The organism is Bacteroidota bacterium (assembly GCA_013696965.1).
Taxonomy (GTDB): Bacteria; Bacteroidota; Bacteroidia; order JACCXN01; family JACCXN01; genus JACCXN01.
Genome location: JACCXN010000014.1, coordinates 1 through 53,969, shown reverse-complemented (window position 1 = coordinate 53,969; position 53,969 = coordinate 1). Strand labels below are relative to the sequence as shown.

Below are 53,969 nucleotides of genomic sequence, written 5' to 3'. Positions count from 1 at the left end.
CACTGGCAGTTAAAGTTAAAGTTTGACCAACACAAACAGGTCCGGAGTTTGTTGCTGAAGGCGCTACGGGAATAGGATTAACAGTTACTGCAACTGTTCCTGCTGGGCCTGCACAATTATTTACTGTGGCTGTTACTGAATAGGTTCCTGAAGCTGAAATTGTTGCACCTGCTATAGAAGGATTTTGAATTGATGAAACAAATCCATTTGGTCCTGTCCATGAATAAGTGGCATTTGTAATATTAGAAGCAAATAGATTCAAAGTTTGGCCAGCACATATTGCCGAATTGCTTGTTGCAGTTGGTGCAACAGGAGTTGCACTTATCACAGCTGTTGTTGTTCCGGCAGGGCCTGCACAACCACTAATAGTAGCTGTAGCCATATAATTCCCTGCATTTGCAACAGTAATTAAAGTAATAGAAACAGATGTACCTGCAGATGTATAACCTCCAGGTCCTGTCCAGTTATAAACCGCACCTGAAACTCCTGTTGCAGTTAGAGTTAATGTTTGACCCTCACATAAGGGACCGTTATTAGAAACTGTTGGAGCAATTGGAATAGGTGTAATGGAAACAGTTGTAGTTGCTGTGGTGCTTGGACAACCAGAAACAATTACATAGCAAGAATAGGTTCCTGCTTGAGCAGAAGTTGCACTAGGCAAAGAAGGATTTTGTAATGAGGAAGTAAAGCCATTTGGTCCACTCCAAAAATAGCTTGCTCCAGTTATAGTATTTGAGGTTAAATTTAATGAAGATCCTTGGCAAACAGGTGAGTTACTTGCTATTATTGGTGGAGCAGGAGTTGAACTTTGAATTACTTGAACAGTATCAGCTTTGGCAGGACAACCTTGGGTCATATCAGAAACCAAAACACTGTATGTGCCTGGAGGTACTGTTACAGTCTGAGTAGTAGCCCCATTGCTCCACAAATAGGAATAAGGCGGAGCTCCGCCTGTGGCATTGGCCGTCAAGGCTATTGTTGTACCAGAACATATATAAGCATTACTAGGAGAAATTGACATTTCCATCCCGGGAACAATAAATACTCTAACTGTATCTCTTGAAGTACCAGAGGCACAGCCTGTTGCAGTGCCAGAAACTACGTAATCAATAAAAGCTGGAACAATAGCTGGGGCTGCAGGGGGCGTTATATATGTGGTATCACAAGCAGCAGTGCAGGAAAGCCAGGAATTGTATGCTCCTGCAGCTCCTGGAAAAATAGAATTCCACTGTATAGAAGGTTCTGATAATCCTTCAACTGTGATTCTACCAGTACAACCTTGCCTGACACTAAAATCCTGACTTGCAGAAAAAGTACGACTGGATGATAAAGTATAGGTTGCTGAATTACCCCCGGTTTTACAAAAAATCAGCGTAAAAGAACTCATCCCGCTTACACAAAGTGGCGTACCAATTGAAGTTCCAACGGGATCACAATTGATGTGATAATTTCCATTTCCTGGAGGTGCATTGGAGGATGCAAAACCAAATTGATTCGCAGTTGGGTGCAAGGTGATAAAAAACATAATGCATCCCGTTTGGCTCAAACAAGCCCCAGACCTAGTTTTAGTTAAAGTCCAAACTGAATCCGGATTAGCGGAAAGATTTACACTTACGGAATCCACTAAGCATCCTGCGCAACTCTGGGCCTTTAGCTCTGTTGATAAAAAAAACAGGCATAAAAAGGAAGCGCAGATTATTAATTTAAAGTAAAGTTTATTCATACACTAATTTTCTTAAATATTCGCTTATATACGGTTTTTCTGAAACAAGGTTGTTGTATTTTAAAAAATAATAACAGATTATTTATTCCATTCAATGATAATCTTTCCGGTAGATCTTCTGCTTTGAAGGTAATCATGGGCTTTGGCAATTTCACCGCAAGGAAAAGCAGTTGCAGTTTGAGGATTTATTTTTTTTGATTTATATAGATCAAGGAGATTTGCCAAACAACGTTGAATTATTTCTGGTTTACAATCAGCAATCCTAAGCATATTTAATCCAATTACACTTTTTGATGTCATTAAAAGTATAATTGGGAGAATAAATCCATAATCAAATATAAGTTTTAAGGTTGAAAGCATGCCCCAAACTCCACCCAGGCGTTGTGCAGCACCATAGCATACAATTTTTCCTCCATGTGAAAGAAGTTTTAAACTCTTACTAAAAACACTACCTCCAACTGAATCAAAAACTACATCTATCCTTTGCGCTCCTAATACTTTAATTATTACTTCTGCAAAATCTTCTTTGTTGTAATTGATGGGATAATCTACACCCAGGCCTTTTAAATACTCCATTTTTTCATTCGAGCCTGCAGTGCCAAAAACAATACATCCCTTTGCTTTTGCCAGCTGCACCAGGGCAGTCCCTACCCCTCCAGCTGCTGCATGGATTAGAACGCGATCACCTGGAAAAAGATTAACAAGTTCATACGCTCCGTAATAGGCAGTACAATATTGGGTTGCAAGAGCTGCTGCCTTTCCCGAATCCATTTCTTTCGGTATAACTACAGCAACTTTATAATCAGTTACAGCATATTCTGCATAACCACCAAACCTTGTAAATGCAACAACCCTATCGCCTTTTGAAAAGCCAGTCACTAATTTGCCATAGGATTCAACAAATCCTACAACTTCATAACCTAAAACAGAAGGAAGTGCTGGCGCGTCTTTGTATAAACCATTTCGAGCCAAAACATCAGCAAAATTTAAACCTGAAACCTGGGTTTTAATTAAAATTTCGTTTTCATTTGGCTTGGGAATAGGCTTCTCTAGGAATTTAAAAGCCTCATGTGCATTTCCTGTCTTAATCAGGACTATTGATATCATCTTTTTCTTTCTTTTTTCCTGCAACAACAATAACAATTTCTCCTTTCACCGTGCCTGTTTCAAATGACTTAATTACTTGCTCAAGAGATCCTCGAACTGTTTGTTCAAACTTTTTAGTTAATTCCCTGGATACTGAAGCTTGCCTTTCTGGTCCAAATGCTTCTGCGAATTGTTGTAAAGTCTTAATCAATCTATAGGGAGATTCATAAAAGATCATAGTTCTTTCTTCCTCCTTTAAATTTTGAATTTTTGTTTGTTTGCCTTTTTTATGGGGAAGAAAACCTTCAAAGCAAAACCTATCAGAAGCCAAACCTGAATTGATTAAGGCAGGTATAAATGCAACTGGCCCAGGCAAACACTCTACCTCAATATTATTTTTCAAGCATTCTCTCACTAAAAGAAAACCCGGATCAGAGATTCCTGGAGTGCCTGCATCAGACACCAAAGCTACTGATTGTCCATTGGAAATTCGTTCAGCAATTAAGGCAACAGTTTTATGCTCATTATGCTGATGATGGGAAAATATTTTCTTTTCAATGTTAAAATGTTTCAGCAAAAAGCCCGATGTACGTGTATCTTCAGCCAAAACCACATCAACCTCTTTCAATATCCTTATCGCTCTAAGTGTAATATCTTCAAGATTGCCAATTGGTGTTGGAACAAGGTAAAGTTTTGCCATAATTATTTGTGCTCAGGACTGGATGTTAAAGAGCCTGTAAAATCAGTTAACAAGCGGAAAATTTCATCATAAGCCGGAAATTTAACATTTTCCGCCTTGTCATTTATATCATGATATGCTTTATTTTCGCCTAAAGTATAAATAAAAAAACACCTCACGCCTTTTTCCGAAAAATAATAATGGTCACTGTTTGCAGCTTTTCCTCTTTCATTAATTTTAGTCAGATAATTATTTCTGTCATTAATTTTGTTTAAAAGCAAAAACTCTTCTTTGTATTCACTTCCATTTACTACTGTAATTCCTTGTTCACCATTACCCAAAAGATCCAGGTTAATTAAAAATCTAATATTACTTAATGGAAATAATGGGTTTTGTGTGTAATACCTGGATCCGATTAACCCAGCTTCCTCGGCTGAAAATGCAATAAAAACAATAGAATAAGCAGATGGATTCCGGGAATAATGTGAAGCAAGGTCTGTAATAACAGCAATTCCGCTTGCATTATCATTTGCTCCCGGGAAATACGTGTTTTTTCCCATATGCCCTAAATGATCATAATGAGCAGTAAACACAATGAATGAATCTGGTTTAGAATTTCCTTTAATGTAACCTATTACATTTTGAGAGCTATAATCAGTATAATATTTGTTTTCGACATGAACATCTATTTTCTTTGTTTTTGATGGAAACTCAGTTCTTAAAACCTCAAAAGCAACGTACTCCGCTTCCGTTTGAGAAACACTCCAGGTAAGTTTGTTATCAGTTAGTTTAATAATTCCTTTTGCCTTAAAAGGATTAGTTAAAGCAGATTTAAAAACTTCCTTTTCTATTTCTGAAGCAGCATTTGAATCATCGAGAATTATATACTTATCAGATAAATTTGACTTTTTAAATCTTTCCAATTTTCTTTTGTTATTCCATATTTTAGTATCGAAATAAATTGTTTTGTATGTTCCGGTATCAGTTCCAGAAAAAGGAAGGACAAGAAAATCTTTACCAGGAATTAACATTTTATCATTAGCCGAAAAACTCAGCTTTGTGGGAAATGTGTTTACTTCAAGTGAAAAGGATTGAAAATAGTCCTCATTAAAGGATAACAAATCAAGTTTAACGAACTCGTTTTTTATAAAATCGGCTGCAATTTTATCGCCATTAGAAACATATCCTCTCCCAAACATGTCCGGAGCTGCTAAAATATTTACCAACTTCTTAGCGTAGCCCAGATCCTGTGCATTTATTGCAAAACTACAACTTGAAAAAACAAGAAAGGTGATAACGATTTTCATTAACGATCAGTCAAACATGAAAGCAAAACAAACATTGTTTTAAGTATTATTTTGGGAGTTTTTATAAAAAAACCAGCGTTAACATTTCAATTAATTAAACCTTCTTTGAACAAGTTCCACAAAACTTTTAACAGCAGGCGAATCGGCTTTCCAATTGAATTTAATTGCCAATTCCTCCTTTAAAAAGTTTTCTGCAAGAACCAGGCTTTGAAGGCTATTCAATTTACTTACAGCCTGCTGAAAAGCATGCGAATCATTTCCAAATAATTCCTTAATAAATAAAAACCTTTCATTTACTCCTATTGCCTTGGGCAAATCTTTAATTGCATTACCTTGTAATTTACTGGAAAGACTAGCATATAATTTGTTTTGCCCGGCTATTTTTTCATTTAAAGAATCATGTGCTTTGTTATTTTCTTTAAGCCTTGTATTAATATCATTTAAGGTGTTTTCTGCTGATTTCACATGCGTCTTAGTTTCAGCAACATTTGCCCTATCTAAGCTATCAATTTCCTCAATATTATTTTCTGCTGTTAATTGACTTGGCCTTATTTGAGTACTATTCAAGTCTTCTTTAACACAATTTTCCTCTTCAGCGTTTCTTTCCACCTCTATTATATGAGGGGCTTCAACCAGGGCTACTGTTTCTGCTGTTTTCTCACTATTGTTCATGCTTATTTCTTTTTCCTTAAAATCCTGCTTATCAAGTTTATATAGATAATTGAACACAACGGATTTCTCATATAATTTGCCTATTTTAAATAGAATGGTTTCCAATTCGAGTTGTGGTATTCTCTCAAAATCTGTAATTCTGTCAGAATGTTCCTTAATATTATCAATGAGCTGACTAATTTCTTTTCTTAAATTTTGCACTTCCATGTTTTTGGCCTTTATAGTATTATGAACGGCTTTTTCATTATTTTTGCGTTCGCCTGAAAAAATTAAAGATAGTATAGAAAATCGAAATACACCAAGGCACATTTATTTTTTTTAAAAAAACTTTATTATGATTTTGGAAATTCCCGAAAAAGAGCATTCAAGAAAAGGGAGTATTGAAGTAATTTGTGGCTCTATGTTTTCTGGAAAAACCGAAGAATTAATCAGAAGACTAAAGCGGGCGAGGTTTGCCAAACAAAAAGTGGAAATTTTCAAACCTACCATTGATACACGATACGATGAAACCCAGGTGGTTTCTCATGATTCGAATTTTATACATTCCACCCCGGTCCCTTCATCATCCAATATTCTCTTATTGGCCTCTGATGTTGAAGTAGTGGGCATTGATGAGGCTCAGTTCTTTGATCATGGGCTGGTAGATGTTTGCAATCATTTGGCAAATCAAGGAATACGGGTAATTGTGGCAGGATTGGATATGGATTATACTGGCAAGCCTTTTGGGCCAATCCCTGCATTGCTTGCTATTGCAGAACATGTTACAAAGGTACATGCAATTTGCATGAATTGTGGCAACCTGGCAAATCATTCCTTTCGGATTAATTCAGATGAAAAACTAGTTTTATTGGGAGAAACCAACAATTATGAAGCGCTCTGCAGATTTTGTTTTCGAAACTCAAAAAACACTAAAGCATAAATTAAGAGTTGGATAAATATTTAAGGGGGGGGAACTCTTTTATTTTATTTCCACTAATCCTGATTTAATCCTAAAAATCAATCCAAATTTAATTCTTTTGTGGTACTGCAAATCCTCCAATAATAGAAGTTAGGGCCTTTTTCTTATATTCAATTCATTTTTTTAGGAAGAAAGCCATCTTTAAAAAAGAGGATTTCTCTGTATTTTTTACTACATTTAATCCAAACATGTAAAAAATCTTTCCTTTATGAAACCAATTCTTTTACCAACAGATTTTTCTGAAAACGCGGCTAATGCCATAAGGTATGGTCTGAATATTGCCAAAATTACCAAAGCCAGTGTAATTTTCTTTCATGTGAATCATGTGCCGGTAATTGCGCCAAATACGCCAGTTGGAGTATATGATACTTTAATACGTACAGAGGAGGAGCAACAATTGGAATCTCTTTATAGAATTAGGGATACTATGTTTGCTGAATTAGGAATAAATGCAGAAGAAATTTCTGCCCAATGCATAGTAAAATTAGGTTTTGCTGTTGACGAGATAAATGCAGTTGCTAAAGAACACAATGCAGGATTAATAGTAATGGGAACCCAGGGTGCATCAGGATTGCAAAAGGTTTTCATAGGAACCAACGCAGCAAGCGTAATTAAAAACAGTGAATGTGCGGTGCTTTCAATCCCCTCAACAGTACACTATAAAAAAATCGAAAAAATAGTGCTTGCTACTGATTATCACCTTTCAAAAGATGCAAAATCGCATGCCCCTTTGCTTGAAATCGCTTTGTTATTTAATGCTGAAGTTCTTATTTTAAATATAAAACGACAAATGGAGGAAGTGCCAACTTTTGATCAAGCTTTAGAGGGATTAAAAATTGAAAATGTCTTCAAGAGTGTGAATCATAGTTTTCATTTTTCTGAAAGCGATGATGTAATTGAAGGAATTGAGAATTTTGTAAAACATTCCAATGCAGATGTTCTTGCTATGTTGCCGCATAAAAAATCCATTTTTGAACTTTTATTCAAAAAAAGCCATACAGAGGAAATAGCTTACCATGCTAATATTGCATTGCTTACACTGCCTGAATCAAACTAAAATATAAATGTTTAAAATACTTATCCCAACGGACTTTTCACCTGCTGCAAACATTGCATTACAATACGCAATGTCTATTTCCGGTCATTTCGAATCGTTAAACATCATACTATTTCATTGTATTGACACGAGCGATTTAAGCAGTGGTTTTTTACATAAAATCCAAGATGTATTGTTATGGGAAGCAGAGGCCGAAATTAAAAAGATTGCCAATGATATAATTGGTGAAGTTCAAGCCGGAACAAGCATTGAATATGATGTGGTATTTGGAAATATTGTAGAACAAATAACCAATAAAGCTTCTGAAAATAAAATTGATCTTATTGTAATGGGCACTAAAGGAGCGGGAGGAATTCAGCAAGCACTTTTTGGCACCATAACTTCAACCATTTTGAAAAAGATCAATGATTACCCATTAATTGTAGTTCCTGAACGTGCTCCAATTCGACCCATCACCAACATTGTATATGCAACTGATCTTGCTGATTTGCCTGGTGAGGCCGCTTTGACAATTGCTTTCGGAAAATTGTTCAATGCGCATATTGACATATTGCATGTAACTGATAATCCTGAAAAACAAATAAAATATGATACCATTAAGGAGACAGAAAACCTTGTAAAAAAGTTCACGTATCCCAAATTATGCTTCCACATTGCCTTCAACCTTGAGGTTATTGATGAGATAGAGAATTTTTTAATTAGCCATAAAACAGAAATGATTGCAATGTTCTCCAGGAGAAAAACTAAGTTTGAGAAACTATTTGACAAGAGTTTTACAAAAGAAATGGCATTTCACACCCATACTCCCCTGCTTGTTATTCCTTATGACTTAGTTTTAAAAGAAAGCCAGGTTCTTTAAAAACCATTCTCCTTATTTTGGCCGCTTAATCCATTTAATAGAGGCATCAAAATTCATTAAAAGCATAGGATCATTTTGCGAAAATGCAAAAACAAATGTTTAACAGAATTTACCCAGCAAATTTTCATTTTCATCTTATAAAAAAATTGGCAGGTTACTTGTAAAATTATTTGAAAGGCTGGATTTACTTGTCTTGAAAAATAAATTAAAAAGCACTCCTTATGAAATGGTCATTAAATCTGGGAAAAATAGCAGGAATCAAACTTTTTGTACACTGGACATTTATACTACTTTTAGGATTTATTATTTACAGAAGTATGTCCATAGGCTTGGACTTAACTGAAACACTGTGGTTTTTACTCTTTGTGCTTGTCGTTTTCATTTGTGTAGTCCTTCATGAACTAGGACATGCGCTTACAGCAAGGAGATACAACATTATTACCAAGGATATTATTCTTTTACCCATTGGTGGACTTGCCCGGCTTGAGAGAATGCCTGATAAGCCTGGCCAAGAACTTAAAATTACAATTGCAGGGCCACTAGTTAATGTGGCAATAGCAATTCTACTTTATGGAATAATTTCCGTTTCTGGGATAGGTTGGATAAACCAACCCGAGGATTTGGCAGCCATTGGCAGTCATAATTTTCTTTATATGTTGTTGTTTGTAAATGTTATTCTTGCCGTTTTCAATATGATTCCTGCTTTCCCAATGGATGGAGGACGGGTTTTAAGGGCACTATTATCCTATAAATATCCCCGTCATATTGCAACCCAATTTGCTGCAACGCTAGGGAAAATACTGTCAATAGGATTTGTTATTTTAGGTTTGTTCTATAATCCTTTCTTAATAATCATTGGAATTTTCATCTTCCTTGGAGCACAAGCTGAAGCAGATTTTACACTTGCCAGGTCCTTTCTCTCTGGTTATAAGGTAAAGGATCTCATCATGCATCATTACAATAAACTTAGCCCAACTGCACCCCTTTCTAAAGCCGTTGAATTACTTTTAGATGGCCAGGGAAAAGATTTCTTAATTACCGAAAATGAAAAAGTGGTTGGAACTTTAAGCAGAAATGAAATAATTCAAGCCCTTGCAGAAAAAGAACTCGATATTTCTGTAGGATTAATCATGAATCCAAACATTAAATTTCTAAAATCCGAAACCTCCCTTGATCAAATGTACCAGGAAGTACAGCAGAATAACACAAGCTTAATGCCGGTTATGGAGGATGGAATTTTACTTGGCGTTGTGGATACTGATAATATCTTGGAATTTATTATGATAAAGGAAGCCGAAGAAAGAAAAAAAGTATTGAGAAATTAAACCTGCATCCTTATTCTTAACTCTTTTGGGAAATAATTGTTTATCCTGTTCTTGAGTACTTTTACCCATCCCAAGCTCAAGCCCTTATATTTAACAATTACCCATCCCTGCATAGTTGAAGTTTCAAGAACTATATCCACTTTTCTTAAATAATCGATTGCTTGTTTCAAATCAAGTTCAATAAAGGGAACATCACTTGCGATTTCAACACTTAAAGCTAAATCATGAGATGGTATTAGCTCATCCCTTATTACTTTGCCCATATTCAATCCTGCAGATTTCAAATACAAACTTCCCTTTAATTGCAAAAAATTTTCAAAGTACGTTTTCTTTATTGCAAAGAGTTGTTCATTGATTATCAGGAATTCAAAATTATCTGGGTAAGTTAGCCACTTTGCTATCACATTTTTATCTTTTACCGAAGCGAATGGAATTTGCGATTTTTTTATTTTCTTTCCATAAACCTCATCATTTATTCCTGCTTTTTTAAGACAGGAAATAAAAAATCCTTCCCCATTTAATTTATGTGGATAAAACCGGTAAGAATAAATTAATTCATTATCCACATCTGTTTTAGTTTCCACAACTCCCCATTGTTTTTGAAGGGGTATCCGAACAGAAGAAAGATCATTGGAGCCTACAATGTTCTTGATGTTGTTTTCATTTTCCTGCTCATTCCAGGTACAAGTACTGTAAATTAAATATCCGTCTGGTTTTAATGCAGGTAAAATATCATTGATTATCCTATTTTGCCTGGAAACACATAAATCAACATTAGAGGGATTCCAATGTTTGGATGCCTGTTTATCCTTTCTGAACATTCCTTCACCTGAACAAGGGGCATCAACCAAAATAACATCAAAAAAGCCTGTTAATTCAGTGAAATCTGAAGGGTCATTATTGGTAATAACGAAATTACTACATCCCCACTTTACAATATTTTCTTCAAGCACACTAACCCTTGATTTGATTACTTCATTAGCAACCAACAAACTTTCTTTTGACAACAATGAAAGAAGATGAGTGCTTTTGCCTCCTGGGGCTGCACTTAAATCAAGAACTGTTATATTTCTTTGCTTTAATTCAAGATGCGTTATTACCTGTTCCAAAAACATAGAGGATGCCTCCTGAACATAATAGCCCCCAGCCTGAAAAACAGGATCAATTGTAAAAACGGGCCTTGTTGCCAGATAATATCCATCTTTACACCAAGGTATCCTTTCTGAATTCACAAATAATTCATTGTTTTTATAGGGGTTTACCCTCACCGAAACAGGTGCAGGTTGGTCTAATGCCTTTAAAAATTCAGGATATTCATCTCCCAACAACAACTCCATTCGCAGTAAAAATTCAACTGGATACGTTTGTTCCTTTTCCATTTTACGAAATTAGGAATTTAATGATAATGAATTGGGGACTTTCCTAATAATACAAATTAAAAGTAAAATTAAAGAAGCATTTTAAAGGTTTAAAATACTTGAAAAATCATTTAGCAAATAAACTATTTTAAAAGTTTATCTTTATAGAAGATAAAATTATACAAGAATTGAAAAAGATCCTTTTCAAATACCCTTTGCTTATCCTGCTTGTTTTGCCCTGCTTTTTAAAAGCCCAAGAAACAAAAAGCATTTTTAATGCCGGGTTAGGCATTGGATACCTGGGCGTTCGTGACAAGGGGATGTCTCCATTTCTTTATTCAGGAAAGGGATACTTTTCTTCTTTTACTTATCAAACTTTCACCGAAGAAAAAATTAATTCGATTGATTTGAATCTTGGTTATGGAAAAATAAAACATAAGAAAACCGAAGCGGGTATTTTGCATAATGGTATTGTTGAAATTAGCTACAAGCATTTAAGGGGCATTATTAAAAAGGAAAAGTACACAGTATTTCTGGGTGGAGGTCTCGGTTTTTTTTCTGCCTACAGATATCAACCTTTTTTTTTAAATAGTGCGCATAATTATGATATTATTCATTGGGCAGGAGTGGTAGCCCTAATGAATTATGAAATTCCGGCACATGAAAAGACATTTGTTTTATCCGGCTCCCTTGTTATTCCTGCTTTTTCCGGTGTAATCCGACCCGCTTACGCTTCACCCCTTCCTGATGGATTGCAAACCTTTCCCGCTGAAGTTTCAGATGCTTATTTAAAAAGTATTAAGTTCATGTCCTTTAACAGGTTTATTCGTATTAATAGCCGCTTTTCGGTTGATTATCCCGTTTTTAAACAACATTTACTGGGATTGGCTTATGAATGGGACTTTTATTCCCTAAAAACAGAAAATCCGGTTTTATTTGCAGGGCATAAAATCATGTTATCTATGCTAATTAAATTGAGATGAAAAAACGAGTGCTTATTCTGCTGTTTTTTTGTACAACAACAGGTTGCGAAAAAATACTGATTCCGCCTGATCCTGTTGATTCACAAGAGAATAATTTTGAATTTTTCTGGAATTCTTTTGATGAGAAATATGCCAATTTTTCATACAAAAACATTGATTGGGATTCTATTTATACAATTTATCGCCCAAGGGTTAATAATTCCATTCATGACACAATTCTCTTTAACCTATTTACAGAGATAATGGTTAAATTAGAGGATGGCCATATAACCATTTCATCTCCTTTTAGGAGTGTTTATTGGGGATGGTTTTTAAAAGCACCCAAAAATTTCAATAGGGAAGTTTTACTGGATAATTACCTTAAAAATTATTTAACAACAGGTCCGTTAATCTACACTATAATTGATTCAACAGGGTATATTTATTATGGGAATTTATCGGAATCTGTGCAACCAGAGCATCTTGATATAGTAATGAAATATTTAAATAACACAAAAGGCCTTATTGTGGATATAAGGAACAATCCAGGAGGGGAGGTGTTAAGTGCAGAAAGAGTAGCTGCGCGATTTAACCCTCAAAACAAACTTATAGGTTATTGGCTGTTTAAAAAAGGTCCGGGACATGATGATTTCACTTCACCAATTCCTTACTTTCTCACCTCTTCTGGAGAAAATGCCTATACCAAACCTGTTGTTTTATTAGTGAATAGGATGTGTTTTAGTGCTGCCAATGATCTTACTTTAATGTTTAAAGCCCTGCCTCAAGTCACTATTATGGGCGACACTACTGGAGGTGGAGGAGGAATACCAATGCATACTGAAATGCCTAATGGTTGGATTATTGGTTTTCCAACTACCCGCACACTTTCTCTTGAAAAAGAAAATGTGGAAAATGGAATTGCACCCCATGTTTTAGTTTACATTAATGAACAAGAGGAAAAAAACGGAAAAGATCCTATTTTGGAAACTGCCCTTTTAAAATTAAAATAAACTTTTTTAATCAGGAAAGCTTTTTTCTTCACTATTTTCCTGGTTCGTGTTGTTTCTTAATTGTTTCAAATCTGATTCAATATCATCCATCAGAATGTTTATTTTGTCTGCCAACTCTTTTGATTCCTGCTCAATGCCCGCTTCTACTGCTCGATTATATTGAGTTACTACTCTTCTTAGTTCTCTTTGATTTTCATCAAGCTCCCTTATTGCCTGTTTGTATTGTTCATCTTTAAATGCATCTGATATTTGTTTTTCAATTCGTGCTATTTCGCTATCCACCTGGTCCATTTTTCTTTGAACAGAATCAACAAATACCTCAAATTTTGTTTCAGGTACTTGTTTGTTGTCGTCAGTTTCTTGCTTGGTTTTATTATCCTGTGCGGTAAGTGTTGAAATAAGAAAAACAAATAACAGGGTTAATATTGGGGATAAGAATTTTAATTTTTTCATATGTATCTATTTGTTTTTCAACTGTCATATGGTAAAGCCATGTTATATTCATTAGCGTTGTGAACGGTTCGTGCATGGCTATTTCATAACTCCATTTTTTTATTTAAACTGTTTTAATTAAAAAAACAGAAAAACCATGCCACTTAAAATAAATAAAAAGTAAGGGATGGAATAAATTATTAAAAACATTTTTAAATTTGAAATTAAACCGATTTTTGAAAATAAAAAAGACTCTTTTATATTTATGTAATAGCCTGCACGAAGCGTTCACAAACGCTAATGAATAACATGGCTCCCGATAAATCGGTATGACAGTTAAAAAACAAATTAGATACATATGAAAAGCACATTCATACTTCTATTAACTATACTTTTTACAGCTTTTCCTTTTTACACAGATTTTTTAAGTGAGCAAAAAAAGTTTGTTCGGGTAAAAACAGCATTTACTGAAAAGCAAAATGTTATAACAGAAAAATTAAATGGAAGTGGCATAAATCCTGGGGAGTTAAACATATTAGCAACAGCCTTTAAAGAAGAACAAACCCTTGAAATTTACGCCAAAAAAAGAATGAATCATCCTATAAAAAAATTTCAGCCTATGGTATTTGTGCAAGTTCTGGAGTATTGGGTCCAAAAAGAAAACAAGGCGATTTTCAGGTGCCCGAAGGATTTTATCATATAGACAGATACAATCCTGTTAGTAATTTTTATTTGTCACTTGGAATAAATTATCCAAATCAAGCCGACAAGAAAAAAAGCAATTCAACTAATCTTGGGGGAGATATTTTTATTCATGGTTCATGTGTAACAATAGGTTGTCTTCCAATGACAGATGATAAAATCAAGGAAATCTATTTGTTTGCTATTCAAGCAAGAAACAATGGCCAATTACGAATTCCTGTTTACATTTTTCCATTTAAAATGACGGATCAGAATTTTAATACAAACAAAACAAAGTATAAGAACAATCCTGAATTGCTCTACTTTTGGGCCAATTTAAAGATTGGATTTGACAGGTTTGAACAAGACAAAAAAGAACTGAAATTTTCATATGACAACAATGGAAATTATTCCTTTTGAACAGAAAAAGTTTTCACTTGTTCTTAAATCTTTAACATTTTTATTGCTAATTCATTTGTCGAAAAACTGAAACAGATTTAAAAACAATTTTTTTTTAAAATCTGTTAAAAAAGCAAATCGTGTTTTTAATACATAAAATATTTGGCCTTATTTAAAAACAAGTGATTTCTCCTTCACCCTTTTCTACAAGGATATTTTCTTATAAAAACACCTTGAAAAAATCTTTTTCTTTAAATAGGAGAAAAGAAATTTAACTGAAAAAAAAAAGGCGCATAGAAAATACGCATAAAAATATTTGGCCTTATTTAAAAAAAGCAATTTCCGCATCACTCACTTTCTAAATATTTTTTAATGCACCTCCAGAAAACTTTTTCTTTAAGTTAGAGAAAAGAAATTCAAGTGAAAAACAATAGGCGCATAGAAAATATTTATTTTTTAAATAAATAGAAAAGAAATTCAGCTGCTAAATACAAAAGGTTTATTGAATTTTCCAAGTCTTTACAGTCCTGTCCAATTACCTGTTTGAAGTGTTGTTAGCGTATTGGGTTAAATTGTTTCCAACTTTAATCCTGAAATGGCTAATATAAATATTCTTTTTTATTCATTTTTCTCATGGCCATTATGTCCATTTCCCAAATGAGAAAAATGTGTGATTTTTTGGCCTAATTCTTTTACTGCATCCACTCCATCCACAGCCAGTTTTTTGGATGATTCAGAAATCCTTTTACGTGTTTCGGATCCTTTCCCTGGTGCATATAATATGCCATATATAACACCGGTTGCAAGTCCAGAAAGTAAAGCAACAAATATTCTTCCTATTTTCATTTTCTTTAATTATTAATTAATATTCTTTTCTCTTATTGCACTAATTAATATAAAAATCATACCCATTTTACAATTCTTCAGATCCCAGTATTGTTTCATTTTTAGTGTATTTCACTGGCAATACCTGTTCAAAAATCAGTTTTATTTCTATTCTTCTATTCGCCTGATGCTCTAATTCAGAACAACTATTTGGTTGGCTGCAATCATTTATAAGTTTGGTTTTGCCATAACCAATGGCACTTATTTTCTCTTTGTTAACACCCTTGCACACTAAATAATCCAATGCTGCCTTCGCTCTTTTTTGAGACAAGCAAAAGTTGTATTCATCACTTGCCCTTGAATCTGTATGGGCTCCCATTTCTACCCTGATTTCTTGGTTATCAATCATGATTAAAGCAATTTTATCCAATTCGATTGCCGCTTCAATCCTAATTTCGCATTTATCTAAATCATAATAAATATTGTTTGCCATGAATTCCTTGTTTTGAAAGGAAATGAATGGAGGATTTGATTGAGCTGTGATATCAAAAGTGTCCTGGCAAAAATTAAAAAGTCGGTGTTTTAATTTTGACATATTAACTTTTTCACTGCCCAACAAAGCAATGCCTTTGACATCCCTGTTGGATTTAATATTGTATAATACATTTGGGGTTGAAGAATGAAAAAACAGTTTACTCTCATCCAATGGAGGAGCTTCTTTTTGTAAAAAAGAAACTGTAGTTGATTTATTGCCACCTGTTTTCAGAATCAAGGTTTGTCTGTTTACATTGATCTCACCAGCTTTTAGTGGAAAAAAAAACAACTGAAATAAAAATATGAATATGAGGTGCGTTTTCAAAGCAAAGAGTTTTAAATTACAATCTTGAATAAAGAATATAAAAACATTATGCCGTAGAAAGAAAGCTCCAATAAAGGACATAGTCCTGATTAGCCTTTGTTATTAATCTGTTGTTTTGTTTATATCCTTTTTTACTTTAGGAATTTGTTTACTCACAATAAGTAAATAAAGTATCAGAAGGAAGATAAAAAAGATAATCCATTTCGACCATTTTTTATCCCTTTAAGTTTTTTAATAAAAAAACCAATGCGTTTTTTATTAAAAAAGAACTTGATTTAGAAAAAGTCATGCCGGGGAGCAAAAGTATGGTGGTGCTAATTTTAAATTGCTTATTGCAAAATGTTTTCTTTAGAGAATATTGCTTTTAATTTTGAAAAAGCAATATGAGATAGTTCTGAGGAAATTTTGGAAGTAACTTTTGGAAGGATGTAACCTAGGGCATCCTTAATTATTCCTGATGTCTTATTTAATAATGCATTTCGTGCTGTAACAGATAAAGTAAAAAAAGCAGTTGAGGATAATAATGTGGTGGTAATCGCTTTGTTTGTAAAAGCGTTTTGAACCAGGTTTAAGGGGCCTAAGCTATGTTTTAATTCCTGAAAATCGTTTTTTATAAGTTCGGTCTGTTTCTTTCCTAAGGTTTTTCTCCTTAAGATCTCTAATCTCAAATGCTGAATAGTTACAATTTTACTAATCATGTTTTTTGTTATTATCTTGCATAACAGACCTAATAAACACATTAGAAATGGGTTCAATCATCCATTTATCTCTTCGCCAAAGCAACAATAAAGCCGCCAGCAAATAAATTACAGAAACAATTAAAAAGCCTATGTAATTAATTCCTATCAATAAAGAAAGCACAAAGGCAATTGTGATACTAATAAAAATAATAAAAAACAGAAACAATAGGCCAAGAACAAAAGTGGAAACAACATTTGAAATTACAAGTGCCCCTTTCTCGATTGCCATTAGTCTGGCAATTTCAATTCGATTGTTTATGTATGCTCTAATATGGTCAACCAGAGTATCCAATTTAGGTTTTATGTCTTCCATAGCTTCTATAAAAAATTCCCCTGCCAGACTCAATTGCAGGGGAAATAACATTTTTTGTTTTTTATTATTTTTTTCTTTTGTCTGTCTTTTCTACATATTGTCTTGCAGTTGATTTTGCCCTTCCAAATCCACCCTTGAATTCATCCGCAATATCTTCTGTATTTGTTCTAAACTGTCCTGATATGTCAGAAGTTTTTTCTGCGATCATATCAACTCCTTGCATAGTTTTCTCTTTTATATTATACGCTGCCCTTTTTGCTGAGTATGCGATATCTTCTCTTAAATACCTGCCTTTTTTAGTTGTAAATAAAAAGCCATACACCGCTCCCGCCGCAGCACCTATAAGTAAAGAAAATATGAATTTATTGTTCGTTTTCATTTCTATTGTTTTTAATTGTAATTAATGCTGGGATTGCTTCTCAGAACGAAAATTATTAATCAAATCTATGATATCGTCCTTGGTTTTTCCTAACTTTTTCTGTAGCTTTCCGATCAGCTCATTTTCCATCCCGCTCACGTAATTAAGATCCTCATCCGTTAAATTTGCATACTTTTTCTTTAATTTTCCTTTTATATCGTTCCAGTTTCCTTTTAACCATATTGCATCTATTCCTGCAGACATCCATTCTCCACCTTTAAGTTCAGAAAACATATTAACAACCCTTCCCATAATATCATCAAGGGATCCCATTACTTTGCTTCCAGATTCCTCCAAATTATCTGTAAAATCTTTAGCCTGATCGCTTATTTTTTTTCTTGTTGTTTCTCCTTTATCGGGAGCATACAAAATTCCCAATACAGCTCCGGCTGCAGCTCCAGCCAAAAAAGTGAACAAAAAATTATTTTTATTTTGATTTTGATTTTCCATTTTTTTAATTCATTTAGTTTTTTAAATATTTACCACTCAACTTCTCTTTTAAAATTATTCTTTTTCTTACCCTTTTTTGCATTTTCCGTTTCAATATTTTTCAATATTTCTTCTTCCACATTATATAAATCCTCTGTGTTATTAAAATTCGAAAGCTGACTTTTTATCTTTGCTTTTTGACTGTTCCAGTTACCTTTTATTTTAACCGTGCTCATTTTTACTGATTTAATTATTGATTATTTTTAATTATGCTACTCTTGAAAGGTTATTAAACCTGATGCTGTTTAAGAAATTAATTTCTGTAACCATATTAATTGCTTCGTTTTCTCTTGAAAGCATCTTATCTTCCTCAAACTCCCTTATTAAATCATCAATGTTATCATCTTCTGTAAAATTCAATATAATAATTTCATTTTTTCCTGTAAAGTTTTTTTTGCTTTTGGTGGTAAGTATAGATTTCATAATAAATTAGTTTTAGTTAATCCTTTAATTATTACTGTATTTTCCTTTATGAAACATTCTTGCCACAGTTTAATTTACATTTGCAGCATTAAGCAAACCAATAGAATGTTAATGAGTTACAATAAAATTAAATTTATCACCTCAAATATTTATTTTTGTTTCCGAGAAAAAAATTCCACAATTGGGGCAGAAATTCCCCCAAATACAAGCTTTTGTCCACCTGTTAAAATTCCCATACCAGGCAGGTTATCCTATTTGGATAGTAAAAATATGCCATAAAAAAAATCATCTTATTTTCTATTTTTAAAAGAGTGGTTTTAATTTAATCCGGATTAGATTATACGATCGCTTTTTTGACTTTAAATTTGAACCTTAAAACTTCAGGAATAAATTTTTATTACCCTCTAATTTTAAACCAAAGCCATGGTTTAAATAACCCCATTTTGTGGAAATGCTTACGAAAAAAACAAATATCAATGCTTTGAAAAATCCCATCAAAGGCTTGTAGTTAATAGAAATTACGCAAACAAAAAAGTGAATTTTTCATAGGCAGGAAATTTTCAAGACTAAAAATAAATGATATGCATTTATACCTATCTTGAAAATGAAAAAAAAGCACTACTTGTTTTTCTCTTTTTGTATTTCAATACTGTTTTTATCCTTGATCAATAGCTGTAGTTCAGCCAGATATACTGGTCTAAAGAGTTACCAATACTCTGATATTAGTTTAAAAGATGAATTCACAAACCGTATTGTACGCCCTGAACCTCCATTAGAAGAGCTGGTGATATTACCTGATTCTTTACTTGTGCCAAAAGAACATATTGTTCTTGTAAAGAATGATAAAAAGAATTTTAAAAAGCCTTTTCCAAAGCAATCAAAAGTTGAAGTCAGAAAAAGCGAACAACTAAATTTGGTGGTTAAAAGAAAAGTTAAAATACCCAAACCTTATCAAGGGCCAAAATTTGACAGACTTACTTCAACTTTTGCCGTTAATTCATTTTTAATCTGGATTGTTGGTTTTTTCCTAATTGGCATAGGGGCTATTATGCACATCTTTTTAGTTCTGGCAATAGCACTTGTTGTATTATCCATAATCAATAAATAATATTATTATTGATTTATTTAAACTCTTGTTTATTCAAAAGCGCTGATTCCGGTAACATCCATTCCTGTAATGAGTAAATGAATATCATGAGTACCCTCATAGGTAATTACCGATTCCAGGTTCATCATATGACGCATTATTGGAAATTCTCCGGTTATGCCCATACCACCATGTATTTGCCTTGCTTGACGCGCAATTTCTAATGCCATATTAACATTGTTGCGTTTTGCCATTGAAATTTGAGCAGGTGTGGCACGGTGTTCATTTTTGAGTACACCCAGTCTCCAGGTTAGCAATTGAGCCTTTGTGATTTCTGTAATCATTTCAGCCAGTTTTTTTTGAGTAAGCTGAAAACCTCCAATGGGTTTACCGAATTGGATTCTTTCCTTTGAATACCTTAATGCAGAATCATAACAATCCATTGCTGCACCTATTCCACCCCAGGCAATACCATAGCGGGCAGAGTTAAGACAACTCAAAGGACCTTTCAATCCCTTAACATCAGGAAAAATATTTTCTTTTGGAATTTTAACATTGTCAAAAACAAGTTCTCCTGTAGCACTCGCTCTTAAAGACCATTTTCCATGAGTTTCCGGTGTTGTGAATCCATTCATTCCTCTTTCCACAATCATTCCCCTTATTGCACCTTGCTCATCTTTAGCCCAAACTACTGCAATATCTGCATAAGGGGCGTTTGAAATCCACATTTTAGCCCCGTTCAATAAATAATAATCCCCTTTGTCTTTAATATTTGAGATCATTCCTGAAGGATTTGAACCATGATCAGGCTCTGTTAATCCAAAACAACCCAACATTTCACCTGCTGCAAGTTTTGGAAGAAATTTTCTTTTTTGTTCTTCTGTTCCAAAAGTATAAATGGGATACATTACCAGTGAACTTTGAACAGAGGCTGTTGATCTGATTCCAGAATCTCCTCTTTCGAGTTCCTGCATAATTAATCCATAGGATATTTGATCCAAACCAGCTCCACCATATTCTTGGGGAATATAAGGGCCAAAAGCACCTACCTCAGCCAGCCCTTTGATTAATTGCCTTGGGAATTCAGCTTTCTGGCAAGCTTCCTCTATAATTGGAGATACCTCTTTTTTAACCCATGCACGCACTGTATCACGTACTAATTTATGTTCATCTGTAAGCAGCTCATCCATTTGGAAATAATCAGGAGCTTGAAATCTATCTGTGGCCATATCTTAAAATTTACGATGACAAAATTAATCTTTTTTTATATAAACAGGATTATTTATTACATTTGTTAAAACCTTGTTTATTAGAGGTTAATGAATAAAGTTTGAATTTTATAAAAAACCAATAAATAAATTATGAAAAAAAACATACAAATTCTTCTTCAAGCTATTACTTTACCTATGCTTTGCTTAATTCTGGTTTTTTCAGCAAAAGCAACAATTCATCAGGTTAATGTAGCCGATTTTTCGTTTTCGCCCTCTTCATTACCTAGTGTTTTTGTTGGGGATACCGTAAGATGGACCTGGTCAGGTGGGTCTCATACTACAACTTCCACTTCCGTGCCAACTGGAGCAAGCTCCTGGGATAATCCAATGAATTCAACCAACACCAGCTTTGATTATAAAGTTACCCATGTGGGAACCTATAATTATCAGTGTTCCTTTCATATTGCTAGTATGGCGGGATCATTTACTGCAAGTGAACCATTAGGGGTAGCATCTACAGCTAAAACAGCTAAAGATGTTTCCATTTATCCTAACCCTTTTATTAATTCTATTCACATAGACAAAAAAGGAAGTGATTACAATGAGGCCATTATTACAGATATATTGGGAAAAAAAATCATCTCAGTTAATTTAAACAACAAAATCACCATAATTGACGAAAGTAATTTTCCTGAAATAGGTTCAATTCCTAATGGAATTTATTTTGTTACACTTACTAATCAAAATCAGAATAAAAACACAATTCGTATTGTAAAAAATTAACTATGGATTTGAAAAACATCAAAAGAGCTTTTCTGATTCCTTTAATTGTTGTTTGTATTTTTGCAATGGTTTTTTCTTCATGCACTTATGACAGGTTTGAAATTCCTGTAGTTCATGTTCATGTATGTGAAGTTGTTTCAAAAAAAATAACAATAGGTGTTTCGGATTATAAATTTTTGCCAGCAAATGTATCCGCAACTGTTGGTGATACTATTGAGTGGATTTGGGAATCCGGAGGACATACCACAACTTCTAAACCCGATATTCCAACAGGTGCAGTTGTTTGGGATGCCAATATAAGTGAAAACAATAAATCATTCACATACATTCTTCAGGTTGAAGGCGTTTATAATTATGTTTGTACTCCTCATGCTCCTAGTATGAGCGGGGTAATAACTGTTTCTAAAAAAGATTGTTGATTTTCTTTTTTAAATCCAAAAGCAAATTATTCTTTATGAAATGTATTCATTTTATATTTTTTTTATCCCTTGTACTTTTTTTTACGGAATCCTGCTCAAAGAAAAAGACAGAAGATACTAAGTTTGATTGTACTTTAGAAAATTATTCTTATAATTCAGACATCAAACCTATTATTAACAGTCGTTGCTCGATTAATGGCTGTCATAACAGTGGCTCCCCAAATGGAGATTACACAACTTACCTGGGAGTAAAAACAAAAGTTGATAATGGATCTTTGAGGGAACGGGTGGTGACAAAAAAGGACATGCCTTCAGGAAGCCCTTTGTCCGCCGAAGATATAGCAAAGTTCGAATGTTGGATTACTAGTGGAAGTAAGGAAAATTAATTTAAATGCACTAAAAAAATCTATCTAATTCTATTATGAAAAGAATCCTACTCCTTCTATTCTTGATTTTGCCATACATTATTCAGGCACAGCATCTTTTTAACTCTGTTTCAGGAGAAGTTTCTTTTTTTTCAAAAGCGCCACTTGAAGATATTTATGCCTTAAATAAAGAGGGAAAATCAATTATAAATTCCAAAACAAATGAAATTGTAGTTGTGTTTGGAATACGAGCATTTAAATTTGAAAAGGCACTTATGGAAGAGCATTTCAATGAAAACTACATGGAAAGCGACAAATATAAAACTGCAATTTTCAAAGGTAGCATTATTGAAGCAATTGATTATTCAAAAAACGGATCCTATAAAGTTACCGCAATTGGAGAGCTTGAAGTACACGGAGTAAAACAAAAAAGAACATTAGAGGGAACCCTGGATATAAAAAACAATGCACTTACACTGAACACCAAATTTGGGATTGATTTAAAAGATCATAAAATAAAGATCCCAAAAGCCGTTGTTAAAAACATTGCTGAATCCGTTGAAGTTACAGCTGTTTTTAATTATGAACCAAAATAGAATAGCAAATAAATCCTAATATTCCACCTATCCATTTTCCTTTTTTTCATAATTAAGATTATCTAAATACATACAAATGAAATATTTTTCTCTAATCCTGTTTTTCACACTATTTGCAACGCTGAGCGTTTCTTCCCAGGAAGACCTTCTTGAACTAATGGGTGAAAATGAAGCAAGCAATGAAAAAGTATTCGCAACATTTAAGGCACTCAAGGTTATTAACGCGCAAACAAACGAAACTGTAAAAAAACGTGTTCTGGATTTTCGTATAACGCATAGGTTTGGAAACATTGGCTCTCAAAGTGGCGGTGGACATACTCTTTGGGGGTTTGACAATGCTTCAAACATTCGTTTTTCTTTTGATTACGGCATTTGCGATAAGTTACAAATTGGTATTGGCAGGAGTAAAACTATGGAACACCTGGATGGTTCAATCAAATACAAATTACTTGAGCAATCCACTAAATCAATGCCTGTTTCCGTTACTCTTTTTTCCATTATGGCATTTACACCTGAAAGGGACCTGGATGAACGATACAAAAAATTCGAACACCGATTATCCTATGTTCACCAGATTATTGTTGCCAGAAAATTCACTGATCGACTTTCCCTTGCTTTATTGCCAACATATTCACATCGTAATCTAGTTGATAATTTTGTTAATCCTGCTAACAATGCTTTTGAAACAAATGATATTTATTCAATTGGTGTAGCAGGAAGAATAAAATTAACTCATCGCACTATCCTTGTTGCCGATTATTTCTATAATTTTTCTGATTACCGGATAAATAATCCAAACAGGGCTTACTACAATCCACTTTCTATAGGCATTGAAATTGAAACTGGTGGACATGTTTTCCATTTGAATCTTTCCAATTCAGCTGGCATAATTGAAAATGATTTTATTCCAAATACGCGTGACAGCTGGAGAAATGGTGGCTATAAATTCGGGTTTAATATTTCAAGAGTGTTCAATATTTAAGCTCCTTGTACAATTTTTCGAATTGAACTGCGTATTTTTGTAACTTATTTAACTCATCCACGAACTTTGCCTTTCTTTTTGCCTACTATTTATTCACAAGATACGCTTAAGTCTACTTTGTTTGTTCCTGACATTCCAGTTGGAAGGGTTGAAGAATTTTATGATTTTGGCACAGAGCCGGCTGAAAAAGAAAAAGATAAAAATCAAGTCATTAAACCTTCAGTAATAAAGAAAATAACTGTAGAAAATGAAAAGCCAAAAGCAAAACCAAAAGCACAGGAACAAACCCCGATAAAAACAATCAGTGCTAAAACAATAGAAAATCAAATAAAGGAAGAAAACAACGAGGCAGTAAATGTCACCGATTCTGTTCCGGTGAAAATAGAAGGATCAAATTTTACCTCCCTTCATTTTTATGATAGCATTAAAAGCGACTGGAGCCAGATTTACAAGACAGAGGTTAGGGAAACTACAATTCAGCGTTCTACATCTCTTTTTACTGGTCATGCTTTGCAGGCAAAAAGCCAAGAACCAATTTTTATCAAAAAAAACCAGGATGGAATGATTGGCGCATTTCTGATTATTCTTGGATTATTCGCTTTGGTAAAAGTGGTGTATTATAAGCAATTCAAGAAGTACTTTATTTCTTTTTTTAATCTTCGGTTTAATATTCAAATGCTTCAAAAGGAAAAAGCAGTAAGTGAGCAAATATATTCAATTATGCTTGTTGCAAGCTTACTTATAACCACTACTTTTTTATACCAGATAATTGAACATTATGGCTTAAATATTAAAATTTCTTTTTCTTTTTTTTCTGACTATTTATATTTAAAAATACTTGCCCTTGTATTAGGTAGTTTTTTATTAAAAATATTTATTGTAAAAATCTCAGGTTTTATATTCAATTCAAACAAAATAACTTCTGGTTATATTTTTAACATGATTTTGTTTTTTAATATTCTCAATATTATTCTTTTACCAATTGTTATAGGAATCCAATATGCAAACCTTATTCCTGTTCAATTTTTATTTATAACCGGAACAGTCATAATTGGACTAACTTTCTGTTTTTTGCTTCAGCGCTTATATATTTTGGGGAATTCGGAACAAGGTACCTCTTCTTACTATATATTTTTGTATCTTTGCGCCCTTGAAATTATACCAATAATCCTTATGTTCAAATTTTTAAGTTTTAGATTGGAGTTAATTTAGCAGGGTCAAATTAAAAGAATTCATTGAAAATTCACTAAAATTTCTTTCTGAATCTATGTTTTCAAAAAGCAATCTAATGTGTTTAAAATAAATTAATATTCAGATGAAAGTTAAAAGTATACTGGTTACTCAACCAAAGCCTGAAACTGAAAAGTCACCTTATTTTGATCTTGCCAATAAATTTAATATTAAAATCGATTTCAGGCCATTTATACATATAAAAGGTGTTCCTGCATCAGAATTCAGGAAGGCAAAAATCAATATTGCTGAGCATACAGCTGTAATTCTAACTAGCAGGAGTGCTGTTGATCATTTTTTTAGAATGTGTGCCGAAATGCGTGTTACTGTTCCTGATTCTTTAAAGTATTTTTGCATTAGCGAATCTACTGCATATTACCTTCAAAAATATGTACTTTATAGAAAAAGGAAAATATTCTTCGGCAAACAAACATTTAGTGATTTAATGGAAGTAATAAAAAAACATTCCGAAGACACATTTCTTTTACCTGTTGCCGATATCCATAAACAGGGAATAACTGAAGTGTTAAAGAAAAGCAACATCAAATTTACAAAAGCTATTTTTTACAACACCGTTTGTAGTGATTTAAAAGATCTTTCAGATGTAAATTATGATATTCTGGTTTTTTTCAGTCCGGCAGATATTGAATCCTTATACAAAAACTTTCCTGACTTTAAACAAAAGAAAACAAGGATAGCTGCCTTTGGATCAACTACCCTTAAAGCAGCAGTTGCAGCAGGATTAAAAGTGGATATTCCAGCCCCTACCCCATCTACACCTTCAATGACTATGGCTCTTGAACAATATATAGTTAAAGCTAACAAATAGTTCTTTTCTAATTTAAGAACATTTATTTTCTGTCCTTTTCATACTTTTGAATAGAATCCCTGATTTTTTGTTCATTAAATAAAAAACGACTGTAAAAGACCTTCTTTATCAGGACATTAAAAAATAAAATGCCGCAAACATTTAAAAAAGAGGAACGTTTATGCAATAGAAATCAAATAAAGGAATTATTTGAAAAAGGAAATGTTATAAAAGCTTATCCCTTAAAAATGTTGTGGGAAAAAAAAGACGACAACGATACATTTCCAGTTCAGATCCTAATTGCAGTACCCAAAAGAAATATCAAAAAAGCTGTATTAAGAAATAAGATTAAGAGAAGAATCCGAGAGGGATACAGGAAAAACAAATACCGTTTTCAAGAAGCCATAATTAATCAAAAACTAAGCTGTTCGGCTGTTATTCTATTTTCAGGGAAAGAAGAAATTTCATATATTGATACAGAAACAAAAATAATTCAATTGCTAGAACGTTTAATGGTTGAATATGCAAAAAATAATCAGTAGTTTTTTTATCTTGTTGATTAAAGGGTACAGGATATTTATTTCGCCTTATACTACACCTTCTTGTCGGTATACACCCACTTGTTCGGAATATAGTATTCAGGCTTTAAAAAAACACGGAACATTTAAAGGCATATATTTAACAATTAAAAGACTGATTTCCTGTAACCCTTGGGGTGGCAGTGGGTATGACCCAATTCCCTAAAACAATATAAAATTCCTATTATGAAAGATAAATTCAAACAAATACTTCGCAAGCAAAAAGTTTTTATAGTTATTGCGGCTATTTCTGTTACATCCTTCTTTACAATCAGCTTTGTTGACAATCAATTTGAGGTTTCAAAGAACCTTGATATTTTCGCTACAATGTTCAGGGAGCTTAATATTTATTATGTGGATGATACAAATCCTGGAGAACTGATGAAAAAAGGCATTGATGCAATGCTTGAGTCCCTTGATCCTTATACAAATTACATTCCTGAGTCGGACATTGAAGACTATCGTTTTATGACTACGGGTGAATATGGTGGCGTAGGTGCACTTATCAGGCAAAAGGGCGATTATGTAGTAGTTGCTGAACCTTACGAGGGCTTCCCTGCACAAAAAGCAGGCTTAATGGCCGGAGATATTATTTTGGAAGTAAATGGCAAATCTGCAAAAGGAAAATCGACCAGTGATATTAGCAAAATCCTAAAAGGACAGCCTAACACAAGTGTTAAAATAGTTGTTAAAAGATCTTCTGAAGCGGAGCTACTTGAAAAAACCATTATACGGCAGGAAATAAAAATTGACAATGTTCCATATTACGGAATGATTGACGAGAAAACCGGATATATTAAACTTAGCGGCTTTACTGAGACTGCAAGCAAAGAATTCAAGGAAGCCTTTACCGAACTTAAGGAAAAACACAATATGAAAAACCTTGTTTTTGATTTAAGAGGAAATGGTGGGGGATTACTCAGGGAATCGGTTAATATTGTAAATGTTTTTGCCGAAAAAGGTCAGGAAGTAGTTAGTACTAAAGGAAAAGTAAAAGACTGGGACAAAATACATAAAGGCTTAAATGCTCCCCTTGATCTTGAAATGCCAGTTACTGTGCTTACTGATCGTAATTCAGCATCAGCTTCTGAAATTGTTTCTGGCGCTCTTCAAGACCTAGACAGGGCAGTAATAATCGGACAGCGCACTTATGGCAAAGGACTTGTTCAACAAACAAGGCCTTTGAGTTACAATGCCCAAATGAAGATTACCGTTGCCAAATACTATATCCCCAGCGGAAGGGGAATCCAAAAACTAGATTATGCCCACCGTAATGAGGATGGCACAGTTACCAACATTGCAGATTCATTAATTAAACCATTTAAAACTAAAAATGGCAGGATTGTTTATGATGCAAAAGGTATTGCTCCGGATATTGAAACTGAGGAAAAAAAATATGCCAATGTAACGGCCAGCATAATGAGTGAATCCCTTGTTTTTGATTATGCAACAATCTATAGAAATAAGAATCAAACAATCCCCTCTGCTTCAAAATTTAAGCTCTCGGATGAGGAATATGATACTTTTGTTAAATTTCTTGATGACAAAACTTATGAATATTCAACTCAAACTGAAAAAATTGTTGAGCAGTTAAAAATCACGGCCGAAAAAGAAAAATATTTTGATGCTTTCGCTACTGAATATGAAAATCTGAAAAACAAAGTGAATAAAAATAAAAAAGAAGACCTTTATACTTTTAAAGATGAAATAAAGGAATTGCTTGAAAACGAAATTGTTTCAAGGTATTATTATCAAAAAGGAAGAATTGAAGCTTCAATAAAATATGACATTGAAATTCAAAAGGCCCTCGAGGTATTGAAAAACAAAACTTATGTTTCTATTTTGGATGGCACAAAGGCCATGGAAACTAAAGTTGAAAAAAAATAAGAATACTAATTTAAAAAGTCTTCCTTTGTCTTTAATAACAAGCAATGGAAGACTTTTTCATCTTTACCATCATCTGATTTATTAAGAGATAATGCAAATCAACAGTAAAATTAATCACAGCAATATTTATTTTGCCGGGCTCATTCTACTTACTGTTGTAATGCCATTTTCGAACCTTTTAATGAGTATTGCCCAAATAATTCTTATTCTGAATTGGATAGTAGGCGGCAATTTGAAGGCTAAATTTAATCTTTTTCTGAAAAACAAAACTGCTTTGGTTTTAAGCGGGGTTTTTATTATTCATGTATTCGGACTTTTATATTCCAGCAATTGGGTTTATGGATTAGAAGATGTGAAAAAGAAAATTCCTTTGTTGCTGCTTCCTCTCATTATTTCTTCTTCTCCTGGCTTATCAAAAGAAAAAATAAATTGGATATTGAAATTTTTTCTGCTTTCTGTATTTATAGCAACCCTTTCAAGTACAATAGTTTTCCTTGGCCTTACAGGAGTGGAAATTACGGACATAAGACAAATATCTTTGTTCATTTCAAACATTCGATTTAGTTTGATGATCGCCATGGGATTTTTTATTGCAATCTATTTCTTTTTCAATAAACATGAAAATTTGAAGTATGTATTCGGGCTTGCTGCAATATGGTTAATTTGTTTTCTTGTTTTGATGGAATCCCTTACCGGATTAATTATTACTTCCTTTGTTGCATTAACTATATTTTTCTTCTGGGTAATAAAACAGCCTGGGAAATATAAAGTTTTCGGGCTTTTATTTCTTTTTGGCATACTAATTATTCCGCCCGTTTATGTTGCACTGGAAATAAAAGACTTTTACAGCCCCAAGCGTCTGAGCTTAGATGAGTTGGAAATTTATTCTGCTGGTGGAGAAGTTTATATTCATGATATTGAAAATCAGGAAATTGAAAACGGGAATTACGTGCGTATTTATATCGCAATGAATGAACTAACTGAAAACTGGAATCAAAGAAGCCAAATTGCTTTTGACAGTATCGACAGGAAGGGACATTTCATTAAATACACAATCATGCGTTTTTTAACTTCCAAAGGATTGAGAAAAGATGCCCAGGCATTGAAAACCCTAACCCAAGAGGAGATTATTGCCATTGAAAATGGTGTTGCAAATGTTGATTATCAAGAAAAATCAAGCCTTCATGACAGGATAAGACAGGTAATCTGGGAAGTGGATTGGTATTTTAAGGGATATGATCCCAGTGGACATTCTGTATCCATGCGTTTTGAATTTTGGCGAACAGCTTTAGGCATAATTAAAGGGAATATATTAACTGGCGTAGGAACAGGTGATCCACTTTGGGCATTTAGTGATCAGTACTTAAATAACAACACGCAGTTAAACGAAAAATTCAGGCACCGATCCCACAATCAATTTTTGGCCATTGCTGTTGCCCTGGGTTTAATTGGGTTAATTTACTTTTTATTTTCCCTTGTTTATCCATTTATAAGTGAGAAAAACAGCAAAAACTACTTCTATCTTGTCTTTTTTGTAATTGCGATATTTTCTATGATCTCTGAGGACACTTTGGAAACCCAGGCAGGAGTAACTTTCTTTGCCTTTTTTAACAGCCTTTTATTGTTAGGGGCAAGAGATGAAAAATAATTTTATTTTAAAGACTTTCATTTAAGCCCTTCAATCTGCAATATTTCTGGTAGGTTTCCCAGGCCGTTATCCTACAAATAGTAAAACCCGTAAGACCATCCATAAATCCTTTTTTCAAAAAAAAGTTCCTGAAAAACTTAAACCCTGTTTTAGCGAAAATAAGAGCCCATGACGATTTTTTTCCTTTTCTGTGCAAAACATCTGCGGCAAGGTGAGCAAACCGCTCAGCTTGCTTGAAATGCTCTTGAATAGTATAATAGCTATAATGCAACAAGTCGCCTTTTAAAAGAATTTCAGTAAAATGAGGTGGAACAGTCAAGGTTTCGTGAATATCACCTTCCCAGCATACCTCTTTCTTGTTAAAAAGTCTTATTTTGGTGTCAGGATACCAACCTGAATGATAAATCCATTTTCCGCAGTAATTCATTAGCCTGTTGAATTTATAAACACTTTGGGAATTTAACTGTTTTTTAACTTGTTCAATAGAAATTTGCAGTTCTTCTGTAAGTGCTTCATCTGCATCTATTGATAAAATCCAATCGTGTTTTGCCTGGCTATTGGCATAATTTTTTGTTAATGAATAACCTTTCCAGGGCTTTTGTATAAAATTAACTCCCGCTTTTTTACACAAGGCCATGGTTTTATCTGTTGAAAAAGAATCAACCACTACAATATCATCAGTAATATGCTTTAAAGAGTCCAGACACCTCCCAATATTTTTTTCTTCATTGTAAGTGATTATTACAACTGAAATTGGCTCCATAGATCACTTTTATTCATGAAAATAAATTCTTTTAACCCTTCTTGAAACATTGGTGAGTATTTCATAGGGAATTGTATTGAGCTCCAATGCAATGTCTGTAATGGGATATTCGGCACCAAATACAATAACCTCATCTCCTTCTTTAGCATTCACCCCTGTAATGTCAATCATGCACATATCCATGCATACATTTCCAACAACCTTTGCTTCTTTTCCATTTACAAACATTTTTCCTTTTCCATTGCTTAAACCCCTGTTATAACCATCCGCATATCCTATGGGTACAATTGCAATTTTCATTTCAGAAGCTGCAATAGCTTTTCTACTGTATCCAATGGATTCACCCTGCTTTACATTTCTAATTTGGGAAATGCTGGTTTTAAGCGTGCTTACATTTTTCAATCTGCTTTGTTCGTATTTATTTGCGCCAATGCCATAAAGTCCAACCCCTAATCTAACCATTTCAAATTGAGATTCTGGGAATCGAACAATGCCGGCAGAATTTAGAATATGCCTTAGAATTGGGTAATCCAAATATTGAATAATCCTTTGACTCATTTCTTTAAAAGAACTGATTTGCTCCCTTGTGAAAGCATCATGTATTTCTTCATCACTTGCAGAAAGATGTGAAAAAACTGATTTAACCACCAGGTTTTTATTGTTTTTTATTCTAACTACCAATTCGTTTATTTCATGCTTATCAAACCCAAGCCTTCGCATTCCTGTATCGAGCTTTAAATGAACCGGAAATGGCTCTTGCAGTAGTGATAAGTTTCTTTTTACTGCATCGCTAAACAAGTCAAGTATTTTAAAACTGTAAATCTCTGGTTCAAGTTTGTAATGAATCATAGCATCATAACTTTGTTCAAGGGGATTCATTACCATTATTGGAGTCTTGATTCCCGCCTTTCTTAATTCTATTGCTTCATCTGCGTATGCTACGGCTAAATAATCGATTCTATGGAACTGAAGTAAATTGGCTATTTCAAAACTTCCACTGCCATAACTAAAAGCCTTTACCATGGCAACAATTTTAGTGGATGGATTTAATTTAGAGCGGAAATAATTAAGATTGTCAATCACAGCATCAAGGTTAATTTCCAATACTGTTTCATGAGCTTTTTGTTGCAATAATTTACTTATCTTCTCAAAGCCAAACACTCTTGCTCCTTTGAGTAAAATAGTTTCATTTGAAAAAAAATCAGAACTGAAATTTTTGAGAAAATCAGCAGTGTCATTAAAAAAAAGCTTATGAACATTAAATTTTCCTGCTTGCCTTGAAATTGCTTCCCCAATTCCTACAATTCGGCTAATTCCCTGGTTGGAAATCATTTGCGCAACTTCTGAATAAAGCTGTTCTTCATTTTTGCCTGTTTGCAGGATGTCGGATAACACCAAAGTCTTTTTTTCATGTTGCTGCTGTTGATTTAAAAAATCCAAAGCAATTGATAAAGAACCTAAATCTGAATTATAACTATCGTTAATTACAGAACAATTGTTTATTCCTTCTTTAAGCTCAAGGCGCATAGCTACAGGATTTAACGATAACATGCGCTTTGCTATAAACTCATTATCATAACCCTTGAAAAGCATATAGGACCAACAATGAATTGCATTTTCTATGGAAGCCTCATCAGTAAAAGGTATTTTAATGCGCAAAAAATTCATGTTGTATATGGCCTGAATCTCTGTCTGTTGCTGCATTTTATTAATCTTTGCAATTTGAAGGTCGGCTTTGGCCTTTTTTGACCAGGTAAAGAGTTTAATGTTTTTTAAGCCCGGGTGCAAAAGAATTTCCTGACCTAATAAAATATAATCACGACAATAAATCAAGGTTTCGGAATGATTAAACAAATCAAGTTTTTCCTTTATTTTTTCTGCCTGGTTTTTAAAATTTTCAGCGTGCGCCTCCCCAATATTGGTAAATATTCCCATTTGGGGTTTAATGATTTTTTCAAGGGTGAGCATTTCACCAGGCTTTGAAATTCCAGCTTCAAAAATACCTAAATCATGCTCTTTATTAATCTGCCAAATAGAAAGAGGAACACCGACCTGTGAATTGTAACTCTTTGGACTTCTTACAATATTAAAATCTTCATTAAGTAACTGATATAACCATTCTTTGATTATTGTTTTTCCATTGCTCCCAGTTATGGCAATAACATTCAAATTGTGTTTTTCCCTGTGAAATGCTGCCAGTTTCTGAATGGCCAAAATAACATTGTTTACCTGAATGAAATTAGCATTTTCAAACAAGGAAAGATCCTGAGGAATATCCTCAGTAATGAAATTTCTTATTCCTTTCTCATAAAGTTCCGGAATGTAGGTATGTCCATTGTGCCTGTCCCCTTTAATTGCAAAAAACAAAGCATTTTCAGGGAATGCAATTTTCCTGCTGTCAATAAGCAAAGTTCTGATTATTTCATCCTTTGCAAGTTGAATTAATGTACCGTTAATTATTTCTGCAACTATGGAAGTAGTATATCGAGTCATTGTAAATTAAAGTAATTTAATACTGTAAAAGCACATTGATAAAGCACGGGAAGTATAATAAAAGCAAGAAATTTTTCCTTATGCAGGATTTGAAATGCTTTCAGAATTTTTTGTCTGTTCTTTTTGAATTTCATTTGTTTTCACACTATCGGTGCTAAAAAACGATTTTTGAAAAAACAGCAAAATAAAAACACCAATGGTAATGGCAGAATCAGCTACATTAAAAACAGGCCTGAAAAACAAAAAATGTTCTCCACCCCAAAAAGGCAACCATTCGGGAAAGTATCCTTCTAAAATAGGAAAATATAACATATCCACTACTCTACCATGAAGAAAACCAGAGTAACCTCCTTCTTCAGGCATAAACTGGGCAAGCTGATTAAAACTATCACTAAAGATTAAACCATAAAATGCACTGTCAATCATATTTCCTATGGCCCCTGCAAGAATCAGGGAAATACTAACAATAAGGCCGGCATGAACTTTTTCCTTAACAAGCTTGTATAAATACCAGGCAATGGCCCCAATTGCAACTATTCTAAAAACACTCAGGAACAATTTTCCATATTCACCGGCAAATTCCAACCCGAAGGCCATTCCATAATTTTCAGTGAAATGGATAATAAACCAATTGCCAAGGGCAGAGAATTCCTGTCCTAAATGCATATTGGTTTTAATCCATATTTTGGATACCTGGTCTACAAGAAGAACAAGAAAAATAATTAATAGAGGCTTTTTCACTGTGTTTACAAATAATTCTTTTAATAGGAACGAATTATATTCGTTCCTATTTTATTTATTGGGCGTTTTTAGCTTCTATACTTAAGGTAGCGTGAGGCACCACTCTTAGCCTGTCTTTGGAAATTAATTTTCCAGTAGCCCTGCAAATTCCATATGTTTTATTTTCAATTCTTATCAGGGCATTTTCAAGATTCTGAATAAATTTTTGCTGACGAACGGCAAGCTGTGCAGTTTCCTCCTTGGTTAAGACATCTGATCCATCTTCAAGTAATTTAAAAGTAGGAGAGGTGTCATCAGTACCATTGGTTTTATTGGAAAGACTATCTTTTAACAAATCAAAATCCTTTCTTGCTTCAGTGAGTTTTTGAATGATTAATCCTTTAAATTCCAACAACTCCTCATCTGAGTATCTTGAACGGTTATCTTCTTTTTGTTTTACAGGAACTGGCCTGGTTGCCAAAACTCTTCGGTTATAAGGGCTTGAAAATTCTGGTCTTGATGCCGGCTTTTTTAACTCAGGATGGGTTTCTTCTGTATCTCTGATCCCAATAGCTTTTTCAACCTTTGGCTTAGGAAGTCTCCCTGCTCTTCTTCTTGAACTACCTGCCTTGGAGGTTGTTTTAGCCATAAGTGATTTATCTACCTCCAGAGGAACTGAACTGTTTTTTTCTGTTTTTGCTCCAGCTTTAACCGGTTTTACTTTTTCAGCGGCTTTTCCCTTAATGGTTTTACTTGCACCAATTGCAATTTCAGGCTTTTTAACCACTGCTTTCTTTGCCACTGGTTTTCCAACAGCCTTCTTTGCCACTGGTTTTGCAGCGGCCTTCTTTACCACTGGTTTTGCAGCAGCCTTCTTTGCTACTGGTTTTGCAGCAGCCTTCTTTGCCACTGGTTTTGCAGCAGCTTTCTTAGCCACAGGTTTTGCAGCAGCCTTCTTTGCCACAGGTTTTGCAGCGGCTTTCTTAGCCACAGGTTTTGCAGCGACTTTCTTTGCCGCAGGCTTTGCAGCAGCTTTCTTTGGTGCAGACTTAGTAGTAGTTCCTGCTTTTACAACACTTTTTTTTGCTGTTGGTTTAGATAAAGTCTTTCCTTTATCCGTGTTTTTTTTCTTTGTTGCCATAATTTTAATTTAACTTGATTATAGAAATCAAGGTTTTTACCTCCTCATCCACTTCAACCTCTTGGCTCGTGGTAGGGTCTAACTCATTGACAATCTCCAATGTTGATGCCAAGGTTTCAGTGCAAATATAATTTAAATTATTATTTATAGCGGAATTAATTGATTTCTCTGCCTTTATTTTTAATCCAATTTTGTCTGTAACCTCTAAACCCTTCTCTTTTCTAAGGTTTTGAATTCGGTTAATTATTTCCCTTGCAAGTCCCTCTTCCTTTAATTGTTGATTAATATTAATATCTAGTGCCACAGTTAATTTTCCATCACTTGCCACCAACCATCCTGGTATGTCTTCGGAAATTATTTCAAAATCAGCATAATCAAGGGAAATTGTCTCCCCATTTAAATCAAATTTATAGGATCTGTTTTTTTCAATTAAAGAAATATCATTCTGATCAAATTCGGCAACAGCCTGAGCAATTGCTTTCATTTGCTTGCCATATTTTGGGCCAATAGATTTGAAATTTGGCTTTATTTTTTTTGACAATACGCCCTGTGTATCAGTTAAAAACTCCATTTGCTTTACATTTACTTCTGATAATATCAGGTCTTTTACTTTTTCAAGAAGTGTTTTAAAATGCGAATCAGATATTGGAACCATAATTCTTCCCAGCGGTTGTCTAACCCTAATATTTTGCTTTTTTCGAAGCGATAGAACCATAGAGGAAATCTTTTGGGCTATCTCCATTCTTTCTTCCAACTCCTTATCGATTATTGAAGAATTGCAAACAGGAAAATCACCTAGGTGAACAGAATCTGCTTTTTCTCTTTTGGTTATTTGGTTAAGATCGCTAAACAATTTATCCATAAAAAATGGGGCAATAACAGAACCTAATTTGGCCACTACTTCAAGACAGGTGTACAGGGTTTGGTAGGCAGCAATTTTATCCTCTGTATATTCCCCCTTCCAAAATCTTCTGCGACAAAGCCGAACATACCAATTGCTTAAATGTTCATCAACAAACTCCTGAATTGCTCTACCCGCTTTTGTTGATTCATAATCATCAAGGGCTTGATCTACTTCTTTGATAAGTGTATTTAATACGGATAATATCCATCGATCAATTTCAGGCCTGTCTTTTATTGGAATTTCATCTTCCTTATAGTTAAAACCATCGATATTAGCATATAAAGCAAAAAAATTATAGGTATTATATAAGGTTCCGAAAAATTTTCTTTGTACTTCTATTATACCTTCAACATCAAATTTTAAATTATCCCATGGTTGTGAATTGGTAATCATATACCATCGTGTAGCATCTGCTCCGTACTTTGAAAGTGTTTCAAATGGATCAGCAGCATTACCCAGGCGCTTTGACATCTTTTGCCCGTTCTTATCCAAAACCAAACCATTGGAAATAACATTTTTAAATGCAACAGAATCGAATACCATCGTGGAAATGGCATGCAGGGTAAAGAACCAACCTCTTGTTTGATCAACACCTTCTGCTATAAAATCTGCAGGAAAATTATCTGGTAGGGAATCCTTGTTTTCAAAAGGGTAATGCAGTTGGGCATAAGGCATTGCTCCTGAATCAAACCACACATCAATAAGATCTGTTTCCCTATGCATTTTAATTCCAGAAGCAGAAACAAGTATTATATCGTCAACATAAGGACGGTGCAAATCAAACTTAGTGTAATTTTCTTTACTAAAATCACCTGGTTTAAAATCCTTTAAAGGGTTATTCACCATAAAACCAGCAGCAATTGATTTATCTATTTCAGTTTTTAACTGCTCTGCTGAGCCTATGCATATTTGTTCTGATTTTCCCTCAGTAGTCCATATTGGAATAGGAATACCCCAATACCTGGAACGCGAAAGATTCCAATCCATGAGGTTTTCCAACCAATTTCCAAAACGACCAGTACCTGTTGATGAGGGTTTCCAGTTAATGGTTTTATTCAATTCAATTAACCTGTCCTTTACAGCAGTAGTTTTTATAAACCAGGAATCAAGCGGATAGTAGAGAATTGGTTTATCGGTTCTCCAGCAATGCGGATAACTGTGTTCATACTTTTCTACTTTAAACGCTTTGTTTTCTTCCTTTAATTTAATGGCAATCTTAACATCAACGGGCTTGTATTCCGTAGTGAATTTTTCAGGTTCAATATATTGTTCCTTCACATATTCTCCTGCATAATCTGTTACTTCAGGTTTGAATTTTCCCTGAGTATCTACCAAAGTAAGAGAACCAATTTTATTTTTGGCTGCCACCCTGAAATCATCAGAACCAAAACTTGGTGCAATATGCACTATTCCTGTTCCATCTTCTGTTGTAACAAAATCTCCGATAATTATCCTGAAAGAATCACCATCAGCAGGCTGGGCATAGGGCATTAGTTGTTCGTATCTTATGCCCTCTAAAGCAGAGCCTTTGAATTGATCGATGATTTTATAAGGAATATTTTTATCTCCGGGCTTGTAATCCTTAAGTTCCAATTCAGAATTTTTTTCAGGAAAATGTTTTCCCAAAAGATTTTTTGCCAGGATAACATAAATAGGCTCAAAAGTGTACTGATTAAAAGTTTTTACCAATACATAGTCTATATTGCTTCCAACGGCCAATGCAGTATTGGAGGGCAAAGTCCAGGGGGTAGTTGTCCATGCAATTAAGTAAGGCGCTGATTCTGATTTTTCAAAAAGAAATTCAGAGTTTTGGTTTCTTATGGCCTTAAACTGGGCAACAACGGTTGTGTCTTTAATATTCCTGTAACATCCCGGCTGATTTATTTCATGACTACTCAAACCAGTACCTGCTGCAGGGGAATAAGGCTGAATAGTATATCCTTTATAAAGCATTCCTTTTTCGAAGATCTTGCTTAATAAATTCCATACACTTTCTATATAGCTGTTCTCATAGGTAACATAGGGGTTTTCCATATCCACCCAATAGCCCATTTTTTCAGTTAGATCATTCCAAATACCAGTGTATTTCATTACATCTTTACGGCAGGCATTGTTGTAATCTTCAATGGAAATTTTTTTTCCGATGTCTTCCTTTGTAATTCCGAGCGATTTTTCAACCCCAAGTTCAATTGGCAACCCATGTGTGTCCCATCCAGCCTTACGTTTTACCTGAAAGCCTTTTAGTGTTTTATATCGGCAAAAAATATCTTTGATTGACCGGGCCATTACATGGTGAATCCCAGGAAGGCCATTTGCAGAAGGAGGCCCCTCGTAAAAGACGAAATTGTTAGCCCCTTCACGATTAGTGACACTCTTTTCAAAGGTATGCTCCCTTTTCCAGGTAGCCAGTACCTCATCGGCAATGGCAGGTAAATCTAATTTTTTATATTCTTTAAATTTTTTACTCATAAAATTTTAACGATTTGTATTGCCAAATAATATTAAATTGTAGCAATTACCTTAAGCTCAATTGCAATGGGAGTAGGAAGGCAATTAATTTCCAATGTTGTTCTACAGGGTTGATTGTCCTTGAAATATTCTGCATAAATGCGGTTGTAGGTTTTAAAATCATCTTTCATATTGGTTAAAAAAACCGTTACATCCACAATTTTATCCCAACTTGATCCTGCATCTTCCAGGATATACCTGATATTTTTAAAGACAGAATGGCATTGTGCCTCAATATCATAAGAAACAATTTCTCCCATTTCATTCAAATCAACACCTGGAATTTTTTTTGCGCCTCTTTCCCTTGGGCCTACCCCTGATAGAAAAAGCAAATTTCCTACCCTGCGGGCATGAGGATATAAACCTACTGGTTCTGGAGCTTTTGATGAATTTATTCTTTCTTCTGTTGACATGCTGTTTTCAGTTTTGTTCAAAGGAGTGCAAATATATGATTTTGAAGTTTTAGTTCCGATTTTTTTGTTGCTTACTAAAAAAGATGGAACAGGGTTTTTTCAATTCTGAAAATGAGCATTTATAAAAAACCACTTTTTAGCCTACAAATGAATTGAAATCAAAAACCCTTAAATCAATACCAGGGTTTAAATTCAAATAAAATGCGGGGTTTGAACTATAAACAAGAAGGAAGTTATGTAAGTCTATTCTTTGTATATAAGCTGAAAAACAGTTCTTCTGTTCTGCCCATGTTCGATTGATGAGCAATCTACTTCGTTAGCACAGCGGTTTGTAAGTTGGGTTTCTCCATATCCTTTACCTGTAATCCTCATTTTATCAACTCCTGCCTTTATTAAATGTTCAGCTACAGCATTTGCTCTTTTGTTCGAAAGTTCTAAATTAAAATCATCGCTGGCTTGTGAATCAGTGTGAGATTCAACTGTGATAGTTACTTTAGGATTTTCTTTCAATACACTAATGACTTTTTCAAGAACTATTTGGGCCTCTGGAAGAATACTCCACTTTCCTGATTCGTAATAAATATTTTCAGTAATGGCAAGTTCCTTTTTCTTTTTACCCAAATTACGCACGCGCATCCATGGGTCTTCCTCTGTTATGGATGAGAGGTAAAATTGATCGGCAGGAAGGATTTTATAAGAAAATTCTCCGAAGTGATTCTTTCCAATTTCCTGAATAACTGTTCCTTTCTCATCTGTTAATACAACTTTTGAAAAGTCCAGTTTTCCAGCATCCACAATATCTAGTTTCACAGAATAATTACTTGATTTGGAAATTCGTGAGAAAAGAAAAGCTCCAAAAGCATCCGTTTTTTTCGTGTCTACAATTTCTCCTTTTTCATTAATAAGATGAATGGTATAATCAGCAAGAGGTGTTTTATAATCATCGCCATTTACTAATTTTCCTTTAATGTTGATATTTAAAGGAACATCATCTACACTCATAAGAGAAAGCATGGTGGGATTATAGGGCATAACATCAAATTTAAATGCCTTTAAGTCCTTCATGTTTTCAGCAATAAGTACAGGAATATCGTTTTTATCTGCAATAATAATTCTTTCAAATTTATGAAGATGCGTGTCAAGTGTATCAGGCATTAGAACAAATTCAGATTTATCATAAGGAAGTGCCAAAAAAACGAAATTACCAAAAAGGTCAGTTTTTGTTTCTGCAACTTTTTCTCCTTTCTTATTTAAAAGGAAAATAGTAAGATTAGCAAGCGGTTCAAGCTTTTCACCTTCACCGATTATTTTTCCTGAAAAATCAAATCTCAGTTTTGCATCAGAAAGTACTTTGCCTACTTTATAATTCACTTTGTTTTCATTGTCATAAACATCTCTTACAACTATTTCAAGTACACTGGTGGACTTGTTTTTAAGTGTAAAAGAAAACTCAGGATTTAGCTGACTTTTAGTATATACTGCATGCTCACCGTTTACTTTAATTGTTTTTATTAAACTCTGGTCCTTTATCTCACCCAATAAAATGGTTTCCTGCTGCTCCAAAGAAAGATTAATAAAACCTTGTGAATCTACCAAAGGCCAGGTTAATTTAATAAAAGGAGGAATAGATTCTCGTGTGGATTCATATTGTTGTTTTGAAACAGTTTCAATAGCAAGCTTAAGTTCAGCATCACCAGGATGAATAAGGGCTGCAGATTTATAATCTTTTAATGCATTTTCATATTGACCCAGTTCATAATAACATTCGCCTCGGCCTTTGTAATATTCAAACTTTTCAGTAAAAAAAAGAGCTTTGGTATAATCGCTAATGGCACTCAAGAACTGGCTAGTCTGATGATATACTTTTGCCCTCATTTCAAATGCTTCACTGTATTGATTATTCGCAGCAATGGACTTATTCAGATCGCTTATTGCATCAGAATACTCTTTTTTGCTCAAAAAGGTTTTTGATCTTGAAGCATACAAAATATAATCTTTTGGGTACGATTTATCTTCAGGATCAACCTTAATAGCTCTTTTAAAGCTAGCAAGAGATAAGTCATAAAGACCCAGATGACAGTAAACAACACCTAAATTGAAAAAATAAGGCTGGTGTATAGGCTTTGGTGTTCCTTTTGATTCATCCAAAAGAACAATTGCTTTTTCATAAATTAACCTTGCACCCTCATAATCCTTTATACTGTCCGTTGCAACTGCTTTTAAAAACATAACATAATAATCACTTTTATCAATTTGTAATGCCTTTTTGCAATCCTCCAGGGCCGAAGGAAAATCTTTCAAATGAATCAGGGCAAGAGTTCTATATTTTAAAACCTGTAAATTCCTGTTTTTTGTAGCCTGTAAATTATTGTTGCTGTTTTCAAGATAAATGAACGCTGTCTTTTCCGCTTTTTCAAAATCTTCTGATAAGATATAACATTCTATAAGAACAATTTGGATTTCACGATCTTTAGGCTCTATTTTAATAGCAGCAGCATATTTTGAAGCAGCCTGAGAAAATTTCTCCAGACTGTATAATGTTTTTCCATGTAACAAAAGAGCGTTGTAATTATCCGGATTGATTGCAAGAGCGTCTGTAAGAAGCAAATCGGCATTTTTATAATTGGCATTCTTATATTCCTTATTCGCTTTTTTAAATAAGGATTTAAAATCTTGTGCATTAATGCTAAAAGAGCAAAAAAACAAAACAATTACAATCAGTAAATTTTTAAAATTCATTCTTTTTGGAAATTTTTAACAGCATAAATATAGTTCATTATTCTAAATTTAGGTTGTTCTGTATTGATTTTTTGAATTAATCTGAGGATAAAAAATTTCAGGAAAACTATTTTAAGGGAGTAACAAACCCTTAAACATCGATCAAACAATACTATTATAACCGCAAAAAATTATTTATTTAAAAAGAATGTTTTTTACAAATCAAATAAAAATGCGGTTTTATAACCTAAAGGTATCATTTATGGAAACCTGGCAAATGCTTAGACTTGTTTTTTTTTATTAATGTAGTTAAGAAACTCTTTACCATATTTTTCAAATTTAATTTCTGAGATTCCAGGTATAGCTATCATTTCCTCTTTTGTACAAGGCAATTGGGAAACCATTTCATGCAATGTTTTATCATGAAAAATAATATAAGGAGGAAGATTTGCGCTTACCGCAATTTGCTTACGTAATTGTCTAAACTCTTCAAATAAATTATTCTCCTTGTTTGGGTTTTCTTTTGATAATTGAGCTTTAGCTATTTTTGCTTTTTTTATTACCTTTTCTTTTGGTTTAAAATTCACCATATTGATTTTTGTTTTTCCCTCTAAAACCATTTTGCCAAAAGGGGTAATTTTCAAGGAAAAATTTTCGTTGTATGCCATTTCGATAATTCCAAGCTGAAGAAGTTGCAAAACATATTGATACCAGGCATCATAACCAAGATCTTTTCCTGCTCCATAAGTTTTTATTTTATCATAGCCTTTTTCAATTACCTCATAATTATGCGAACCTCTTAAAACATTAATCAACATTGTTGTTCCAGTACTTCCTCCCATTCTAGTAATAGCTGAAAGCGCTTTTTGCGCTAGTATGGTTCCATCAATATATTGGGGAGGGTTGTGGCAAACATCGCAATTTCCACAATCCTTTGAAACAGTTTCACCAAAATAATTAAGCAGTATTTTTCTGCGGCAAATTCCCGCTTCTGAGAATTGCTGCATGCGTTTAAGCTTTTCCATGTTTAATTTTGACTGCCCGCTTTCCATGGCAAATTTATTCAGCATAATAATATCCTTTAGGCTGTAATATAGAACAGTCTCGCTTTTTAGCCCATCGCGGCCGGCCCTTCCGATTTCCTGATAATACCCTTCAATGTTTTTGGGAAGGTTAAAATGGATAACCCACCTAACATTAGACTTATCTATGCCCATACCAAAGGCAATGGTGGCACAAATTACAGGAGTTTCATCGTTAATAAAATTTTCCTGAACCCGTGATCTTTCGGTACTACTCATACCTGCATGGTAATGCGCACAGGAAATACCAGAGCTATTTAACTGAGCAGAAAGTTTCTCCGTTCCATTTCGGGAAAGACAATAGATTATCCCCGATTCCCCAGGTTTTTTATTTATAAAGTCAATTATCTGTTTTACCTTATCCTTATCAGCTACTCCTGCCCTTACCTCAAGGCTCAAATTCGGCCGATCGAAAGAGGAGATGAAAACATCAGGATTATTCAAGGCGAGTTGGGTAATAATATCCTTTCGTGTAACTTTATCAGCAGTAGCAGTAAGAGCAATAATGGGAACTTCAGGAAACTTCTCCCTTAGGCTTTTTAACCTTGTATATTCTGGTCGGAAATCATGCCCCCATTGTGAAACGCAATGAGCTTCATCAATAGCAATCAAGGATAAATTTAACTGACTAAGAAAAGAATTCAAAGCTGATACTGTTTTTTCGGGTGAAAGGTAAAGCAGCTTGATTTCTCCTTTTAAGCACTTCTGTATCACTTCTTCTTCCTGATTTTCAGACAAACTGCTATTTAAAAAAGCAGCCTTTACCCCGTTTGCTTTCAGGCCTTCAACCTGATCCTTCATCAATGCAATAAGAGGAGAAACTACCAAACAGGTTCCCTCCATTGCCATAGCTGGAATCTGAAAACATACCGATTTTCCACTTCCTGTTGGCATAAGAGTAACCACATCCTTTTTAGCCATTACCATTTCCACAATCTCCTTTTGCAAAGGGCGGAAACTATCATAACCAAAATATTTTTTAAGTAATTCTAAAGGAGTCATGGTGGAAAATTTTATGTTTAAAAAATTTAAATTACAGTTATTTTTTTAAAAATAAAAGCTGGAATTTAAATCAGCTTCACTCTTAATTGGTTGAATTCAAAATTTGTTTTTTTATTGTTCTAAGCCCAGATTTTTATTTTAGGTAATAATACGAATTATCCGAAGTATTAAAATGGTAAAATAATTGATCTTTGGAATACTCCAGATAATCTCCAATACCATTGATTTACCAATAAAATTTCACATATTTGCTTAAAATAAATTTAAGTATGCTTTCAATTAAAAACACCCAGGATAAACTTTTTTTAATCGCTTTTTTAATCGTTTCAATTGCTGTTTTAACAATTACAGGAGTGCGAAGCTTCCTTCTCCCTATTACCCATGATGAAGCAGCCAGCTTTTATTATTACATACAAACAGGAGAATTTTTGCCCTATCTTTCTCATGTTGATGCAAATAATCATGTATTAAACAGCTTCTTGAGCTGGATTTGCTTTACATTTTTTGGCGATTCTCCTTTTTCCTTAAGGGTTCCTAATTTGCTGGCAATAGTTGTATTGGCAATAGCTGTTTGGCGTATTTCTATACATCTTCACAATACACTTTCAAAATACATACTTGTTGGGGGCTTGTTAATTTCTTTTCATTGGTTAAGTTTTTATTCAGTAACAAGAGGTTATGGGCTTTCTATGTCCCTGCTTGTTTTAGGGATTTCCTATTTAATGGATTATTTTAAAAAGGAAGGAATTAAAAACATCGCCTTTGGTTACTTGTTTATTCAGTTGGCCCTTAGTGCTAACTTAATTCTTATTATCGCTATTGTTTTACTTACTCTGTTTGTACTTCTTTTTCAGTTTTTAAAAAAGAAACTTTTTAAAATTGAAAACATCGCTGTAAATATTTTTCAATTCGTATTAATCCTTTTTTGGTTTCTGTTTTCCATTCATCTTCAAAATAATAATGCACTGTATTATGGAGAGGGAGAAAGCTATTTACAAGTGACTTTTGTTTCTTTAATAAACTTGCTCACTGGCACTGATCAGGTTTATTTAACAATGCTTATTTTGTTTGTTTCAATAGCTCTGATAATAACTTCCTTGATTTTAAATGTTAAAAAAATCAAAAATCCAATTGAGCTCTTTGCAACTCCTTCATTATTATTTTCTTCGATAATTACATTGTTAATAATTGCATTTTTTTTGATGAAAATAATATTAGGAATCAATTACCCTGAAGACAGAACCGGCTTGTTTTTTTACCTGTTTTTTATCTTAATACTGGCTTTTACATTGGATCAGTTAAAACCAGTTTTCCTTAAAATTGCAGGATTTCCAGTAATCGTATTATTTCTATCTCATTTTTTATTCAGTTTTAATATTACCAAACATTCCCTTGTAAATTATGAAACAATTCCAGATAGATTCTATACCCGCCTGGTAGAGGAACAAAAACTACATTCAGAAAAAATCACTATTGGAGGGCATAGAATGACAGAATTGTTTTTTGCTTTTAACAATTACCGTAACAATGGATTTTTAAATCTTGCCGACCCCGCAGAGACTATGCAATTAAATTGTGATTACTCCATTTCAAATAAAAAAAATCAGGCTTATTATAAAGATTACTACACAGAATTGGATGAGGATTTGGATTGGGGCTTTACCTTATTGAAAAGAAAAGAAACTATTCAAAGAAACTTGATTGGTTCTGTTGATACCTTGGAATGGATGCAGGGATATGCTGAATTTTTTGAATTCTTTGCTTTAAGTGATACAAGTTTTGAAAATCAAAATCCACTGCTTGCTTCATTTGATTTAAAAATTGATTATATTGAAAAACCATTTAAGGGATGGTTGGTTTTTTCAATAGAGGGTGATCAGGGCTCCTATTACAAAAGAATTCCCTTGAACTGGCTGAAATACAATTGGCATAATTCTACACTAAATTATCAATTAATAAGCGGCCCAATTCCCGGTAAAATAAACAAAATAGTATGTTACTTATGGAATTCAGGGCAGCAAAATATTAAATTCAGGCTCAATGGATTAAAAATATATCAGCTTGATGGCCCAGGTGTATCTATTGTTATTCCTGAAGCTATTTGAATTTCATATTAATCAAAATCAATTTGATTCAAAATTTTAGAACATTTTTTATTGCTTTTCAATTAAAAAATAATATTTTAGCCTTAAACTTTAAATATAAACTAAATGAAAGCAAAATTACTTTCAAGTGCATTTGGCCTTTTTTCATTATTCCAGGTTCAGGCACAAATAACCATTAACAGTGCAGATGTTGCTCAAATTGGAACTGCCTATTTTCAAGTAAATGACGAAAGTCCAATCTTATTGCCTGGATCTGCAGGAGCTAATCAAACATGGAATTTTTCAGGTGTAAATGCGCATACTTTTGCTAGCTACAACTTGGTTGACCCTGCAGCCACACCAAATACCGGGGCTTTTGCCACTGCTACTGTTGCGGCAGAGGATGAGAATTTAAATTATATTTATTTAAAAAATAATTCAAGTGAATTAACCATAGTGGGAGCTCATTTTTCAGGATTTGATGTTCCCTTTAATCCAAATGAAAAAGTTCTTGAATTTCCTCAACTTACAATTCAGCTTTTTCTCATTTAAGAAATTACTCTATAACCATTCCAGAGGGGATCAACATTTGATTCAGTGAGAATTAAAAACACAAAAATTTATACCGTTACAGCAGATGGATGGGGAGATATTATAACACCTGAAGGCACTTTTCCTTCTATCCGTTATTATGAAGCAGCATTAAACGTTGATTCAACATGGGGCAAAATTTTTGGATCCTGGATCTTATTAAACAATACTTCGGATTCTTCTCACACTTATAACTGGTGGACAAATGATTCTAATATTGGAGTTCCTTTACTCACACTGGTTTATGATAAAACATTAGGGGAAACAACTTCTATTCAGTGGTATTCCTCAACTCCTCCATGTCTTAATCCTGATTTGGCTTCAAACGATCTTACGTTTTCTGCATTCACTGAGTCCTCTCTTACTTTAAACTGGGCCAATGGAAATGGTGGTGACAGAATCGTTCTTGCCCAAGAAAACACAAGCATTGATGATATTCCGGAGAACGCAAACAATTACAGCGCCAGCTCAGTATATGGCACCCCTGGCACAGAATTAGGCAATAGCTTTGTTGTTTATAATGGCAATGGAAATACGGTTAGTGTTACTGGACTAAATGCTACCACTACCTATCACTTTGCAATTTATGAATACAGTTGTACTCCTGAAAAATATTTAACAATGGCACTTTCAGGAAGTGAAACTACAACAACTCCAGTTGGGGTGAATAACTTGAGCTCAAAAGAAAATCAGATTTTAGTTTATCCAAACCCTGTTTCACAAGGACAATCCATTATGTTTAGTAATCAAACAAATGTTCGGGTAATTAATAGCAAGGGTGAGGAGATAATGAAGGCAAAAAATATAACTAAAATAGATACCTCTACAATGGCTTCTGGCTTTTATATCATTCTAACTGAAAACAATCAAAGTATAAAAGTGGTTGTAGAATAATTTTAATCCTTGTTTTTTTATTAATTAAAAGAGGCTGCAAATTGCAGCCTCTTTCTTTTTCCATTGTTTCAACCTTATACCGCTTAACAGTCTTTACCTAAAATTTATTCCCCTGCTTTTAAGACTAATTAATTTTCACAACGCTTAGCGATCTTTGACTTAAAAAAAATTCAAACCACTTAGCGATCTTTGTGCTAAGATCTTGCGCCTTTGCTTGATTTTTCACATTCAAAAAACGCGAAGGGGCCCATGCCCATTCCTGTTTTATATTACCCCTAAAAGCGTAAGTATAATTAGGATTAAAGCAACTACAAGTAAAAGGTGAATCAATGAACCCACATTTCCTACAAGAAAACCAAGCAACCATAAAATTAATATTACAACAATAATAACCCAAAGTAGACTTCTGCCATCATTATTTCCAGCCTTAATTTCCATTGTATTGCTGTTTGTTGGAAACACCTTATTCATTTTTGCCGGAACAACATTTGCAAATGTTTTAAAAGGTGAAGTTAGCGTTTGATCAATTGCCTTTGTTACTTTTTTGGCAACGGTTCTTTTTTGTGTCTTTGTACTTGGTTCCTCCCCGCTTTTACTTACTTCCGCAAGTGGTTCTATAGTACTTTCTTCTTTTTCAAAAACACTTATATTTGCAGCCTCTACCGGTGTATGTATTGAAGCTGGCTTATCTAATTTTGCTTTTGCCGTTCTATGTTTATTTATTCCATAATAGGTATATCGTTGCTCACTGCAAGAGGATATTAATAAACTAAAAATAACTATACAAAAAAATGCTTGTTTAAAAATTTTCATGGTTTTCATGTTCGGTTTTTTTATTGATTTTTGATTAAGATACAGAATTAATTATAAGATTGCAAAATTGAACATCTTACAAACTTAAGCTGTTACACTATTAGAGAAAAAAGTTGCATTATTCACATAAGTCATTTTTTTAATACCTCGCTATTACCAAAAGCAGAACAAAAAACAGTACAGGTATCCATGCCACTCCAAATAGAAGCGGACCAATTGGTTTTATCCATAACCTTGCTGACCATGCAGCTAAAACGGTCAAAATCAACAATAGCCAAAAACCTCCTAAAACAATATTTTTTCTATATAAATAGAAAATAAAGAAGTAACAAATAGAGATATAATAAGAATTAGTAGAAATTCAAACATTGCAGCCAATAAAAATTTAGTAAAGGTGATTTAATAAAACCTTACCAATTTAATATTTGGTTGAATTAAAGATAATCGAATCAAAAAATGAGATTTTTTTTCTCAAAATGTGTAAAAGAATAAACTTGTTTTCCCACACTCTAAAAAACATTTAATTAATGGTCTGTAAAAAACAAGCAATGGAAGCAAGGTCAATAAACAAAAGGCCATTCATGAATTTGGCATTGTTTTTCCTTAAAACAGAAATTCTATACTAATAATATACACTATGATAAAAACAAAATTCATACTCGCTATTGCAGTAACTGGAATTATCTCTGCCCATACTTCCTGTGATGAAATTCAAAAGAAAGCAGGTGCCTCAACCTTACTTCAGCAAGAATGGACAAAGCAAACTGTAAGTGAGCATGTAAAGGATTGGCCCGGAACAGCCAATGAAGCGGCACAGGCCATGTTAGAAGAATATGGAGTGCCTGATGAAATTACAAACTACCGTTTAATATGGCACAATAAGGGTGATTTTAGAGAAACTATTGTTTATAGAGAAGAAATAGATCATAATTTTCCAATGCCACATAAGGATGTGTTAGAACAGAGCATAAATTATGATTTACCTTCAGAAAAACTTGCAGAAATAGCAAATTATGATGGAAGCATTATTATTAAAAGAACAAAAGGTATTATGTCGGCCACATGTGACAAAGAGCCAATGAATTACCTGGCTCTGAACCTAGCGCATGAAGTTGCAACGGGAAAAAGAAGTCCGGAAAGTGCAAGGGATTTTTATACTAAAACTGCCACTGATTTTATGCGGGGAAAGAAAAATAAATATACCAAAAAATTAATGTTTATCCCTTCTACAAAAACCGGTTATCCTGATAAGTCAACAATTGATGATGAAACGCTGGAAGAAATTTTTGGACAGAGGTAATCACTTAAAAAGCAATAAAAAAGGCCTTAAAAAATTTACTTTGTTTTTATAGGTCAGCCAGATTAAACCCCTTAAATAAAATATTGATTGATTTTATTCAGTTAATATTCTAATAGTAATTGTTTATTTTATACTTTTGCAAAACAATAAGGGGAATTAGCTCAGTTGGCTAGAGTACTTGCCTGGCAGGCAAGGGGTCACCGGTTCGAATCCGGTATTCTCCACCAGTAAAATCAAAGGGTTTCGGAATATTTCTGAAACCCTTTTTTTATTCAGTTTACTTTTGGTTTACTTTTAGTCTTGTTTTATTCTCACTTTACTTTGACAATATGTCATAATTTATATTTTGTCTTTGCTTCTAAAAACATGTTTTTCTTATTCTCAATACCAGTCGTACTTCGTTATATTGGTTTGTTCCAAATATCCCTATTAATTGTCTGACTTGATCTTCTGATAAAACTCCATATTCGGCAAAACTTATTTAAGATCCTAGAATTTCTTATAAACTTATAAATCCATCACTTTATTTAATAATCTTTATTCCATTTCAAAAGGCACAAACTATCCTTTTTTGGGTACTAACTTTTTTTTAAAATGTTGATATTTTACCCTCTTTATTGATTTTATTACTCATGATTTTATATTGAATATTACTACTTGTAAACTGAATTAAATTGCTTAAATTCAAGTAATATATTCTTAATGGGATGAGAGAGAAGTTGATTTAAAAAGCTATTTCAAATTACATTCATCAAAGGGTATCAAGAGTTACTTTTTTTCTAAATTTTATTACATGGATAAGTACTCATTTGGTTTTTAAATTTTGTTATGAAAGTTAAATAGTGTCTTAAATTACAATTCCTGTTTTATTATTTGACTTTTATTCTTTCTGATAAAATGTTAACTTAAAGACAAAAAACTATCATATGCAAAAATTGGTTTTACAACATTTGATCCATAACAATAAGCAGCAAATAGCATTAATATTTGAAAAAGATGCAGAACTGATAGCAGCGGCAAAATATATAGGAGCTACATGGAGCGAAAGCAAAAAATGCTGGTATATCCAAAACAGTTCCGAAAACCTTAAAAAAATTTTCAGTGTTTTCAAAGGTAAAGCATTAATAGACTCCACATTGTTTTTCAGAAAGCCCCAAAACAAAACACAGACAGCATCACAAAAAGCAAAGCCAATAGAACTGGCCGAATTGTCGGAAGAGAAAAAGCAAAAAATTGAAAAGTTTATTTTATGGATGCGCTCAAAGAGATACAGCGAAAGCACCATAAATACCTATTCGGGGGCATTAGGTACTTTTTTAAGATATTTTGCAGACAAAGAAATAAAAGATATTGATAATGAAGACCTGGTGCATTTTGACAACCATTATATACTGGCAAATAATTATTCTGCTTCTTACCAGAACCAGTTTGTAAATGGAATAAAACTATTTTTCAGGAAAATAGCCGGCTCAGTAATTGATATAAAAATAATACACAGGCCCAAACGGGCAAAACAATTACCCAATGTATTAAGTAAGGAAGAGGTGAAAGCAATATTAAATTCTCCAAAAAACATTAAGCATAAAGCCATGCTGAGCCTAATATATTCCTGTGGTTTGAGAAGTGGAGAGGCCTTGCGGTTAAAACCCGGGAATGTGGATTCTAAAAGGAATATTTTAATTATAAAAAACTCAAAGGGTAAAAAAGACAGGATTGTACCATTAAGTGAAAAAATAATAGTGCTATTGCGGGAATATTACATAATTTTTAAACCACAAATATATTTATTTGAAGGTGCAAAAGCAGGAGCGATGTATGATGAAAGAAGTTTGCAGCAAGTATTAAAAAAGAGTCTAATAAAAGCAGGAATCAAAAAACCTGTTACATTGCATTGGTTGCGTCATAGTTATGCAACACATTTGTTGGAAAATGGAACTAATTTGCGGTACATACAAGAAATATTGGGTCACAGCCACAGCAAAACAACCGAGATTTATACCCATGTTAGTACAAAAAGCATACAAAAAATAATTTCACCATTTGATTATTTATGAAAAAAGGCAAAAAAATAAAATGTGTAAAATGTTCGGTTATCTTCCTATATTTGACATGATAACCGAACATTGAATTCGGGTATATGCAAGTTATAGGGCATTTTAAAAGACGACCGTGACACAAATGAAAGTAACCTTGACAATAATACTTTTCTTGTTCTTGGCCATTTTTGCAAGTGGACAAGAAAACGGGTTACGGACAAAATTAATTGATGAGAATTATACTTGGAGAACTGTTTCAAGCGAGCAACTTGATAGTTTCTATTTTGACCTACAACCAATTCAAACTACAAAATTCAAATCTCATTTTCGTATCTCATTGACCGGACAAATAATTGACTTTTACAGTTCTGACAACTCAAAATATCACGGAAAATTAACGAACTACTCAACTGAATACATAAGCGTAAAAAATAAAGACAATGATTACGACCAGAATAAAGAATACCAATATGTAATTGAACAAATAGATTTAGAACAATCAAACGTTGAAAATATTGTAGAAAAGTTCATTAGAACAGGACAGCCAGAAATTCCAACAGACACTTTAATAGCTTCTTGGCAACGTAATTTTTTGCATTGCAATGGATTAATTTTTCAATTCAATATTAACGGAAAATATACGAAACAAACTTTCCATTGTCCCTGGGGACAAAATGACAGTGTGGAATTTAAAAACATTATTTTAAACAATTATCAAACTTTAAAATCAACTTTTCAGCTTGACTCTCTTTATGACAGTTTTGAAAGTAAATTACCAAAAGGAAAAACATACTCTCGTGACGGTTACAGAATGATGTATAAAATGACAGACCGACAATCTGAAAGCTGGAAGAAAAGTCAACCTCAAAGGGATTATATGAAATCTATAAAAGACACAGTAGACAATTATATAAACTCTGAGCTAAAAAAACGAAATATTGAACTTAATAAAATTGAATGTTTTGAAGATTATCGGTTGACTTTTGGAAAAAATGGTAAATTAAAGAATGTAAATCTTTCCGCCTACGATAAACCAACTCTTAAAAAATCACTTGGACTTAGTGATTATCTGGAAGACAAAAGAGAAATTAAGAAGTGTAGACGGAAAATAAAGCAAATATTCAGAGACATTGATTTTAGTTTTTTGAATTTGGAAACTGAGATTTATCGAACATTTAGTTTTGGGCTGAATAATGAAATACAATTAAGAGACGATACAATATATTGACAGTGAGAAGAAAAACGCCCTATAACAGCACCTACAAAAAATTGGCGGTTCAGTGGTTAAATGAAGCTTTGTGCTTCGTATCAAGTTTTGTGGTGGCAGACAGTTTTCGTCTCCGAAATCGCCAACTTCTTGTAGCTGCAAAACGTTATGCGGCAGCTTAAAAGACGACACATACGAAACAGAAAATGACAGAAATGGAACAAAGAATAAGTGTATTGACAATTGGAGCGGACGACTTGAACGCAATGAAAAATTTTTACGGACAAGTTTTAGGTTGGACGACAGTTGCAGAGAACAAAGACATAGCATTTTACAAACTCAATGGTTTTTTATTGAGCATTTGCGACAGAAAAATGCTTGCCGACTTTATTGGAGTTGACCACAACGGACAAGGTTTTCGTTCCGTGACAATTGGCTACAATGTTGACAGTAAAGAAGAAGTTTTAAATCTGTATGACCAACTTAAAGACAAAGTAAAAATTCTTAAAGAGCCGACAGAACCTCCATTTGGCGGACTATTTTTTTATTTCGCAGACGTTGAAGGTAACATACTTGAAATTGCACAAAACTCATTTATCACATTCGACAAGGACAATAACGCAATAGACCATAAGCCAATAGACCACTTATAACCTGACAATAAAAATGACCGAAGGACAAGAAAGCCGACCGCATAACAGCACCTACCCAAAAGGCGGGGTTTCGTGTTCCAAAGACAGTTTTGTGGTTAATGAAAGTTTAGTTTTTCAAATCAAGTTTTGTGGTAAAAGTCCCGCCCTTCGGGTAGCTGCAAAACGTTGAGCATAATGCGTCCATTCAAAAAATTCGGATTTGAAACCGTAATTACTTTCGAAAAATTTTAAGATTTTAGTTGATATTTCTAATATTCAAACCCTGTTGATTAAGTCAAATCCTTGAATGTTTTGAATGACCAGACGGATTTTGGTTTTTGTTAATTTCTTCTTAATGCTTTCGGAATAATTCTATGTTTATCACAATCTAATTTCTTATGTTTAAAAACCAAAATCCTTGGAATCTTTCGGACGGTTATTCAGGATAGGATAAAAATTGAAATGTATCGAACTTCCGTGCATTAAATGTATCATAAGG

The 53,969-nt window shown here is 33.6% G+C and carries 50 protein-coding genes, 1 tRNA gene and 1 pseudogene; 27 read left to right on the top strand and 25 right to left on the bottom strand.

The window, feature by feature from the left end; all coding sequences use genetic code 11:
* The 5 genes from H0V01_02875 to H0V01_02855 all read right to left on the bottom strand — a co-directional run.
* Positions 1-1,723, bottom strand: a 1,723-nt coding sequence (locus H0V01_02875) for an immunoglobulin domain-containing protein (GenBank protein ID MBA2582313.1), incomplete at its 3' end; no start/stop codon positions are given.
* A 78-nt stretch (positions 1,724-1,801) separates the two neighbouring features.
* Positions 1,802-2,830: a zinc-binding dehydrogenase gene (locus tag H0V01_02870; protein MBA2582312.1), complete on the bottom strand. Its 1,029-nt coding sequence runs from the start codon at positions 2,828-2,830 to the stop codon at positions 1,802-1,804.
* Positions 2,808-3,509, bottom strand: coding sequence for a 16S rRNA (cytidine(1402)-2'-O)-methyltransferase (rsmI, locus tag H0V01_02865; protein MBA2582311.1), 702 nt, complete (start codon positions 3,507-3,509; stop codon positions 2,808-2,810). The genes H0V01_02870 and rsmI overlap by 23 nt, the downstream gene beginning before the upstream one ends.
* Positions 3,510-3,511: 2 nt before the next feature.
* A complete protein-coding gene (locus tag H0V01_02860; protein ID MBA2582310.1) occupies positions 3,512-4,795 on the bottom strand; it encodes a M28 family peptidase in 1,284 nt (427 codons plus the stop codon).
* 90 nt (positions 4,796-4,885) lie between these two features.
* A complete protein-coding gene (locus H0V01_02855; protein ID MBA2582309.1) occupies positions 4,886-5,776 on the bottom strand; it encodes a hypothetical protein in 891 nt (296 codons plus the stop codon).
* Between the two features lie 25 nt (positions 5,777-5,801).
* Between H0V01_02855 and H0V01_02850 the strand changes: the two genes are divergently transcribed.
* From H0V01_02850 to H0V01_02835, 4 genes are all read left to right on the top strand, one after another.
* Positions 5,802-6,386, top strand: coding sequence for a thymidine kinase (locus tag H0V01_02850; GenBank protein MBA2582308.1), 585 nt, complete (start codon positions 5,802-5,804; stop codon positions 6,384-6,386).
* A gap of 247 nt (positions 6,387-6,633) precedes the next feature.
* Positions 6,634-7,482 (top strand): universal stress protein, encoded by an 849-nt coding sequence (locus tag H0V01_02845; protein MBA2582307.1) that lies wholly within the window; start codon positions 6,634-6,636, stop codon positions 7,480-7,482.
* Between the two features lie 7 nt (positions 7,483-7,489).
* Positions 7,490-8,341 (top strand): universal stress protein, encoded by an 852-nt coding sequence (locus H0V01_02840; GenBank protein ID MBA2582306.1) that lies wholly within the window; start codon positions 7,490-7,492, stop codon positions 8,339-8,341.
* Positions 8,342-8,562: 221 nt separating this feature from the next.
* Entirely contained in the window at positions 8,563-9,666 is a 1,104-nt protein-coding gene (locus H0V01_02835) for a site-2 protease family protein (protein ID MBA2582305.1), read from the top strand.
* Here H0V01_02835 and H0V01_02830 read toward each other — a convergent pair.
* Positions 9,663-11,045 (bottom strand): rRNA methyltransferase, encoded by a 1,383-nt coding sequence (locus tag H0V01_02830; protein ID MBA2582304.1) that lies wholly within the window; start codon positions 11,043-11,045, stop codon positions 9,663-9,665. The two genes, H0V01_02835 and H0V01_02830, sit on opposite strands and share 4 nt — an antisense overlap.
* A 167-nt stretch (positions 11,046-11,212) precedes the next feature.
* Between H0V01_02830 and H0V01_02825 the strand changes: the two genes are divergently transcribed.
* Positions 11,213-12,007, top strand: coding sequence for a hypothetical protein (locus H0V01_02825; protein MBA2582303.1), 795 nt, complete (start codon positions 11,213-11,215; stop codon positions 12,005-12,007).
* Entirely contained in the window at positions 12,004-12,996 is a 993-nt protein-coding gene (locus H0V01_02820; GenBank protein ID MBA2582302.1) for a S41 family peptidase, read from the top strand. Before H0V01_02825 ends, H0V01_02820 begins: the two co-directional genes overlap by 4 nt.
* A 6-nt stretch (positions 12,997-13,002) precedes the next feature.
* Here H0V01_02820 and H0V01_02815 read toward each other — a convergent pair whose 3' ends face one another.
* Complete coding sequence (locus H0V01_02815) at positions 13,003-13,449, bottom strand: hypothetical protein (GenBank protein ID MBA2582301.1); 447 nt, start codon at positions 13,447-13,449, stop codon at positions 13,003-13,005.
* A gap of 337 nt (positions 13,450-13,786) precedes the next feature.
* On the opposite strand from H0V01_02815, the pseudogene H0V01_02810 reads away from it, so the two are divergent.
* Positions 13,787-14,529, top strand: a pseudogene (locus tag H0V01_02810) (L,D-transpeptidase family protein).
* A gap of 597 nt (positions 14,530-15,126) precedes the next feature.
* On the opposite strand, the gene H0V01_02805 reads toward H0V01_02810, so the two are convergent.
* From H0V01_02805 to H0V01_02770, 8 genes are all read right to left on the bottom strand, one after another.
* Positions 15,127-15,354 carry a YtxH domain-containing protein gene (locus tag H0V01_02805; protein MBA2582300.1) on the bottom strand — a complete coding sequence of 76 codons (228 nt, stop codon included), beginning with the start codon at positions 15,352-15,354 and terminating at the stop codon, positions 15,127-15,129.
* Positions 15,355-15,421: 67 nt separating this feature from the next.
* A complete protein-coding gene (locus tag H0V01_02800; protein MBA2582299.1) occupies positions 15,422-16,192 on the bottom strand; it encodes an OmpA family protein in 771 nt (256 codons plus the stop codon).
* Positions 16,193-16,521: 329 nt separating this feature from the next.
* On the bottom strand, positions 16,522-16,890 hold the full coding sequence (locus tag H0V01_02795) for a hypothetical protein (protein MBA2582298.1): 369 nt from the start codon (positions 16,888-16,890) through the stop codon (positions 16,522-16,524).
* Positions 16,883-17,296: a phage holin family protein gene (locus H0V01_02790; GenBank protein ID MBA2582297.1), complete on the bottom strand. Its 414-nt coding sequence runs from the start codon at positions 17,294-17,296 to the stop codon at positions 16,883-16,885. Before H0V01_02790 ends, H0V01_02795 begins: the two co-directional genes overlap by 8 nt.
* A gap of 13 nt (positions 17,297-17,309) precedes the next feature.
* Positions 17,310-17,624, bottom strand: a complete 315-nt coding sequence (locus tag H0V01_02785; protein MBA2582296.1) for a YtxH domain-containing protein — start codon at positions 17,622-17,624, stop codon at positions 17,310-17,312.
* A 21-nt stretch (positions 17,625-17,645) separates the two neighbouring features.
* Positions 17,646-18,113: a YtxH domain-containing protein gene (locus tag H0V01_02780; GenBank protein ID MBA2582295.1), complete on the bottom strand. Its 468-nt coding sequence runs from the start codon at positions 18,111-18,113 to the stop codon at positions 17,646-17,648.
* A gap of 29 nt (positions 18,114-18,142) precedes the next feature.
* Positions 18,143-18,328, bottom strand: coding sequence for a hypothetical protein (locus H0V01_02775; GenBank protein ID MBA2582294.1), 186 nt, complete (start codon positions 18,326-18,328; stop codon positions 18,143-18,145).
* 31 nt (positions 18,329-18,359) lie between these two features.
* Complete coding sequence (locus tag H0V01_02770) at positions 18,360-18,575, bottom strand: hypothetical protein (GenBank protein ID MBA2582293.1); 216 nt, start codon at positions 18,573-18,575, stop codon at positions 18,360-18,362.
* A 604-nt stretch (positions 18,576-19,179) separates the two neighbouring features.
* Here H0V01_02770 and H0V01_02765 point away from each other — a divergent pair.
* Entirely contained in the window at positions 19,180-19,683 is a 504-nt protein-coding gene (locus H0V01_02765; GenBank protein MBA2582292.1) for a hypothetical protein, read from the top strand.
* 29 nt (positions 19,684-19,712) lie between these two features.
* Here H0V01_02765 and H0V01_02760 read toward each other — a convergent pair whose 3' ends face one another.
* A complete protein-coding gene (locus tag H0V01_02760) occupies positions 19,713-20,891 on the bottom strand; it encodes an acyl-CoA dehydrogenase family protein (GenBank protein ID MBA2582291.1) in 1,179 nt (392 codons plus the stop codon).
* Positions 20,892-21,023: 132 nt separating this feature from the next.
* Between H0V01_02760 and H0V01_02755 the strand changes: the two genes are divergently transcribed.
* The 11 genes from H0V01_02755 to H0V01_02705 all read left to right on the top strand — a co-directional run bounded on the left by H0V01_02755 (position 21,024) and on the right by H0V01_02705 (position 30,169).
* Positions 21,024-21,656, top strand: coding sequence for a T9SS type A sorting domain-containing protein (locus tag H0V01_02755; protein MBA2582290.1), 633 nt, complete (start codon positions 21,024-21,026; stop codon positions 21,654-21,656).
* Between the two features lie 2 nt (positions 21,657-21,658).
* Positions 21,659-22,075 carry a hypothetical protein gene (locus H0V01_02750; protein MBA2582289.1) on the top strand — a complete coding sequence of 139 codons (417 nt, stop codon included), beginning with the start codon at positions 21,659-21,661 and terminating at the stop codon, positions 22,073-22,075.
* 35 nt (positions 22,076-22,110) lie between these two features.
* Positions 22,111-22,461 carry a hypothetical protein gene (locus H0V01_02745; GenBank protein MBA2582288.1) on the top strand — a complete coding sequence of 117 codons (351 nt, stop codon included), beginning with the start codon at positions 22,111-22,113 and terminating at the stop codon, positions 22,459-22,461.
* A 35-nt stretch (positions 22,462-22,496) separates the two neighbouring features.
* Entirely contained in the window at positions 22,497-23,036 is a 540-nt protein-coding gene (locus H0V01_02740; GenBank protein ID MBA2582287.1) for a YceI family protein, read from the top strand.
* A gap of 76 nt (positions 23,037-23,112) precedes the next feature.
* Positions 23,113-24,018 carry a hypothetical protein gene (locus H0V01_02735; GenBank protein MBA2582286.1) on the top strand — a complete coding sequence of 302 codons (906 nt, stop codon included), beginning with the start codon at positions 23,113-23,115 and terminating at the stop codon, positions 24,016-24,018.
* 66 nt (positions 24,019-24,084) lie between these two features.
* Positions 24,085-25,230, top strand: coding sequence for a DUF4271 domain-containing protein (locus tag H0V01_02730; GenBank protein MBA2582285.1), 1,146 nt, complete (start codon positions 24,085-24,087; stop codon positions 25,228-25,230).
* Between the two features lie 103 nt (positions 25,231-25,333).
* A complete protein-coding gene (locus H0V01_02725) occupies positions 25,334-26,077 on the top strand; it encodes a uroporphyrinogen-III synthase (GenBank protein ID MBA2582284.1) in 744 nt (247 codons plus the stop codon).
* Positions 26,078-26,205: 128 nt separating this feature from the next.
* A complete protein-coding gene (gene rnpA, locus H0V01_02720) occupies positions 26,206-26,598 on the top strand; it encodes a ribonuclease P protein component (GenBank protein MBA2582283.1) in 393 nt (130 codons plus the stop codon).
* Positions 26,579-26,800, top strand: a complete 222-nt coding sequence (gene yidD, locus H0V01_02715) for a membrane protein insertion efficiency factor YidD (protein MBA2582282.1) — start codon at positions 26,579-26,581, stop codon at positions 26,798-26,800. The genes rnpA and yidD overlap by 20 nt, the downstream gene beginning before the upstream one ends.
* Before the next feature lie 20 nt (positions 26,801-26,820).
* The gene (locus H0V01_02710; protein ID MBA2582281.1) at positions 26,821-28,521 is read left to right on the top strand and encodes a S41 family peptidase; all 1,701 of its coding nucleotides are present in this window, start codon (positions 26,821-26,823) and stop codon (positions 28,519-28,521) included.
* Positions 28,522-28,612: 91 nt separating this feature from the next.
* Positions 28,613-30,169 (top strand): O-antigen ligase family protein, encoded by a 1,557-nt coding sequence (locus tag H0V01_02705; protein MBA2582280.1) that lies wholly within the window; start codon positions 28,613-28,615, stop codon positions 30,167-30,169.
* A 7-nt stretch (positions 30,170-30,176) separates the two neighbouring features.
* On the opposite strand, the gene H0V01_02700 is transcribed toward H0V01_02705, so the two are convergent.
* The 8 genes from H0V01_02700 to recQ form a co-directional block, all read right to left on the bottom strand.
* The gene (locus tag H0V01_02700; protein ID MBA2582279.1) at positions 30,177-30,932 is read right to left on the bottom strand and encodes a glycosyltransferase family 2 protein; all 756 of its coding nucleotides are present in this window, start codon (positions 30,930-30,932) and stop codon (positions 30,177-30,179) included.
* A 9-nt stretch (positions 30,933-30,941) separates the two neighbouring features.
* Complete coding sequence (locus H0V01_02695; protein ID MBA2582278.1) at positions 30,942-33,425, bottom strand: bifunctional UDP-N-acetylmuramoyl-tripeptide:D-alanyl-D-alanine ligase/alanine racemase; 2,484 nt, start codon at positions 33,423-33,425, stop codon at positions 30,942-30,944.
* A 78-nt stretch (positions 33,426-33,503) separates the two neighbouring features.
* Positions 33,504-34,166 (bottom strand): lipoprotein signal peptidase, encoded by a 663-nt coding sequence (locus H0V01_02690; protein MBA2582277.1) that lies wholly within the window; start codon positions 34,164-34,166, stop codon positions 33,504-33,506.
* 55 nt (positions 34,167-34,221) lie between these two features.
* Positions 34,222-34,626: a TraR/DksA family transcriptional regulator gene (locus H0V01_02685; protein MBA2582276.1), complete on the bottom strand. Its 405-nt coding sequence runs from the start codon at positions 34,624-34,626 to the stop codon at positions 34,222-34,224.
* Positions 34,627-35,290: 664 nt separating this feature from the next.
* Complete coding sequence (locus H0V01_02680; protein ID MBA2582275.1) at positions 35,291-38,659, bottom strand: isoleucine--tRNA ligase; 3,369 nt, start codon at positions 38,657-38,659, stop codon at positions 35,291-35,293.
* Positions 38,660-38,691: 32 nt separating this feature from the next.
* Positions 38,692-39,111, bottom strand: coding sequence for a RidA family protein (locus H0V01_02675; protein ID MBA2582274.1), 420 nt, complete (start codon positions 39,109-39,111; stop codon positions 38,692-38,694).
* A 243-nt stretch (positions 39,112-39,354) separates the two neighbouring features.
* Positions 39,355-41,850 (bottom strand): tetratricopeptide repeat protein, encoded by a 2,496-nt coding sequence (locus tag H0V01_02670; protein ID MBA2582273.1) that lies wholly within the window; start codon positions 41,848-41,850, stop codon positions 39,355-39,357.
* Positions 41,851-42,110: 260 nt separating this feature from the next.
* Positions 42,111-43,913 (bottom strand): DNA helicase RecQ, encoded by a 1,803-nt coding sequence (gene recQ / locus H0V01_02665; protein ID MBA2582272.1) that lies wholly within the window; start codon positions 43,911-43,913, stop codon positions 42,111-42,113.
* Between the two features lie 269 nt (positions 43,914-44,182).
* Here recQ and H0V01_02660 point away from each other — a divergent pair, with 269 nt between their 5' ends.
* From H0V01_02660 to H0V01_02650, 3 genes are all read left to right on the top strand, one after another.
* The gene (locus H0V01_02660; GenBank protein ID MBA2582271.1) at positions 44,183-46,018 is read left to right on the top strand and encodes a hypothetical protein; all 1,836 of its coding nucleotides are present in this window, start codon (positions 44,183-44,185) and stop codon (positions 46,016-46,018) included.
* Positions 46,019-46,123: 105 nt separating this feature from the next.
* Positions 46,124-46,549: a hypothetical protein gene (locus tag H0V01_02655; protein ID MBA2582270.1), complete on the top strand. Its 426-nt coding sequence runs from the start codon at positions 46,124-46,126 to the stop codon at positions 46,547-46,549.
* 45 nt (positions 46,550-46,594) lie between these two features.
* Complete coding sequence (locus H0V01_02650) at positions 46,595-47,482, top strand: T9SS type A sorting domain-containing protein (protein ID MBA2582269.1); 888 nt, start codon at positions 46,595-46,597, stop codon at positions 47,480-47,482.
* A 264-nt stretch (positions 47,483-47,746) separates the two neighbouring features.
* Here the strand turns inward: H0V01_02650 and H0V01_02645 are convergent, their stop codons facing one another.
* A complete protein-coding gene (locus H0V01_02645; protein ID MBA2582268.1) occupies positions 47,747-47,920 on the bottom strand; it encodes a lmo0937 family membrane protein in 174 nt (57 codons plus the stop codon).
* 1,012 nt (positions 47,921-48,932) lie between these two features.
* On the opposite strand from H0V01_02645, the gene H0V01_02640 reads away from it, so the two are divergent.
* From H0V01_02640 to H0V01_02620, 5 genes are all read left to right on the top strand, one after another.
* On the top strand, positions 48,933-49,595 hold the full coding sequence (locus tag H0V01_02640; GenBank protein ID MBA2582267.1) for a hypothetical protein: 663 nt from the start codon (positions 48,933-48,935) through the stop codon (positions 49,593-49,595).
* Between the two features lie 150 nt (positions 49,596-49,745).
* Positions 49,746-49,822 (top strand) — tRNA-Ala (locus tag H0V01_02635).
* A gap of 699 nt (positions 49,823-50,521) precedes the next feature.
* Positions 50,522-51,649 (top strand): site-specific integrase, encoded by a 1,128-nt coding sequence (locus H0V01_02630; protein MBA2582266.1) that lies wholly within the window; start codon positions 50,522-50,524, stop codon positions 51,647-51,649.
* Between the two features lie 124 nt (positions 51,650-51,773).
* On the top strand, positions 51,774-52,859 hold the full coding sequence (locus tag H0V01_02625) for a hypothetical protein (GenBank protein ID MBA2582265.1): 1,086 nt from the start codon (positions 51,774-51,776) through the stop codon (positions 52,857-52,859).
* Positions 52,860-53,053: 194 nt separating this feature from the next.
* Positions 53,054-53,491: a VOC family protein gene (locus H0V01_02620; GenBank protein ID MBA2582264.1), complete on the top strand. Its 438-nt coding sequence runs from the start codon at positions 53,054-53,056 to the stop codon at positions 53,489-53,491.
* The last annotated feature ends 478 nt before the right edge of the window (positions 53,492-53,969 follow it).

Bases quoted from the DNA above. Each gene is read 5' to 3' on its own strand.
- H0V01_02680 (MBA2582275.1), bottom strand. From the start codon at position 38,659: ATGAGTAAAAAATTTAAAGAATATAAAAAATTAGATTTACCTGCCATT.
- H0V01_02840 (MBA2582306.1), top strand. From the start codon at position 7,490: ATGTTTAAAATACTTATCCCAACGGACTTTTCACCTGCTGCAAACATT.
- H0V01_02795 (MBA2582298.1), bottom strand. From the start codon at position 16,890: ATGATTAGTAAAATTGTAACTATTCAGCATTTGAGATTAGAGATCTTA.
- recQ (MBA2582272.1), bottom strand. From the start codon at position 43,913: ATGACTCCTTTAGAATTACTTAAAAAATATTTTGGTTATGATAGTTTC.
- yidD (MBA2582282.1), top strand. From the start codon at position 26,579: ATGCAAAAAATAATCAGTAGTTTTTTTATCTTGTTGATTAAAGGGTAC.
- H0V01_02755 (MBA2582290.1), top strand. From the start codon at position 21,024: ATGAAAAAAAACATACAAATTCTTCTTCAAGCTATTACTTTACCTATG.
- rnpA (MBA2582283.1), top strand. From the start codon at position 26,206: ATGCCGCAAACATTTAAAAAAGAGGAACGTTTATGCAATAGAAATCAA.
- H0V01_02740 (MBA2582287.1), top strand. From the start codon at position 22,497: ATGAAAAGAATCCTACTCCTTCTATTCTTGATTTTGCCATACATTATT.
- H0V01_02830 (MBA2582304.1), bottom strand. From the start codon at position 11,045: ATGGAAAAGGAACAAACGTATCCAGTTGAATTTTTACTGCGAATGGAG.
- H0V01_02705 (MBA2582280.1), top strand. From the start codon at position 28,613: ATGCAAATCAACAGTAAAATTAATCACAGCAATATTTATTTTGCCGGG.
- H0V01_02745 (MBA2582288.1), top strand. From the start codon at position 22,111: ATGAAATGTATTCATTTTATATTTTTTTTATCCCTTGTACTTTTTTTT.
- H0V01_02820 (MBA2582302.1), top strand. From the start codon at position 12,004: ATGAAAAAACGAGTGCTTATTCTGCTGTTTTTTTGTACAACAACAGGT.
- H0V01_02770 (MBA2582293.1), bottom strand. From the start codon at position 18,575: ATGAAATCTATACTTACCACCAAAAGCAAAAAAAACTTTACAGGAAAA.
- H0V01_02710 (MBA2582281.1), top strand. From the start codon at position 26,821: ATGAAAGATAAATTCAAACAAATACTTCGCAAGCAAAAAGTTTTTATA.
- H0V01_02695 (MBA2582278.1), bottom strand. From the start codon at position 33,425: ATGACTCGATATACTACTTCCATAGTTGCAGAAATAATTAACGGTACA.
- H0V01_02805 (MBA2582300.1), bottom strand. From the start codon at position 15,354: ATGAAAATAGGAAGAATATTTGTTGCTTTACTTTCTGGACTTGCAACC.
- H0V01_02725 (MBA2582284.1), top strand. From the start codon at position 25,334: ATGAAAGTTAAAAGTATACTGGTTACTCAACCAAAGCCTGAAACTGAA.
- H0V01_02850 (MBA2582308.1), top strand. From the start codon at position 5,802: ATGATTTTGGAAATTCCCGAAAAAGAGCATTCAAGAAAAGGGAGTATT.
- H0V01_02835 (MBA2582305.1), top strand. From the start codon at position 8,563: ATGAAATGGTCATTAAATCTGGGAAAAATAGCAGGAATCAAACTTTTT.
- H0V01_02845 (MBA2582307.1), top strand. From the start codon at position 6,634: ATGAAACCAATTCTTTTACCAACAGATTTTTCTGAAAACGCGGCTAAT.
- H0V01_02860 (MBA2582310.1), bottom strand. From the start codon at position 4,795: ATGAAAATCGTTATCACCTTTCTTGTTTTTTCAAGTTGTAGTTTTGCA.
- H0V01_02785 (MBA2582296.1), bottom strand. From the start codon at position 17,624: ATGAAAACGAACAATAAATTCATATTTTCTTTACTTATAGGTGCTGCG.
- H0V01_02625 (MBA2582265.1), top strand. From the start codon at position 51,774: ATGAAAGTAACCTTGACAATAATACTTTTCTTGTTCTTGGCCATTTTT.
- H0V01_02750 (MBA2582289.1), top strand. From the start codon at position 21,659: ATGGATTTGAAAAACATCAAAAGAGCTTTTCTGATTCCTTTAATTGTT.
- H0V01_02760 (MBA2582291.1), bottom strand. From the start codon at position 20,891: ATGGCCACAGATAGATTTCAAGCTCCTGATTATTTCCAAATGGATGAG.
- H0V01_02790 (MBA2582297.1), bottom strand. From the start codon at position 17,296: ATGTTATTTCCCCTGCAATTGAGTCTGGCAGGGGAATTTTTTATAGAA.
- H0V01_02775 (MBA2582294.1), bottom strand. From the start codon at position 18,328: ATGAGCACGGTTAAAATAAAAGGTAACTGGAACAGTCAAAAAGCAAAG.
- H0V01_02640 (MBA2582267.1), top strand. From the start codon at position 48,933: ATGATAAAAACAAAATTCATACTCGCTATTGCAGTAACTGGAATTATC.
- H0V01_02765 (MBA2582292.1), top strand. From the start codon at position 19,180: ATGAAAAAAAAGCACTACTTGTTTTTCTCTTTTTGTATTTCAATACTG.
- H0V01_02645 (MBA2582268.1), bottom strand. From the start codon at position 47,920: ATGGAAATTAAGGCTGGAAATAATGATGGCAGAAGTCTACTTTGGGTT.
- H0V01_02670 (MBA2582273.1), bottom strand. From the start codon at position 41,850: ATGAATTTTAAAAATTTACTGATTGTAATTGTTTTGTTTTTTTGCTCT.
- H0V01_02620 (MBA2582264.1), top strand. From the start codon at position 53,054: ATGGAACAAAGAATAAGTGTATTGACAATTGGAGCGGACGACTTGAAC.
- H0V01_02855 (MBA2582309.1), bottom strand. From the start codon at position 5,776: ATGTGCCTTGGTGTATTTCGATTTTCTATACTATCTTTAATTTTTTCA.
- H0V01_02815 (MBA2582301.1), bottom strand. From the start codon at position 13,449: ATGAAAAAATTAAAATTCTTATCCCCAATATTAACCCTGTTATTTGTT.
- H0V01_02655 (MBA2582270.1), top strand. From the start codon at position 46,124: ATGAAAGCAAAATTACTTTCAAGTGCATTTGGCCTTTTTTCATTATTC.
- H0V01_02870 (MBA2582312.1), bottom strand. From the start codon at position 2,830: ATGATATCAATAGTCCTGATTAAGACAGGAAATGCACATGAGGCTTTT.
- H0V01_02780 (MBA2582295.1), bottom strand. From the start codon at position 18,113: ATGGAAAATCAAAATCAAAATAAAAATAATTTTTTGTTCACTTTTTTG.
- H0V01_02700 (MBA2582279.1), bottom strand. From the start codon at position 30,932: ATGGAGCCAATTTCAGTTGTAATAATCACTTACAATGAAGAAAAAAAT.
- H0V01_02630 (MBA2582266.1), top strand. From the start codon at position 50,522: ATGCAAAAATTGGTTTTACAACATTTGATCCATAACAATAAGCAGCAA.
- H0V01_02675 (MBA2582274.1), bottom strand. From the start codon at position 39,111: ATGTCAACAGAAGAAAGAATAAATTCATCAAAAGCTCCAGAACCAGTA.
- H0V01_02660 (MBA2582271.1), top strand. From the start codon at position 44,183: ATGCTTTCAATTAAAAACACCCAGGATAAACTTTTTTTAATCGCTTTT.
- rsmI (MBA2582311.1), bottom strand. From the start codon at position 3,509: ATGGCAAAACTTTACCTTGTTCCAACACCAATTGGCAATCTTGAAGAT.
- H0V01_02735 (MBA2582286.1), top strand. From the start codon at position 23,113: ATGAAATATTTTTCTCTAATCCTGTTTTTCACACTATTTGCAACGCTG.